This window comes from Pseudomonas sp. T1.Ur, from assembly GCF_023516725.1.
GTDB classification, from domain to species: Bacteria; Pseudomonadota; Gammaproteobacteria; order Pseudomonadales; family Pseudomonadaceae; genus Aquipseudomonas; species Aquipseudomonas alvandae.
In genome coordinates this window covers 4,909,853-4,967,523 of sequence record NZ_JAMGSN010000001.1, presented here as the reverse complement: position 1 = coordinate 4,967,523, position 57,671 = coordinate 4,909,853, and the positions used below count along the sequence as shown (strand labels likewise).

Here is a 57,671-nt window from a genome sequence, read left to right as displayed (position 1 = left end):
GCTCCGGCAACGACGGCAGGCGGGCGAGCAGCTCTTCGGTGCGCTTGAGGCCGAGGCGGTTGATCGCCACTTCGAGATTTTCCGCCGGTTCCGCCAGGGTGCCATGGGTGTGATGGTTGGCTTCGCGGATCACGCTCAGGGCCAGGGCAGGGCTGTCCTGCATAAGCTCGGCGATCTCACGCAACGAGCGTCGACTGTCGGCAATGGCCTTGCAGACCAGGTCGTGACTGGCCTGGGGCACCGGCAAATGAACGCCCTGGAGCAGCTTCAGCCAGCCTTCGAGCGTGGTCGGTCTTGGGGTCGGAACGTTCGTTTCGTTAGCCATGGTTGGACGTGATCATCGCATGGGGTATCTGCGCCCGGAGCGGGGCAAAATTGGCTTTTCGCCGGAACTGGCTATAGTCTGGCGCAGTTTTGCCGATAAGTAGAAGAAGAGATTTTTCAGCTTCCGAATATGACCTTGAACCCGACTTAAATAAGTACTTTCTATCTATGGCTAAAATTATCGGCATCATTGTCGTGTTCGCGAGCGTGCTCGGCGGATACGTGCTTTCCCATGGCAAGATCGCAGCCCTGATCCAGCCTTTCGAGGTGATGATCATCGGCGGTGCGGCCCTCGGCGCATTCTTGCAGGCCAACCCCGGCTACATGACGATGCATGTGCTCAAGAAATCCCTGGGCATGTTCAGTTCGCGCTTCAGCCACACCTTCTACCTGGAAGTGTTGGGGCTGATCTACGAGATCCTCAACAAGAGCCGCCGCGAAGGCATGATGGCGATCGAGGGCGACATCGAAGACGCCGCCGCCAGCCCGATTTTCGCCAAGTACCCCGCCGTACTGAAGGACGCCCGCATGACGGCGTTCATCTGCGATTACCTGCGCATCATGTCGTCCGGCAACATGGCGCCCCATGAACTCGAAGGCCTGTTCGACATGGAGCTGTACAGCCTCAAGGAAGACCTGGAGCACCCCTCCCACGCGGTGACCGGCATCGCCGACGCCATGCCCGGCTTCGGTATTGTCGCGGCGGTACTCGGGATCGTGGTGACCATGGCGTCCCTGGGCGATGGCGACCAGAAATCCATCGGCCTGCACGTCGGTGCGGCATTGGTGGGTACCTTCTTCGGTATCTTGGCGGCGTACGGTTTCTTCGGTCCGCTGGCCCATTCCCTGGCCCATGACGCCAAGGAAGAGCTCAATGTGTACGAGGCCATCAAGGCCTCGCTCGTGGCCTCGGCCTCGGGCATGCCGCCATCCCTGGCGGTGGAGTTCGGTCGCAAGGTCCTGTACCCGGCGCACCGTCCGAGCTTCGCCGAGTTGGAACAAGCGGTTCGCGGTCGCTAAGCCATGGAAAACAATCAGCCGATCATTGTAAAGCGCGTCAAGCGCATCGCCGCGGGGCATCACGGGGGCGCCTGGAAAATCGCCTTCGCCGACTTCGCGACGGCGATGATGGCGTTCTTCCTGGTGTTGTGGCTGCTGTCCACCGCGACGCCGGAACAGAAGATCGCCATCGCCGGTTACTTCAAGGACCCCGTCGGTTTTTCCGAAAGCGGCACGCCCTACATCATCGACTTGGGCGGCTCGCCGACCCTGGCGCCGGACACGACCCTGAACCCGGAGGTGAAGTCGCAACCCCAGCCTGACAAGGTGACGGTGGACTCCGAGCAGGTCGAGGGCATGGCCGAGCAGGTCGAGCGCGAGCGCCTGGAACTGCTCCTGCAGGAATTGCAGAACAAGGTCGAAGAGAACCCGCAACTGCAGAAATTCAAGGACCAGATCCTGTTCGAAATCACGCCTAACGGCTTGCGCATCCAGATCATGGATGCCGAGAACCGGCCGATGTTCGACTCTGGCAGCGCGCGCCTGAAGCCGTATTTCGAAGACATCCTGCTGGCCATGGCCGACACCATCAAGGCGGTGCCGAACAAGATCAGCATCAGTGGTCACACCGATGCCAAGCCTTACATCGGCAAGGGCGACTTCGGTAACTGGGAGTTGTCGGCCAACCGTGCCAACGCGGCGCGTCGGGCCCTGGTGGCGGGCAGTTATCCGGATGAGCAAGTGGCTCGGGTGGTGGGTTATGCATCTTCGGCGCTGTTCGACCGCAAGGACCCGTTCAACCCGGTCAACCGGCGTATCGACATCGTGGTATTGACCAAGAAGGCCCAGCAAGCCATCGAAGGTTCGCAAACCAACGACCTGCCGCCCGACCCTGCCCAAGGCCAAGGCGCCCCCGGCGAAGCACCGGCGACAACACCTGGGGCCGCGGCGGATCCGAACGCGCTGCCGGCGGACCAACAGCCCGTGCCGGCCCACGAATTGCGCGAACGCCTGAACCTGTTCGATGACGCCGCGCCAAAACCGGCGGAGCCGCCAGCGCAGTGACCCACAAAAAAGCCGACCTCTAGGTCGGCTTTTTATTGGGTCATGTTCGCTTGAGACTTGCTTGCCTTTGTGGCGAGGGAGCAAGCTCCCTCGCCACAAAGGCGTCCGGCCAACTCAGTAACTGCTCTCCGGCAAGCTGGCGATGATCGAGCGGTAGCTGTTCATCCGTTGCTGGTGCACGCGGCCTTCTTCCAAGGCCTTGAGCAAGGCGCAACCGGGTTCGCGATCGTGCTTGCAGTCGCGGAAGCGGCAGGTGCCGATCAGGTCGTTGAACTCGATGAACCCGGCTTCGACATCGGCGCGGCTGACATGACCCAGGCCGAATTCGCGGATGCCGGGTGAGTCGATCAATTCACCGCCGCCAGGGAAGTGGAACAAACGCGCGGTGGTGGTGGTGTGGGTGCCCTGGCCGGACAGTTCGGACAACGGCCCGACGCGGGTCTCGACCTCTGGCAGCAGGCTGTTGACCAGGGAAGATTTGCCGACCCCGGACTGGCCGACGAACACGCTGATGCGCCCGTCCAGCTGCCGTTGCAATTGCTCCATGCCGTTGCCGTGATGGGCCGAGACTTCCAGCACCGGATAACCGAGATCCCGATAGACCGACAGCAAGGCGTTCAACGCCGGGGCGTTGTGCTCGTCGATCAGGTCGAATTTGTTGAGCAGCAGCAGCGGACGGATGCCGGCGTGTTCGGCCGCCACCAGGTAGCGGTCGATCAGGTTGGCGTGGGGCTCGGGCAGCGGGGCGAACACGATGACGATCATGTCGACGTTGGCCGCCACGGGCTTGAGCTGTCCCCGGCTGTCCGGGCGGCACAACTCGGTGTGGCGCGGCAGTTGCGCGACGATCACGCCGATGCCCTGGTTGCCGGCACGCCAGACCACCTGGTCGCCGGTCACCAGTGCGGGCAGGTTGGCGCGCAAGTGGCAGCGGAACACCTGGCCGGCCAGCTCGCCTTCCTGGGCCTCGACCTCGACCTGCACACCGAAGTGAGCGATCACCAGGCCGGTCTGTTCAGGCCCCAGGTCGCCCCCCTCCAGGGCTTCGACCGCACTGGATTCGCGTTTGGCGGCACGGGCGGCGCGCTCGCCCTGGATCTTTTCGATGCGCCAGTTCTGACGACGATTGAGTTGGCGTTTGGCCATGGGTGTTCCGTATGAAGAAATGCAGCGAATAGGGTAAAACGGCCGCGAGTTTAGCACGCCCGAGACGCTGCCTAGGCTAAACTGCGCAGCTAAGCCGAGGAGCTCCCCCATGCAAAACCCGCAGAACCTGATCTGGATCGACCTGGAAATGACCGGTCTGAACCCTGACACCGATGTCATCATCGAGATGGCCACCATCGTCACTGACAGCGACCTCAACACCCTGGCCGAAGGGCCGGTGATCGCGATTCATCACAGCGACGAAATCCTGGCCGGCATGGACGAGTGGAACACGCGCCAGCACGGCGGCTCGGGCCTGACCCAGCGCGTTCGCGAGAGCAAGATCAGCATGGCCGAGGCCGAAGCCCAGACCATCGCCTTCCTGGAGCAGTGGGTGCCAAGAGGCAAGTCGCCAATCTGCGGCAACAGCATCTGCCAGGACCGTCGCTTCCTGTATACCCACATGAAATCCCTGGAAAGCTATTTCCATTACCGCAACCTCGACGTCTCGACCCTGAAGGAGTTGGCCGCCCGCTGGGCCCCTGAGGTTCGCGACAGTTTCCAGAAAGGCAGCACGCACCTGGCCCTGGACGACATCCGCGAATCCATTGCCGAGCTGCAGCATTACCGCAAGCACTTCATCAAGTTCTAAATCCTCCTGTAAGCACGGTATAGGAGCCATGTTGGAGCTGTGTAGGAGCGGTGTAGGAGCTGCCGAGTGCAACGAGGCTGCGATCTTTCCCCTGACAATTGAGTCATAAGTGAAGATCAAAAGATCGCAGCCTCGTTGCACTCGGCAGCTCCTACACAGCTCCTACCTAGACGTGCTCGTTCTTCAAGGATCGTTGTCAATGTTGCTGATGCTGTATCTCATCGCCATTACCGCCGAAGCCATGACCGGCGCGCTATCCGCCGGGCGGCGGGGCATGGATTGGTTCGGCGTGGTGCTGATCGCCTGTGTCACGGCGCTGGGTGGTGGCTCGGTGCGTGACGTGCTGCTCGGGCATTACCCGCTGACTTGGGTCAAGCATCCGGAATACCTGGTGCTGACCACCGCAGCGGCGATGCTGACGGTGTTCCTGGCGCGCTGGATGCGCCATCTGCGCTCGTTGTTCCTGGTGCTCGACGCCGTGGGCCTGGTGGCGTTCACCCTGATCGGCTGCATGACGGCCCTGGAAATGGGCCATGGCATGTTGGTGGCCTCGGTCAGCGGCGTGATTACCGGTGTGTTTGGCGGCATCCTGCGGGATATCTTCTGTAACGATATTCCCTTGATCTTCCGGCGCGAACTCTACGCCAGCGTCTCGTTTGCCGCGGCGTGGTGCTATCTGTTGTGTGTCTTCCTGCAACTGCCGAACGAGCAGGCGATCCTCATCACCTTGTTCGGCGGTTTCCTGCTGCGGCTCCTGGCAATCCGCTTCCACTGGGAGATGCCGAAGTTCGTCTACAACGACGAAGTCTGACGCTCGGCGTGCTGGCGCAACGCCCATTCCACATGTTCGCGCACCAGTTCCGATGGATAGTCGCGCCGCGCCTCCAGTGCTTGCAGCACAGGAATCGTTGATGGCGCATTGCCCAGGCCCACCGCCAGGTTACGCAGCCAGCGTTCATAGCCGGCGCGACGCAAGGGCGAGCCTTCGGTGCTGCTGAGGAATTTTTCCTCGTCCCACAGGAACAGCTCGGCGAGTCCGGCGTTGTCCAGGTTATGGCGCGGCTTGAAATCGCTCTCGCCGGATGGCCGGGCGAAGCGGTTCCAGGGGCAGGCGATCTGGCAGTCATCGCAACCGAACACCCGGTTGCCGATCAACGGCCGCAGCTCTTGCGGAATGGCATTTTTCAGTTCGATGGTGAGGTAGGAAATGCACCGCCGGGCATCCAATACGTAGGGGCCGACGAAGGCATTGGTCGGACAGATGTCCAGGCAGGCGGTGCATTTTCCGCAATGCTCGGTGCCGTGGGGCGGATCCACCGGCAGCGGCAGGTCGACAAACAGCTCGCTCAAGAAAAAATAACTGCCTGCCTTGCGGTTCAACACCAGGGTGTTTTTGCCGATCCAGCCCAGTCCGGCCTGCTCGGCAATGGCTTTTTCCAGCACCGGCGCGCTGTCGACGAAGGCGCGATAGCCGAAAGGGCCGATGACCGCCTGGATTTTTTCTGCCAGTTGCTGCACGCGTTTACGGATCAATTTGTGGTAATCGCGGCCCAACGCATAGCGCGAGACGTAGGCTTTTTCCGGTTCGGCGAGCAGTTGGGCCATTTGTGTGTCGCCCGGCAGGTAATCCATGCGCAGGGACACCACGCGCAATGTGCCGGGCACCAGTTCCTCTGGGTGCGACCGCTTGCTGCCGTGGGCGCCCATGTAATCCATTTCGCCGTGGTAGCCGGCCTCGAGCCAGCGTTGCAGGTGTTGCTCATGCTCGGCAAGGTCCAGGCCGCTGATGCCGACCTGCTGGAAACCCAGTTCGCGGCCCCAGTCCTTGATGGATTGGGCGAGGGTGGCAAGGTCTGTGGGAATGGCAGGCATGAGGCGAGAGAAACCGGAGCTGAGATGCGTATAATTCTGCCAGACATCGGAGCCCGAAGACGCATGCCGCACACTAAAGATGATTTTCCCGACGCGCTGTACAGCGCCGCGCAGGTCCGGGCCCTCGATGCACAACTGATCGCGGCCGGTACCAGCGGCTTTGAATTGATGCAGCGTGCCGCCCGCGCCACCTGGCGAGCGATCGTCCGGCGCTGGCCCGAAGCGACCGAACTGACCGTGTTGGCCGGCCACGGCAACAATGCCGGTGATGGTTACCTGGTGGCCGCCTTGGCCCGTCGCGCCGGTTGGTCGGTGCGGGTGCTGGCGGTTGGCGAGCCCCGGCGCTTGCTGGGTGACGCCGCCAATGCCCATGCCGAGGCCGTGGCGGTCGGTGTGCCGGTGGAGCCCTGGTCGGACGATTCCGAATTGCGCGGTGTGTTGCTCGACGCATTGCTCGGCACCGGGACGACTGGCGAAGTGCGCGAACCGTATGTCCGCGCGATCGATACGATCAATGTCAGCGGTTTGCCGGTGGCGGCGGTGGATATCCCCTCTGGCTTGTGCGCAGATACCGGCCGCGTCCTGGGAACCGCGGTGGCGGCTGACCTGACCGTGACGTTCATTGGCCTCAAGCTTGGCCTGTTCACCGGGGATGCAGCGGATCGAGTGGGTGAGTGGGTGTTCAACGACCTGCACGCGGACCCTGATCTCGTTGAATCGGCGCCTGCCAGTGCTCGATTGCTCTTGCCGCATAATCTGCCGCGCCTGACGCCTCGAGCCCCTACATCCCACAAAGGCAAGTTCGGTCACGTGCTGTTGATCGGTGGCGACCGGGGTTTCGGCGGCGCGATCCAGATGAGCGCTGAGAGCGCCCTGCGCTGTGGCGCGGGCATGGTTTCGATGGCGACCCGCAGCGAGCACGTCGGCTCGGCGCTGGTGCGTTTGCCAGAAGTGATGGTGCAAGGCACCCATTTGGCGAACCAATTGATGGGCTTGCTCAAGCAGGCCAGCGTGTTGGTGGTCGGCCCGGGCCTGGGTCAGGCCGCTTGGGGGCGTAGCCTGCTGTCGGCGGCGGCCAATGCGTCGCTGCCCCAGGTGTGGGATGCCGACGCGCTGAACTTGCTGGGCGGCGGCTCGGTCAGCCTGCCCGAGCAATGCGTCATTACCCCGCATCCGGGCGAAGCCGCGCGGTTGCTGGGCATATCCACCGCCCAAGTGCAGGCCGATCGCCCGGCGGCGGCCCATGCATTGAGCAAAAAATACGCAGCCACCGTGATCCTCAAGGGCGCCGGCAGCCTCATCGCCAGCCCGGACGGCCGCCTGGCGGTCTGCGGCGAGGGCCATCCGGCCATGGCCACTGCCGGCTTGGGGGATGTGCTCGCCGGGGTGGTCGGCGCCTTGCTGGCCCAGGGGATGGAAGGATTCGAGGCCGCCTGCCTGGCGGTCTGGCTGCATGCCAATGCCGGCGTCCAGGTCGGTCGTTCGGGCCGGGGATTGGCGGCGACCGACCTGATCCCGGCCATTCGTCAGTTGTTGGAGGAGCAATCACCGTGTCTGAAGTAATCCTGTACGTGGCGGACGAACAAGCCATGACACAATTTGGCGCCCGCATCGCGCAGATCACCGCAGGCCATGGCCTGATCTTCCTCGAGGGCGACCTGGGCGCGGGGAAGACCACCCTGTCCCGTGGCATCATTCGCGGCCTCGGACACGTCGGTTCGGTCAAGAGTCCTACGTTCACCTTGGTCGAGCCCTACGAGATCGGCGATGTCCGGGCCTTCCATTTCGACCTGTACCGACTGGTGGATCCCGAAGAGCTGGAGTTCCTCGGCATCCGCGACTATTTCGAAGACGACGCCTTGTGCCTGATCGAATGGCCCCAGAAGGGTGCAGGCTTTTTGCCAAAGCCCGACCTGACCATTACCATTGGCGCGCAGAACGGCGGGCGTTCGTTGAAACTGACACCGCAAGGCTCGCGTGGCGAGTCGTGGTGTGCCGCCTTGGCTTTGGAAAACTAATTAGATGATGGGGTTTGGTATGCGCTTTCGCGCGGTGGTTGCTGTCGTAGGACTGTTGCTTACGGCACTGGCCGTCGATGCTGTGGCTGAGACAAAGGTCAACAGCGTTCGCCTGTGGCGGGCGCCGGACAATACCCGGCTGGTGTTCGACCTGACAGGCCCGGTTCAGCACAGCGTATTCACCCTGAGCGCCCCGGATCGCCTGGTGATCGACATCAACGGTGCATCCCTGGGCGCACCGCTGAACGTGCCCACCGCCAACACGCCGATTACCGCGATGCGTTCGGCCCAGCGTACGCCGACCGACCTGCGGGTGGTCATCGACCTGAAAAAAGCCGTGACGCCCAAAAGCTTCACCCTGGCCCCGAACGCCCAGTACGGCAACCGGCTGGTGGTCGATCTGTTCGACAACCCGGCCGACGCCGCGCCGCCGCCACCGCCGCCGACCAATGTCGCCACGGTGCCGGCGGTCCCGGTGACGCCGACCGAACCTGCGATCAAGCTGCCACCGGCTCCGGCCGGCAAGCGCGACATCATTGTCGTGATCGACGCCGGCCACGGCGGCGAAGACCCGGGTGCCTCGGGCTCGCGTGGGCAGCGTGAAAAAGACGTGGTGCTGTCCATCGCCCGCGAATTGCAGCGCCAGGTCAACGGCATGAAAGGCTTCCGTGCCGAATTGACCCGCACGGGGGACTATTTCATCCCGTTGCGCGGCCGTACCGAAATCGCCCGCAAGAAAGGCGCCGACCTGTTTGTTTCCATTCACGCCGACGCCGCGCCTTCCGCCGCCGCGTTTGGCGCCTCGGTGTTTGCCTTGTCCGACCGTGGCGCCACCTCCGAGACCGCCCGTTGGCTGGCCGACAGCGAAAACCGTTCCGACCTGATCGGCGGTGCCGGCAACGTCAGCCTCGACGACAAGGACCGGATGCTCGCCGGTGTACTGCTCGACCTGTCGATGACGGCCTCGTTGACGTCCAGCCTGAACGTCGGCCAGAAGGTCCTGAGCAACATCGGCCGCGTCACGCCGCTGCACAAGCAGCGCGTCGAGCAGGCTGGGTTCATGGTGCTGAAGTCGCCGGACATCCCATCGATCCTGGTGGAAACCGGGTTCATCTCCAACGCCAACGAAGCCTCGAAGCTGTCGTCTTCGAGCCACCAACAGGCCTTGGCCCGCTCCATCAGCAGCGGCGTGCGGCAGTTCTTCCAGCAGAATCCACCGCCGGGTACCTACATTGCCTGGCTGCGGGACTCCGGCAAGATCGCCCAGGGGCCACGGGACCACCGGGTCAGTCCGGGCGAAACCCTGGCGATGATCGCCGTGCGCTACCAGGTGTCGCCCGCCACCTTGCGCAGCGCCAACAATCTCAAGAGCGATGAGCTCAAGATTGGCCAGACCCTGACCATTCCGGGCAATGAAGTGGCGGTCAAGCAATGAGCGACGAAGCGAACGGCAGCAACGCCCGTATCGAGCTGCTCAGCCCCCGGCTGGCGAACCAGATCGCCGCCGGCGAGGTGGTCGAGCGTCCGGCGTCGGTGATCAAGGAGTTGCTGGAAAACAGCCTCGACTCCGGGGCCAAGCGCATCGACGTGGATGTCGAGCAGGGCGGAGTCAAGCTGTTGCGGGTGCGCGACGACGGTCGCGGGATTCCGGCTGACGACCTGCCCTTGGCCCTGGCGCGCCACGCCACCAGCAAGATCCGTGACCTGGAAGACCTTGAACGGGTCATGAGCCTGGGGTTTCGTGGCGAGGCGCTGGCATCGATCAGCTCGGTGTCGCGCCTGACACTCACGTCCCGCACCCGCGACGCCGACCAGGCCTGGCAGGTCGAGACCGAAGGCCGCGACATGGCCTCGCACGTACAGCCCGCTGCCCATCCGGTGGGCACCTCGGTGGAAGTGCGCGACCTGTTCTTCAACACCCCGGCCCGGCGCAAGTTCCTCAAGGCCGAGAAAACCGAATTCGATCACCTGCAAGAAGTCATCAAGCGCCTGGCCCTGGCGCGTTTTGATGTGGCCTTTCATCTGCGCCACAACGGCAAGACCATCCTCAGCCTGCACGAAGCCCGCGACGATGCGGCCCGCGCCCGGCGCGTGGGGGCGGTGTGCGGTGCGGGGTTCCTGGAGCAGGCGTTGCCCATCGAGGTGGAGCGCAATGGCCTGCACCTGTGGGGTTGGGTCGGCTTGCCGACGTTCTCCCGCAGCCAGGCGGACTTGCAATATTTCTACGTGAATGGCCGGGCGGTGCGCGACAAACTGGTGGCCCACGCGGTGCGCCAGGCTTATCGCGATGTGCTGTTCAACGGTCGGCACCCGACCTTCGTGCTGTTTTTCGAGGTCGACCCTTCCGTGGTGGACGTCAACGTGCACCCGACCAAGCACGAAGTGCGTTTCCGTGATGGACGCATGGTCCATGATTTCCTCTATGGCACCTTGCACCGCGCCCTGGGTGACGTGCGCCCCGAAGATCAGTTGGCGGCACCGGCGGCAGTGGCGGGGATGGTCCGGCCAACCGGGCTGGAGGCTGGCGAGTTCGGTCCCCAGGGGGAAATGCGCCTGGCCGCCCATGCATTGCTGGAGCAACCTCAGCCCCAGCCGAGCTTCAACACCGCCGGAAGCGGCGCTGGCAGCGGTTATCAGTATCAATACACCCCGCGTCCCCAGTCGAATGTCCCGGCGGCCGAGGCCCAGGCGGCCTACCGCGAGTTCTTCAAGCCTTTGCCTGAAACCTCGGCAACGGCGTTGCCCGACGGCCAGGGCGATATCCCGCCGCTGGGTTATGCCCTGGCGCAGCTCAAAGGCATCTACATCCTTTCCGAGAACGCCCAAGGCCTGGTCCTGGTGGACATGCACGCCGCCCACGAGCGGATCATGTACGAGCGATTGAAGATCGCCATGGCCAGCGAAGGCTTGAGTGGCCAGCCGCTGCTGGTCCCCGAGTCCCTGGCCGTCAGCCAGCGCGAAGCCGATTGCGCCGAAGAGCACATGAGCTGGTTCCAGCGCCTGGGCTTTGAATTGCAGCGCCTGGGCCCGGAAACCCTGGCGATCCGCCAGATCCCGGCCTTGTTGAAGCAGGCCGAGGCCAATCGCCTGGTCAGCGACGTGCTGGCCGACTTGATGGAATACGGCACCAGCGACCGGATCCAGGCGCACCTGAACGAACTGCTCGGCACCATGGCCTGCCACGGCGCGATCCGCGCCAACCGGCGCCTGGCCCTGCCGGAAATGAACGGCCTGCTGCGGGACATGGAAAACACCGAGCGCAGCGGTCAATGCAACCATGGCCGGCCGACCTGGACCCAACTGGGCCTGGACGACCTGGACAAACTGTTCCTGCGCGGTCGCTGATGAACCCGTTGCCACCCGCGATTTTCCTGATGGGGCCGACCGCCGCCGGCAAGACCGACCTGGCCATCGAGCTGACCAAGGTCTTGCCCTGCGAGTTGATCAGCGTCGATTCGGCGCTGGTCTACCGAGGCATGGACATCGGCACCGCCAAGCCATCGAAAGAACTGCTGGCCGAGTTTCCCCATCGCCTGATCGACATCCTCGACCCGGCCGAAGCCTATTCGGCGGCCGATTTCCGCCGTGATGCGCTCCAGGCCATGGCCGAGATCACCGCGCGGGGCAAGATTCCGCTGCTGGTGGGCGGCACGATGCTGTATTACAAGGCCTTGGTCGATGGGCTGGCGGACATGCCGGCGGCCGATCCCGAGGTGCGCGCGCAGATCGAAGAAGAGGCTGCGCGCCTTGGCTGGCAAGCGCTTCACGAGCAATTGGCGGCCATCGACCCCGAGTCCGCAGCGCGCATTCACCCCAACGACCCGCAACGACTCAGCCGGGCCCTGGAGGTTTATCGGGTCAGCGGCCAGAGCATGACGGCGTTGCGGCAACGACAATCTGCGCAAAGTACTGAAGCAGCCGCTTCGGGACTGCAACAATTGCCCTATACTGTCGCGAATCTGGCCATCGCTCCGGCGGACCGGCAAGTGCTGCATCGGCGAATTGAACAAAGATTCACATTAATGTTGGAACAGGGATTCATAGACGAGGTCGTAGCCCTGCGTGAGCGAAGTGACCTGCATGCCGGGTTGCCGTCTATACGTGCGGTGGGTTATCGACAAGTCTGGGACTACCTGGACGGCAAGCTGACGTCAGCCGAGATGCGCGAGCGGGGGATTATCGCCACGCGTCAATTGGCGAAGCGCCAGTTCACCTGGCTGCGCAGCTGGACTGACCTGCATTGGCTCGACAGTCTTGATTGCGACAATCTGCCACGCGCCTTGAAATACCTCGGGACCATCTCCATATTGAGCTGAGTCCTTGCAATTGCCGTCTATCCTTGGGGGTGTGACGGCCCAAGCCATCTGATTCCGAATTTTATAATTGATCCTTAAAGGAGTGCGGCACATGTCAAAAGGGCATTCGCTACAAGACCCTTACTTGAACACTTTACGTAAAGAGAAAGTTGGGGTGTCCATCTATCTGGTCAACGGGATCAAACTGCAAGGCACGATCGAGTCTTTCGACCAATTCGTCATCCTGCTGAAAAACACCGTCAGCCAAATGGTCTACAAGCACGCTATCTCGACAGTGGTGCCGGTTCGTCCGATTCGTCTGCCTAGCGCAACCGAATCCGAAGGCGGTGACGCTGAACCGGGTAACGCCTGATAGGAGCCTCCTTTGTTCTTTGAGCGCCACAGTGGTGGTGAGCGGACTATTCTCGTTCACTTGGAAGGACAGGACCCTGAGGCGCGCGAAGATCCGCAGGAGTTTCAGGAATTGGCAATTTCGGCCGGCGCCGAGACCGTCGCGTTTTTCAACGTGCCGCGTCATCGGCCAACCGCCAAGTTCCTGATCGGCAGCGGCAAGGTCGAGGAGTTGCGCGACCTGGTCAAGGCCGAGCATATCGATCTGGTGATCTTCAACCACATCCTTACGCCCAGCCAGGAACGTAACCTCGAGCGCGTCTTCGAGTGTCGCGTGATCGACCGCACCGGGCTGATTCTCGATATCTTCGCCCAACGTGCCCGTACCCATGAAGGCAAGCTGCAGGTCGAACTGGCCCAGCTTGAGCACATGAGCACGCGGCTGGTTCGCGGCTGGACTCACCTTGAGCGGCAGAAGGGCGGTATCGGCCTGCGCGGGCCGGGTGAAACCCAGCTGGAAACCGACCGGCGCCTGCTGCGGGTTCGCCTGCGCCAGATCAAGGGGCGGCTGGAGAAGGTTCGCAGCCAGCGCGAGCAGTCGCGACGCGGCCGCAAGCGCGCCGACATCCCGACGGTTTCACTGGTGGGTTATACCAACGCCGGCAAATCGACCCTGTTCAACAACGTTACCCAATCCGACGTCTACGCCGCCGACCAGTTGTTCGCCACCCTCGACCCGACCCTGCGCCGGCTCGACCTGAACGACCTCGGGCCGATCGTGCTGGCCGACACCGTGGGCTTCATCCGTCACCTGCCGCACAAACTGGTCGAGGCTTTCCGGGCTACGCTCGAAGAGTCGAGCAACTCCGACCTGCTGCTGCACGTCATCGATGCCGCCGAGCCGGACCGGATGCTGCAGATCGAGCAGGTCATGGTGGTGCTGGGGGAGATCGGGGCCCAGGACTTGCCGATCCTCGAGGTATACAACAAACTCGATTTGCTCGAAGGGGTCGAGCCGCAGATCCAGCGCGATGCCGATGGCAAGCCGCAACGGGTCTGGCTCTCGGCCCGCGATGGCAGCGGCCTGGACCTGCTCAAGCAGGCCGTGGCGGAGCTGCTGGGCGATGATCTGTTTGTCGGCACCCTGAAGCTGCCGCAGCGTTTTGCCCGGCTGCGTGCCCAGTTTTTCGAGCTGGGTGCGGTACAGAAAGAAGAACACGACGAAGAAGGCGCTTGCCTGCTGGCCGTTCGCCTGCCACGGTCGGAACTGAACCGACTGGTCAGTCGTGAAGGGCTGCAACCGATGGAATTCATCGAGCAACACACTTTGCAATAAAAGCCTGAGAAAGCTGTGTCAGGCATTCTGTAGCATTGGCCGGCGCGCCGTGGGTGCGTCTTTGCTTTATCAGATGGAGAGCGCTATGGCTTGGAATGAGCCGGGTGGCAACTCGAATAACCAGGATCCCTGGGGCGGCAAGCGTCGTAACAACGGCGACCGCAAGGGACCACCGGATCTCGACGAGGCCTTCCGCAAGCTGCAGGAAAGCCTGAACGGTTTGTTCGGTGGTGGTAAGAAACGCGGTGACGATGGCGGCAACCGTCCGGGCAAGGGCGGCGGTTTCGGCCTGCTCGGCATCGGCCTTGTCGTGCTCGCGGCGATCTGGCTGTACAGCGCGGTTTATGTCGTGGATGAGCAGGAGCAGGCCGTGGTGCTGCGCTTCGGCAAGTACTACGAAACCGTCGGCCCGGGCCTGAACATCTATTTCCCGCCGATCGACCAGAAGTACATGGAAAACGTCACGCGTGAGCGTGCCTACACCAAGCAGGGCCAGATGCTGACCGAAGACGAGAACATCGTCGAAGTGCCGCTGACCGTGCAGTACAAGATCACCAACCTGCAGGACTTCGTGCTGAACGTCGACCAGCCGGAAATCAGCCTGCAACACGCGACTGAAAGTGCCTTGCGCCATGTGGTGGGCTCCACTGCCATGGACCAGGTGCTGACCGAAGGTCGTGAGCTGATGGCCAGCGAAATCAAGGAGCGCCTGCAGCGCTTCCTCGATACCTACCGCACCGGTATCACGGTCACCCAGGTCAACGTCCAGAGCGCAGCGGCACCGCGCGAAGTCCAGGAAGCCTTCGACGACGTGATCCGCGCCCGTGAAGACGAGCAGCGTTCGCGCAACCAGGCCGAGACCTATGCCAACGGCGTCGTGCCGGAAGCCCGTGGCCAGGCCCAGCGCATCATCGAAGATGCCAACGGTTATCGTGACGAAGTGGTCTCGCGCGCCAAGGGTGAGGCGGATCGCTTCACCAAGCTGGTCGCCGAGTATCGCAAGGCCCCTGAAGTGACCCGCCAGCGTCTGTACCTGGACACCATGCAGGAGGTCTTCAGCAATACCAGCAAGGTCCTCGTGACCGGCAACAAGAACGGCCAGAGCAATCTGCTGTACCTGCCGCTGGACAAGATGGTCGAGGGCAGCCGCAATACCGGCACGCCACCCACCAGCGCGGCGGCCGCGAGCAATGAAGCCAATGCCCGTGCGGCGGCGGATCTGCAGCAACAGCAAGCACGTACCAGGGAGAGTCGCTGATGAGCAATAAATCGCTGATCGCCCTTATTGTCGGTGTCGTCGTGGCGATCGCTGCCTGGAACTGCTTCTACATCGTGGCTCAGACCGAGCGTGCGGTGTTGCTGCAATTCGGTCGCGTGGTCCAGGCTGATGTCCAGCCAGGGCTGCATGTGAAGGTGCCGTACGTCAACAAGGTGCGCAAGTTCGACGGCCGCCTGATGACCCTCGATGCACCGACGCAACGCTTCCTGACGCTGGAAAAGAAAGCCGTGATGGTCGATGCCTACGCCAAGTGGCGCGTGAAGGATGCCGAGCGCTTCTACACCGCGACTTCCGGTCTCAAGCAGATTGCCGACGAACGCCTGTCCCGTCGCCTGGAGTCGGGCCTGCGTGACCAGTTCGGTAAACGTACCCTGCATGAAGTGGTGTCCGGTGAGCGTGATGCGCTCATGGCCGACATCACCCGCTCGCTGAACGCGATGGCGGAAAAAGAGCTGGGTATCGAAGTGGTCGATGTCCGGGTCAAGGCCATCGACCTGCCGAAGGAAGTGAACCGCAGCGTGTTCGAACGCATGAGCACCGAGCGTGAGCGTGAAGCCCGCGAGCACCGCGCCAAGGGTAACGAGCTGGCCGAAGGCATTCGTGCCGACGCCGATCGTCAACGCCGCGTGCTGCTGGCCGAAGCCTACCGTGAATCGGAAGAGGTCCGCGGTGATGGTGATGCCCAGGCCGCTGCGATCTACGCCAAGGCGTACGGCCAGGATCAGGAGTTCTATGGGTTCTACCGTAGCCTGCGCGCCTACCGTGAAAGCTTTGCGAACAAATCCGACGTCATGGTCCTGGACCCAAGCAGCGACTTTTTCCACTACCTGGAAAAGGCCAAGCCTTGATACGACGTTGACCTGAAGCACTCCGCCCGGCGGCTAAAACGTCGGGCGGGGTGATCCTTTGGGAAAACGTGTGTATGATGCGGCAGCCGGGAAATTCCCGGCTTTTTTGCGTCTGCGCGTTCGATTGTGGTTTATGCGGTGCAGGCGTCGGGTTGAACGACCCGGCAGGTTTTTCGAGGAAAGTGCTTGGCGAGGCCGATCCAGGGCCATTCGTCACGTCGCCCTTGCGCGTTGTTTGCGGTTTTTCGCATGACGCGGGCATTTTCTGCTTCACTCAAGGCCAGCCCGAAAGCTGGCCGCCCGGACCATAGGGGAATGGCGTAATGGCAACGGTAGACCGCTGGCTGCTGCCAGATGGCATCGAAGAAGTACTGCCACCGGAAGCCGCGCGTATCGAAGTAGCGCGTCGGCAGGTGTTGGATCTGTTCCAGAGCTGGGGTTACGAGTTCGTCGTGACCCCGCATATCGAGTACCTGGAATCCCTGCTGACCGGCGCGGGCCAGGACCTGGATCTGCGCACCTTCAAGGTTATCGACCCGCAATCGGGGCGGCAGATGGGCTTTCGGGCCGACATCACGCCACAAGTGGCGCGCATCGATGCCCATACCCTGCGTCGCGAAGGCCCGAGCCGCCTGTGCTACGCCGGCAGCGTCCTGCATGCCCAGCCGCGCGCCTTGTCATCCTCTCGCAGCCCGATTCAGCTGGGTGCCGAACTGTACGGCGATGCCAGCCCAAGCAGCGACGTGGAAGTCATCAGCCTGATGTTGGCCATGCTGCAACTGGCAGATGTGCCGGATGTCCACATGGACCTCGGCCATGTCGGCATCTACCGTGGCCTGGCCCGTGCGGCCGGTTTGTCCGGTGAAGTGGAGCAGCGGCTGTTCGACGCCTTGCAGCGCAAGGCCATCGATGAGGTCATCAGCTTGACCGAAGGCCTGCCGAGCGACCTGTCCGGCATGTTGCGGGCGTTGGTGGATCTCTGCGGCGGCCGTGAAGTGCTGGACGCTGCTCGCGAGCGCCTGGCCGGCGCGCCGGCAGCGGTGTTGGCGGCGCTGGACGATCTGTTGGCGATTGCCGAGCGTCTTTCGGCGCGTTTCCCGGAACTGCCGCTGTATTTCGACCTGGGCGAACTGCGCGGCTATCACTACCACACCGGCGTGGTGTTCGCGGTGTTCGTCCCGGGTGTTGGCCAGTCCATCGCCCAGGGCGGTCGCTACGACGACATCGGCGCCGACTTCGGTCGCGCACGTCCGGCGACCGGTTTCTCTACCGATTTGAAAACCCTGGTGACCCTGGGGCGTGCTGAAGTCGAGCTACCGTCTGGCGGTATCTGGATGCCTGACAGTACGGATGCGGCACTCTGGCAAGCAGTCTGCCAGTTGCGCAGTGAGGGTCAGCGTGTTGTCCAGGCCTTGCCTGGACAACCTTTGGCCGCCGCCCGTGAAGCGGACTGCGACCGGCAATTGATTCAGCAGGACGGGCTTTGGCAAGTATTGCCGCTGGCTTCTTGAGTTTTCCTGCCGGCCTGGAGCCGGCACCAAGTTTGCGCGAATGAGGACAAGTGTTATGGGTAAGAATGTCGTAGTCCTGGGCACCCAATGGGGTGATGAGGGCAAAGGCAAGATCGTTGATCTGCTGACCGAACATGCTGCCGCCGTAGTGCGCTACCAAGGTGGCCACAACGCCGGTCACACCCTGGTGATCGACGGTGAAAAAACCGTCCTGCACCTGATTCCATCGGGCGTGCTGCGCGAAGGCGTGCAATGCCTAATCGGCAACGGTGTGGTGGTTGCGCCCGACGCCCTGCTGCGGGAAATCATCAAGCTGGAAGAGAAAGGCGTACCGGTGCGCGAGCGCCTGCGTATCAGCCCGTCCTGCCCGCTGATCCTGTCCTACCACGTGGCGCTGGACCAGGCCCGTGAAAAGGCCCGTGGCGAGCTGAAGATCGGCACCACCGGTCGCGGCATCGGCCCGGCCTACGAAGACAAGGTGGCCCGTCGCGGCCTGCGTATCGGTGACCTGTTCCACCGTGAGCGTTTCGCCGCCAAGCTGGGCGAGTTGCTGGATTACCACAACTTCGTCCTGGTCAATTATTACAAAGAGCCGGCCATCGACTTCCAGAAGACCCTGGACGAGTGCATGGAGTACGCCGAACTGCTCAAGCCGATGATGCTCGACGTCACCGCCGAGCTGCACGAGCTGCGTCGCGCCGGCAAGGACATCATGTTCGAAGGTGCCCAGGGTTCGCTGCTGGACATCGACCACGGCACCTACCCGTACGTCACCAGTTCCAACACCACCGCGGGCGGCATCGCCACCGGTTCGGGTTTCGGCCCGATGTACGTGGACTACATCCTGGGCATCACCAAGGCCTACACCACCCGAGTCGGCTCGGGTCCGTTCCCGACTGAGCTGTTCGACGACGTCGGTGCCTTCCTCGCCAAGCGCGGTCACGAGTTCGGTGCTACCACCGGTCGTGCCCGTCGTTGCGGCTGGTTCGATGCCGTGATCCTGCGTCGCGCCATCGACGTCAACAGCATCTCGGGCCTGTGCCTGACCAAGCTGGACGTGCTGGACGGCCTGGAAACCATCAACATCTGCGTGGGCTACAAGAACCAGGACGGCGCCGTCATCGACGCACCGACCGACGCCGACAGCTACATCGGCCTGGAGCCGGTGTACGAGCAGATGCCGGGCTGGACCGAGTCGACCGTGGGTGCCAAGACCCTGGAAGAGCTGCCATTGGCCGCGCGCAACTACATCAAGCGCGTCGAAGAGCTGGTCGGTGCGCCGATCGACATTATTTCGACGGGGCCGGACCGCAACGAAACCATCGTCCTGCGTCATCCGTTTGGCTGATAAGTCGTTGATGTAAAAAACAAAGGGCTCCTTATGGAGCCCTTTGTCGTTTCTGTCTGGCGGACGGCACGACACTTGCTATGCCTCACCATCAAGGCACCGTTTTTACAAGTGCCATCAAATTAATGGCGTTTGGTAGAGGGATTTCAAGTGTCGGCCGTTCTCTCACTGTTACAAAGCCGTTTGTTGCGGCCTGTGTTCGTTACGCTCGGTATCGCCCTTTTGGTGCAGGTACTGGTCGCCGTTGCGCTGACCCGAAGCACGGTCACGGCGCTGGAGTCCGACCTGGGCGCGCGCTTGGGGGCCGACAGCCAGAAGCTGGCCGGTGAATTGGAGCAGGCTGGGCGCGAAGTCACGTCGAGCCTGGACAGTTTGTCCGCCAGTACGCGCCAGCGATTGACCGCCGGTTTGTCCTCGCGCCTGAAGGAAGAGCAGGCCCAGCTGCGAGCGACCCTGGAAAAAGACTTGCGTGATTCCGCCAATGATATGGCGCAGCTTCTGGCCTCGGTCGCGCCTCGCGCCATGTGGGACAGTGACGTGCCGACCCTGTCCGAATTCGCCCGTCGGGCCCAGCGTAATCCCAACGTGCTGTTCGTCATTTATGACGATGCCGCTGGGGAACACCTGACCCGTTATCTGAACCGGGAAAATCCGATCAACAAGGCCCTGTTGGAAAAGGGCAAGGGCGAACGGGCCCTGGACAAAGTGCTGGACGCGGCGAAGAACGATCCATCGGTTTTTTACCTCGAAGCCTCGATCAACCCCAACGGCGTGGAAATCGGAAAAGTGCTGATGGGCGTTTCCACCGCTTCGGTGGAAACCGACCTGAAGGCGCTGGACCAGCGTTTCTCCGCGTTGATTGCCAGCAGCGATCAACTGGTGGGCGACAGCCTCAAGGGCGCGGCTGCCGATAGCGCCGCCGCGATGCGCGGCCGGCTGGGCTCGGCGCAGGCCACTGCCACCGAAATGCAGACCAATACCGCCGCCACCGTGCAGGAGGCAGCGGGGACGTTGCGTTGGCGCATCGGTCTGGGCTTGGCGCTGGTGGGGTTGGGGGTGTTGGTGTTGCTGGCCGTGGTGCTGGGGCGTCGGGTGGTCAATCGCTTGAAGCTGTTGATCGCTGCGATGAACGACCTGGCAGCGGGCGAGGGTGACCTGACCAAGCGCGTGCAGATCAGCAGCAAGGATGAAATTGGCGACATGGCCTCGGCGGTCAATCGTTTTGTGGATAAGTTGCAACCCATCGTGCGCGAAGCGGGCGATGTGGCCCAGCGTACCGGTCAGGAAATTGGCGCGATGACCCTGCGCAACTCCGGTGCCGACGCAGCGGCCGGCATGCAGCGCGATGAGGTGGCCGAGAGCCTGCGGGCCCTGTCGCAAATGGCCGATGAGGCGGCGTCGGAAAGCCAGGCGATGCAGGCGGCCTTGCAGCAAGTGGTCGAGATCCGTCAGGCCACTGATGAAACCACTCGAACGTCGGCCAAGGTCGGCAGTTTGATCGAGGCGCTGGCTGGGCAGGTCGACACGGGGGCGAAGGTCATCGAACGGCTGGCCCAGCAGAGCGAGCAGATCGAAGTGGTGTTGACGGTGATCCACGGCATCGCCGAGCAAACCAACCTGCTGGCCTTGAACGCGGCCATCGAGGCCGCGCGTGCCGGGGAGACCGGGCGTGGGTTTGCGGTGGTGGCGGATGAGGTGAGGGCGTTGGCGAGCAAGACCCAGAGTTCAACCGGCGACATCCAGGCCCATATCGTGGCCTTGCAGCAGGGAGCTCGGGAGGCAGTGGCTGCGATCGGCCAGGCCGGGCGGCAGGCCAGTGAGGGTCTGTCGGTATTGCGTGACAGTGCGCGGCTGCAGCAGTCGGTGCAGGCGTCGGTCGAGCAGGTGCATGCGGCCATCGGTCTGGCGACCCAGGCAGCGGCGCATCAGGCCCAGGGTGCGCAAGCGGTGCGTGGTCGGGTCGAGACCATTCATGCCCAAGCCGAGAAAGCTGCCCAGGCGGTGGTTGAGACGACGGCCAGTGGCAAGGTGTTGGATAATCTGGCGGCGCAGTTGAAGGCCAGCCTGGGGCAGTTCAGGGCCTGATCCGAGATTCATGGCTGCCTCTTCGCGAACAGGCTCGCTCCCCCAGGCTCTTTGCCGTCTACAAAATGGGTGTCCACCACCCCTGTGGGAGCGAGCCTGCTCGCGATAGCCCTCTTAGCGGCTCAGATACATCCGCGTCGTCAGTAAATACACCGGCAACCCCGACACCACGATCAACAGCGCCGCATACGGCGCTGCCGCCGCGAATTCCACATTCGACGTATGTGCCCAAACCGCCGTCGCCAACGTATTGAGCCCGGTCGGGCTCAGCAACAGCGTGGCGGTCAATTCCTTCATCGCATCCAGGAACACCAGCGCGAACGCCGCGCCCAGCGCCGGGAAGATGATCGGCAGGGTCACGCGGCAAAACGCGCTGAACGACGACGCTCCCAGCGTGCGCGCCGCTTCCTCCAGCTGCGGCGCGGCCTTGTTCAGCGCGGTACGCACCGGGGCCTGGGCCAGTGGCAGGAACAGCAGCGCATAGGCAATCAACAGCAGGCCTGAAGTCTGGTACAGCGCCGGCACGTAGTGCAGGGCGAAATACACCAGGCTCAGGGCGATCACCAATCCGGGCAGCGCATGCAGCAGGTAAGGCAGGCGTTCGGCCCATATCGCCAGCCGTCCCTTGTGGCGCACCACGAGCAGGCCGACCGGCACGGCCAGCACAAGGCAGAGCGCGGCGCCGCCCAGCGAAAGTGCCAGGGACGACAATAACGCCTCGCCAATTTCGCTCGCAGGAAACGCGGCGGACGTGCCCACTGCCAGCCAATACGCCAACATCCCAAGCGGAATGCCGCTGCCGATGACCGCAAGGGCCAGGCAATACAGTTGCCCAAGAAGCGTCCATGGGCCGAGCCGTACCTGTCCGGCCTGGCGCGCCGCGCCTTGGCCGGTGCGCACGTGGCGGCCCTTGCCGCGTACTCGCAGTTCCAGCCACAACAGCGCCAGGCACAGCACCAGCAACACCGCTGACAACATGGCGGCATTGGCATTGCTGAATTCCAGTTCGAACTGTTGATAAATCGCTGTAGTGAAGGTTTGCAAGCCGATGATCGACAGCGCGCCAAACTCCACCAGCATGTGCAGGGCAATCAGCAGGGAGCCGGCCAGCAGCGAAGGCCAGAGCAAGGGCAGGGTGACGCGAAAAAACACGCCCCAGCGGTTGTGGCCCAGGGTGCGGGCGGACTCTTCAAGGGACGGGTCGAGGTTACGCAGCGTTGCCGCCACGGGAAGAAAGATCAGCGGATATTTGGAGAGGGTCATCACCAGAATCGCCCCGCCCAGCCCTTCGAACTGCGCGCTCAGGGAAACCCAGGTGAAGCTGCTGACAAACGCCGGCACCGCGAACGGCAGGCACAAGATGACGCCCCAGACCCTGCGTCCCGGCAAATTGCTGCGCTCCAGCAGCCAGGCCAGTGACAGGCCGATGATGCCGCAGGCCAACGTGACGCCGGTCATCAGCATCAGCGTGTTGCGCAGCAAGCCGAATACATACGGCCGCCACAACAAATGCAATGCTTCTGCCCAGCCGGCCTGCCATGCCTTTGTGATGACGTAGAGCAATGGCAGCAGGCTCAGCAGTACGAGCAGCATCACGGGCAGCAGCAACCCGATCGAGGGGCGCTTGCGCCGGGGAACGTAGGCCCCGACGGCGGGAATGGTGCTCAGCGACGCTGTCATCAGTTCAGGCCGACTTCACGTTCCAGTTCCAATGCTTCTTCGGCATTGCCGAGGTCGGCCGGGGTGACTTTCGGTGGCGCCAGCTCATTGAACGGCTTGAGGCCGCGATCCGATGTCATGCCCTTGTGCAGCGGGTATTCGGCGGACGTCTGGGTAATCACCCGCTGGCCTTCTTCGCTGGCCATGTAGGCCAGCAACTGTTGGGCTTCCTTGGGGTGTTTGCTGGATTTCAGTGCGGCAGCGCTGGAGACGGTGACCAGGCCACCGACATCGCCGCCGGTGAAATAATGCAGTTTGGAATCCAGCTGGCCCTTTTCCCGCTGCAGGGCGAACCAGTAGTAATTGTTCACCAGGACCGTCGCCACCTCGCCGTTCTCCACGGCTTTGAGGGCGACCATGTTGTTGCTGTAGACCTTGCCGAAGGCGCGCAGCCCCGTGAGCCATTCTTCGGCGGCTTCCTTGCCGTGCAATTTGATGATCGCTACCGCTTGTTCCTGGAACGCGCCGCTGGTCGGTACGAAGCCGACCTTGCCTTGCCATTGTGGCTGGGCGAAATCGAGGACGGTTTTCGGCAGGTCCTTTTCATTGATCAGCTTGGGGTTGTAGGCAACCACGCGAACGCGAGCGGTCACGCCCATCCAGGTGCCGTTGCTGGCGACATAATCCTTGGGGAGCACATTGAGGGTTGTGTCGTCGATCTTCGCCAGCAGGCCTTGTTCGCCGAGCTTGTTCAACGGCGGCGACTCTTCGGTGTAGATCACATCGGCGGGGGAGCGGTCGCCTTCTTCAGCGACCTGGCTGGCGAGCTGGTTGCTGCTGCCCTTGCGCACGTTGACATGAATGCCGGTCTTGGCCTCGAAGGCCTTGGCGAGTTCGTCGCCGACTTCCTTGTGTTGGCCGTTATAGAGCGTCAGTTCCACCTTGTCGGCGGCTTGGGTGAGGGGCGTGGCGAGGGTCAGGCCGAGCAGGGTGAAGGTCAGGGCGCGGCGCAGGGTGGATCGAAACATCATTCGCGGGGTTCCTCACTGTCGTGTAGCAAAAACTTGTAACAATGATAAACGATATTGTTTCTCATGTGCGGGCCGTGCCGGAACGGGATCTGTGTAGGCGCTGGCGAAGCCTGCGATCTTTTGACCTTATGCTCATGATTCAATAAAGGGGAAGATCGCAGCCTCGTTGCACTCCGCAGCTCCTACAGTTCGTGTTTGGCGGGAGAGGGAACGAGGAGCCAGAAACGCAAAAACCCGCTTTCGCGGGTTTTTGTGAGGTTCAAGGCGTATAACCTTGAAGCTTGAATTGGTGCCCAGAAGAAGACTCGAACTTCCACGACCTTGCGGTCACCAGCACCTGAAGCTGGCGTGTCTACCAATTTCACCATCTGGGCAGCATCTTCAGCGTTGCCGCTGTTGATGGGGCGCACTATACGGAGCGCATTTTGATCTGTAAACCCCTGTTTTTGTTTTAGTAATTGCTGAAACGCATTTGCAGGGGCCGAAAATGCAAAAACCCGCTTTCGCGGGTTTTTGTGAGGTTCAAGGCGTAAAACCTTGAACCTGAATTGGTGCCCAGAAGAAGACTCGAACTTCCACGACCTTGCGGTCACCAGCACCTGAAGCTGGCGTGTCTACCAATTTCACCATCTGGGCAATATCGACAACGTGTCTACGTCGTTGATGGCGCGCACTATACGGAGCGTGTTTTTAACTGTAAACCCCCGGAGGCAAAAAAAACGCTAAATTTCACGAGCGGTGCAATCAGGGGCTTCAAAGGCGTGTCGAAAGACTTTAGAAAAGGCATCTGATGCTTGAAATTTCCCGTTTCATTACGCCTATGCCAAACTAACCCGCATATAGACAAGGTGAAAACTCTCTAATGGCCGATTGGCAGTCCCTCGATCCCGAGGCCGCTCGTGAAGCGGAAAAATATGAAAACCCTATTCCTAGCCGCGAACTGATCCTGGCGCATCTCGCCGATCGAGGTTCGCCTGCTAGCCGTGAGCAGCTGGTCGAAGAGTTCGGCCTGACCACCGAGGACCAGCTCGAAGCCCTGCGCCGCCGCCTGCGTGCCATGGAGCGCGATGCTCAACTGATCTACACCCGGCGCGGCACCTATGCCCCGGTCGACAAGCTCGACCTGATCCTGGGTCGCATCGCCGGCCACCGCGACGGCTTTGGTTTCCTGATCCCCGACGATGGCAGCGACGATCTGTTCATGAGCCCGGCGCAGATGCGCCTGGTGTTCGACGGCGACCGGGCGCTGGCCCGGGTTTCCGGCCTGGACCGACGCGGGCGTCGTGAAGGCGTGATCGTCGAAGTGGTTTCCCGTGCCCATGAAACCATCGTGGGGCGCTATTTCGAGGAAGGTGGCATCGGTTTCGTCGTTGCCGACAACCCGAAGATCCAGCAGGAAGTGCTGGTCACCCCAGGCCGTAATGCCAACGCGCAGATTGGTCAGTTCGTCGAGGTGAAGATCACCCACTGGCCAACCCCGCGCTTCCAGCCGCAAGGCGATGTGGTGGAAGTGGTCGGCAACTACATGGCGCCGGGCATGGAAATCGACGTTGCCCTGCGCACCTACGACATTCCTCACGTCTGGCCTGAAGCGGTCTTGAAAGAAGCCGCCAAGCTCAAGCCGGAAGTCGAAGAGAAAGACAAAGAGAAGCGCATCGACCTGCGCCACCTGCCGTTTGTCACCATCGACGGTGAAGACGCCCGGGACTTCGACGATGCGGTCTATTGCGAAGCCCGGCCCGGCAAGTTGCGCCTGTTTTCGGGCGGTTGGAAGTTGTACGTGGCGATTGCTGACGTTTCCAGTTATGTGAAGCTCGGTTCAGCGCTGGATGCCGAAGCCCAGGTTCGCGGCAACTCGGTGTACTTCCCCGAGCGCGTCGTGCCGATGCTGCCTGAGCAACTGTCCAACGGCCTGTGCTCGCTCAATCCCCATGTCGACCGCCTGGCCATGGTCTGCGAGATGACCATCTCCAAGGCCGGCGAGATGACGGACTACTGCTTCTACGAAGCCGTGATCCATTCCCACGCCCGCCTGACCTACAACAAGGTCAGCGCGATGCTGGAAACGCCGAAGCTGGCCGAGTCGCGCAAGCTGCGTGGCGAGTACACCGACGTCGTGCCGCACCTCAAGCAGCTCTATTCGCTGTACAAGGTGCTGCTGGCGGCGCGTCACGTGCGCGGCGCGATCGATTTCGAAACCCAGGAAACCCGGATCATCTTCGGCACTGAGCGCAAGATCGCCGAAATCCGACCGACCGTGCGCAACGACGCGCACAAGCTGATCGAGGAATGCATGCTGGCGGCCAACGTTGCCACGGCCGAGTTCCTCAAGAAGCATGAAATTCCTGCCTTGTACCGGGTTCACGACGGTCCGCCGCCGGAGCGCCTGGAAAAACTGCGGGCGTTTCTCGGTGAGCTTGGCCTGTCGCTGCACAAGGGCAAGGAAGGTCCTTCGCCGAAGGATTACCAGGCCCTGTTGGCGAGCATCAAGGACCGTCCGGATTTCCACCTGATCCAGACCGTCATGCTGCGCTCGTTGAGCCAGGCGGTGTACAGCGCCGATAACCAGGGCCACTTCGGCCTGAACTACGAGGCTTACACCCACTTTACGTCGCCGATCCGTCGCTACCCCGACCTGCTCACGCACCGGGCCATCCGCAGCGTGATCCACTCGAAGATGAACACCCCGCACGTCAAGCGTGCCGGTGCGATGACCATTCCGAAGGCGCGTATCTATCCGTACGACGAGGCCGCCCTGGAGCAGCTCGGCGAGCAATGCTCGATGAGCGAGCGACGTGCCGACGAAGCGACTCGCGACGTGGTGAACTGGCTCAAGTGCGAGTACATGAAGGATCGCGTCGGTGAGTCGTTCCCTGGCGTGATCACCGCCGTGACCGGTTTCGGCCTGTTCGTCGAGCTGACCGACATCTACGTCGAAGGCCTGGTGCATGTCACCGCGCTGCCGGGCGATTACTACCACTTCGACCCTGTGCATCACCGCCTGGCGGGCGAGCGCACCGGTCGCAGTTTCCGTCTTGGCGATACCGTCGAAGTGCGGGTGATGCGCGTCGATCTCGACGAGCGCAAGATCGACTTCGAAATGGCGGAAAAAACCATCAGCGCGCCAATCGGTCGCAAGAAGCGTGGCGCCGAAACCGCAGCGCCTGCCAGCAAGTCCGAGGAGCCTGCTTCGTCGTCCCGTCCGGGGCGTCGTGGTCCGGCCAAGGAAAAGGCTGTCGAAGCCTATCGGCCAAGCGATGCGGCGGCGAAGAACGCCGAGTTGCGCAAAAGCCGTGAAATGAAACAGGCGCTGCTGGCCGAAGCCAAGAATGGTGGTAAAGCCGCATCCGGGAGCAAGGCCGGACGGTCGGCCCCGGACAAGGCGGCCAGCAAGCCGAGCAAACACCGTAAGGGCCCGCCGAAAGCGGGTTCGGCCCCAGCCAAGAGCGGCGGGGCGCGTAAACCCAAGGCCAAGTCATGAGTCAGTTGGAAAAAATCTACGGCGTGCATGCCGTGGAAGCGTTGCTGCGTCACCACCCCAAGCGGGTCAAGCAGATCTGGCTGGCGGAAGGGCGTAGCGATCCGCGCGTCCAGACCCTGGTTGAACTGGCTGGCGAAAACCGCGTTGCGGTCGGCCAGGCCGAGCGGCGCGAGATGGACGCCTGGGTCGAAGGCGTGCACCAGGGTGTCGTGGCCGAGGTCAGTCCGAGCCAGGTCTGGGGCGAGGCGATGCTCGACGAGCTCCTGGATCGCACTGAAGGCGCTCCCCTGCTGCTGGTACTGGACGGCGTAACCGACCCGCACAACCTGGGCGCTTGCCTGCGCTCGGCGGATGCCGCGGGTGCATTGGCGGTGATCGTACCCAAGGACAAGTCGGCGACATTGACGCCGGTCGTGCGCAAAGTTGCCTGCGGCGCGGCGGAAGTCATTCCATTGGTGGCAGTGACGAACCTGGCGCGCACCCTGGAAAAGCTCCAGCAGCGCGGCTTGTGGGTTGTCGGCACGGCGGGCGAGGCCGAGGTCAGCATTTATGACCAGGACCTGACCGGCCCGACCATCCTGATCATGGGCGCCGAAGGCAAGGGCATGCGCCGCCTGACCCGCGAGCATTGCGATTACCTGGTGAAGCTGCCGATGGCCGGCAGCGTCAGCAGTCTCAATGTCTCCGTGGCCACCGGCGTGTGCCTGTTCGAGGCGCTGCGCCAGCGGGGCGCCAAGGCTGCCGCCAAAAAGCCCTGACATACCCATGTAGGAGCTGACGAGTGCAACGAGGCTGCGATCTTGTCCCTGACAGTTGAGTCCCAAGATCAAGATCAAAAGATCGCAGCCTTCGGCAGCTCCTACATTGTTCAGCCTCGCAATCGTCGGTGGTTGTTCAAATAATCGCCAATTGCCTTGCGCCGCCTTCGACCCTTCTCTACAATTGCGCCCCTTGCTGTGATGGCAGGCACTTATGTGTCTAGCGTCCTCAAGTCCATAAGTGTCATTCACTCCTTGTCTGACCGTTTTTGAGCGGCAGGCTACAACCCGTAAGGAGCATTCATGCGTCATTACGAAATCATCTTTTTGGTCCACCCGGATCAAAGCGAGCAAGTCGGCGGCATGGTTGAGCGTTACACCAAGCTGATCGAAGAAGACGGCGGCAAAATCCACCGTCTGGAAGATTGGGGCCGTCGTCAACTGGCCTACGCAATCAACAATGTTCACAAGGCTCACTACGTGATGCTGAACGTTGAGTGCACTGGCAAGGCCCTGGCCGAGCTGGAAGACAACTTCCGCTACAACGATGCAGTGATCCGTAACCTGGTCATCCGTCGCGAAGAAGCCGTTACCGGCCAATCCGAGATGCTCAAGGCTGAAGAAAACCGCAGTGAGCGCCGTGAGCGTCGCGACCGTCCTGAGCACTCTGACAGCGCCGATGGCGATGACAGCGATAGCGACAGCGACAACAGCGATAACGCTGACGAGTAATCCACGGACCTTTTAAGGAGCCAATCACATGGCACGTTTCTTCCGTCGTCGTAAATTCTGCCGCTTCACCGCTGAAGACGTGAAAGAGATCGATTACAAAGATCTCAACACCCTGAAAGCCTACGTATCCGAGACCGGCAAAATCGTTCCAAGCCGTATCACCGGTACCAAAGCTCGTTATCAGCGTCAGCTGGCCACCGCTATCAAGCGCGCCCGCTTCCTGGCCCTGCTGGCCTACACCGACAGCCACGGCCGCTGAGACCGGGCAGTCGACAAGTAGTAAGGGATTGAATGCATGCGCGCCTTAGCTGACTTCATCATGCGGGGACGTGTGCAGGCCACTCTGGTAGTGGCTGGATGTGCGGCATTGCCGTTGTTGTATTGGTTGGGTGCTGCCGCGGTGGGTCTTGTACTCCTGCGGCGCGGATTGAGGGACGCCCTGGGCGTTCTTGCTCTGGGACTGCTGCCGGCCTTGCTCTGGTGGTTGTATGCCGCTGACCCGCGTGCCGTCATGGTGCTGCTGGGGACTTCGGCGCTGGCGTTGGTGTTGCGCGCCAGCGAATCCTGGAACCGCGTGCTGCTGGTCAGCATAGCGACAGGCGTGGTGTTTTCAGTGGTGCTCGGGGTGGCTTTCGAACCCCAGATCGAGATGCTGTCGCAGGCTTTGATAAAAATCCTGCCCGAGGCGCTCGGTGATCTCTACCAGCAGATGTCGGTAGAAGAGCAGGCGCGTTTTGCGTCCCTGATCGCCCCCGTCCTGACCGGACTGATTGCGGCCTTGTTGCAGATCGTCAGTGTGCTGAGCCTGGTTATCGGGCGCTACTGGCAGGCGTTGTTGTACAACCCGGGTGGTTTTGGTCGCGAATTTCGCGCCATCCGCTTCCCGCTTGGGCTGGCGATGTTGCTGTTGGCGGGCATGCTTCTGGGGCCGAACTTCGGTCCGCAGATGGCGATGCTCACGCCGTTGTGCAGCGTACCGCTGGTCTTTGCCGCGCTGGCCCTGATTCACGGGCTGGTGGCGCAAAAGCGGCTGGCCAGGTTCTGGCTGGTGGGGTTGTACGTCACGTTGTTGCTGTTCATGCAGCTGATCTATCCGTTGCTGGTGGTCCTGGCCATCGTCGACAGCCTGATTGATTTTCGCGGTCGTATGGCGCCGAAAGACGCCGACAGCGCGAACGGTGAAGGTTAAAAGTTAGAGGATTTTCACATGCAACTGATCCTTCTGGAAAAAATCGCCAACCTGGGCAACCTGGGCGACAAAGTAAACGTTAAGGCCGGCTACGGTCGTAACTACCTGCTGCCTTTCGGCAAAGCCACCGCTGCGACCGCTGCCAACCTGGCTGCGTTCGAAGAGCGTCGCGCTGAGCTGGAAAAAGCCGCCGCAGACCGTAAGGCATCGGCTGAAAGCCGTGCTGCCCAACTGGCCGAGCTGGAAGTGACCATCACTGCCACCGCTGGCGACGAAGGCAAGCTGTTCGGTTCGATCGGTACGCACGACATCGCTGACGCACTGACCGCCTCCGGCGTTGAAGTGGCGAAAAGCGAAGTTCGTCTGCCGAACGGCACCATCCGCAACGTAGGCGAATTCGACGTAGCCGTGCACCTGCACGCCGAAGTTGAAGCCACCGTACGCGTTGTCGTGGTAGCAGCCTAAGCAACACCTGTCGGTTGGCACCCCCGGGTGCTTGCCGGTAACATCGGGCACGATCCTGTCTACAGGTCGTGCCCTTTGTCTTTCTGCAATTCCTGATTTTCATAACCAGACGTGGCCATGAACGAAATCACCGCCCCCGAGCAATACGATCTGCAAACCGCTGCCCTGAAGGTGCCTCCGCATTCCATCGAGGCCGAACAGGCCGTACTCGGTGGCCTGATGCTGGACAACAACGCCTGGGAACGCGTGCTCGATCAGGTCTCCGATGGCGATTTCTACCGGCATGACCACCGTTTGATTTTCCGTGCGATCGCCCGCCTGGCCGATCAGAACATGCCGATCGACGTCGTGACCCTGGCCGAGCAATTGGACAAGGAAGGGCAGACGTCCCAGGTCGGCGGCCTCGGTTATCTGGGCGAACTGGCGAAAAACACACCGTCGGTCGCCAACATCAAGGCCTATGCGCAGATCGTGCGCGAGCGGGCGACCTTGCGCCAGTTGATCGGCATCAGCACCGAGATCGCCGACAGCGCCTTCAACCCGGAAGGCCGGACCGCCGCCGAGATCCTCGATGAAGCCGAGCGGCAGATCTTCCAGATTGCCGAGGCCCGGCCGAAAACCGGCGGCCCGGTGAGCGTCAACGACCTGCTGACCAAGGCCATCGACCGCATCGACACCTTGTTCAACACCGACAACGCCATCACCGGCCTGTCCACCGGCTACACCGACCTCGACGAGAAGACCAGCGGCCTGCAACCGTCCGACCTGATCATCGTCGCTGGCCGTCCCTCCATGGGTAAGACCACCTTTGCGATGAACCTGGTGGAAAACGCCGTGCTGCGCAGCGACAAGGCGGTGCTGGTGTACTCCCTCGAGATGCCAGGCGAATCGCTGATCATGCGTATGCTCTCGTCCCTGGGGCGTATCGACCAGACCAAGGTCCGTTCCGGCCAACTGGAAGACGACGACTGGCCACGCTTGACGTCCGCGGTCAACCTGCTCAACGACCGCAAGCTGTTCATCGACGATACGGCGGGTATCAGCCCGTCGGAAATGCGCGCCCGGACCCGTCGCCTGGTGCGCGAGCACGGTGACATCGCGCTGATCATGATCGACTACCTGCAGTTGATGCAGATCCCCGGTTCCAGCGGTGACAACCGGACCAACGAGATTTCCGAGATCTCCCGTTCCCTCAAGGCCCTGGCCAAGGAATTCAACTGCCCGGTCGTGGCCTTGTCCCAGTTGAACCGCTCCCTGGAACAGCGCCCCAACAAGCGCCCGGTGAACTCCGACTTGCGGGAATCCGGAGCGATCGAGCAGGACGCCGACGTGATCATGTTCGTCTACCGGGACGAGGTGTATCACCCCGAGACGGAGCACAAGGGCATCGCCGAAATCATCATCGGCAAGCAGCGGAACGGCCCTATCGGCTTCATCCGCCTGGCGTTCATCGGCAAATACACCCGCTTCGAGAACCTGGCGCCGGGTAGCTACAATTTTGATGACGATGAGTAATTTCTTCGTCGCCTGATCCGGCTCATCGCGAGCAGGCTCGCTCCCACCCTGGAATGCATTCCACTGTGGGAGCGAGCCTGCTCGCGAAAGGTGCGCCACTAATTTCCGACCATAGCCGTCGGAATTGATCATTTTTTGTGCTATATTCCGCGCCCGCGATTTTTCATCCTTTATACCGGTCATCGACATGCAAGCAGCCAAGCCGTTATTTGACTATCCCAAGTACTGGGCCGAATGTTTCGGCCCAGCGCCGTTCCTGCCCATGAGCAGGGAGGAGATGGATCAGCTCGGCTGGGATTCGTGCGACATCATCATCGTGACCGGTGATGCCTACGTCGATCACCCGTCGTTCGGCATGGCGATCATTGGCCGGCTGCTGGAGGCCCAGGGCTTTCGCGTCGGGATCATTGCGCAGCCGAACTGGCAATCCAAAGACGACTTCATGAAGCTCGGCGAGCCCAACCTGTTTTTCGGCGTCGCGGCCGGCAACATGGACTCGATGATCAACCGCTACACCGCCGACAAGAAAATCCGCTCCGATGACGCCTACACCCCAGGTGGTTTGGCGGGCAAGCGGCCGGACCGTGCGAGCCTGGTCTACAGCCAGCGCTGCAAGGAAGCCTATAAGCATGTGCCGATCGTTCTGGGTGGTATCGAAGCGTCGCTGCGCCGTATCGCTCACTACGATTACTGGCAGGACCGTGTCCGCAACTCGATCCTGATCGACGCCTGCGCCGACATCCTGCTCTACGGCAATGCCGAGCGGGCGATTGTCGAAGTCGCCCAGCGCCTGTCCTACGGCCACAAGATCGAAGACATCACCGATGTGCGCGGCACCGCGTTCATCCGTCGTGACACGCCGCAGGGCTGGTACGAAGTCGATTCCACGCGCATCGACCGCCCGGGCAAGATCGACAAGATCATCAACCCGTACGTCAACACCCAGGACACCGCTGCCTGTGCCATCGAGCAGGAAAAGGGTCCGGTTGAAGACCCGAGCGAAGCCAAGGTCGTGCAGATCCTGGCGAGCCCGAAAATGACCCGCGACAAGACCGTGATTCGCCTGCCGTCGGTGGAAAAGGTCCGTGGCGATGCGGTGCTCTACGCCCACGCCAACCGCGTGCTTCACCTGGAAACCAACCCGGGCAATGCCCGTGCGCTGGTGCAGAAGCACGGCGAAGTCGACGTCTGGTTCAACCCGCCGCCCATTCCGATGACCACTGAAGAAATGGACTACGTGTTTGGCATGCCTTACGCACGTGTTCCTCATCCGGCCTACGGCAAGGAGAAGATCCCGGCCTACGAGATGATTCGTTTCTCGGTGAACATCATGCGCGGCTGTTTTGGTGGCTGCACCTTCTGCTCGATCACCGAGCACGAAGGCCGGATCATCCAGAACCGTTCCGAAGAGTCGATCATTCGCGAGATCGAAGAGATCCGCGACAAGGTCCCGGGTTTCACCGGCGTCATTTCCGACCTCGGCGGGCCGACCGCGAACATGTACCGCATCGCCTGCAAGAGCCCGGAGATCGAATCCGCGTGCCGCAAGCCGTCGTGCGTGTTCCCGGGCATCTGCCCGAACCTGAACACCGACCATTCCTCGCTGATCCAGCTGTACCGCAGCGCCCGGGCCTTGCCTGGGGTGAAGAAGATCCTGATCGCCTCCGGCCTGCGTTACGACCTGGCGGTCGAGTCGCCGGAATACGTCAAGGAGCTGGTGACCCACCACGTCGGCGGTTACCTGAAGATTGCCCCGGAACACACCGAGGAAGGTCCGCTCAACCAGATGATGAAGCCGGGCATCGGCAGCTATGACAAGTTCAAGCGGATGTTCGAGAAGTACACCAAGGAAGCGGGGAAAGAGCAGTACCTGATTCCGTACTTCATCGCGGCACACCCGGGCACCACCGACGAAGACATGATGAACCTGGCGCTGTGGCTCAAGGGCAACGGCTTCCGGGCCGACCAGGTGCAGGCGTTCTATCCGTCGCCGATGGCCACGGCCACCGCCATGTACCACTCGGGCAAGAACCCGCTGCGCAAGGTCACCTACAAGAGCGACGCGGTGACCATCGTCAAGAGCGAAGAACAGCGCCGCCTGCACAAGGCGTTCCTGCGTTATCACGACCCGAAAGGCTGGCCGATGCTGCGCGAAGCGCTGACCCGCATGGGCCGTGCCGACCTGATCGGCCCGGGCAAGAACCAGTTGATTCCGTTGCATCAGCCGGCCACCGACAGCTACCAGAGCGCCCGTCGCAAGAACTCGACGCCGGCGGGCAGTCACAAGGTGGGCAAGGAAACCACCAAGATCCTGACCCAGCACACCGGCCTGCCCCCGCGCGCCAGTGACGGCGGCAATGCCTGGGACAAGCGCGAACAAGCCAAGGCTGCCGCGTTCGCCCGCAACCAGAAGGCCGCCAAGGAGCGCAAGGACGCGGCCAAGGGCAAGGGACCGAAGCCGGCGCGCAAGCCTGTCGTGCCGCGCTGATCACCCCGCCACCTCGCAAAACGCCAGCCTTGAGTGCTGGCGTTTTGCTTTCTAGCGGGCGTGCTGGCTGTTTGTTATCGTGGCGACCGCCAACGGCGTGACGGCGCATGCATAGCTTTTGTGGCGAGGGAGCTTGCTCCCGCTGGGCTGCGAAGCGGCCCCCAACAATCCCATGCAATGTTCCCAGGCAGACCGTGCCGGCCGGTTTACGACGGCTTCGCCGCCGAGCGGGAGCAAGCTCCCTCGCCACGGGTGTTCAGTGTGGATAAAGCCCCACTTTCCGATTCTCAAGGACGATTCATATGAGCAGCGCTTCAACGGGCATCGGCATGGACCTGAGCTTTTCCCAGTTCATGGCCCGCAAACGCATCGAAAGCCAAGTCAACCTGCCGCGTCTGTTCGCTGCCATCGATGCCGACCCCAACATCGCCGGTGCGGGCGTGGTGTACATCGATTCCGAGTACAACGTGGTGACGCTGCGCGAATTCAAGCCGATTTGCAGCATTGCGCCTAAGCGAATCATTTTGCGCGAGGCCAAGAAATACATCGCCCCGCAGCAATTCATCGATCAGGTAAAAAGCAGTCCGCGTGAGTCAAAACTCGGGACTGAGTCGATGAATGCGGGTTTGTCCTGTGTCGCCGCGGTCATCGGTTGGGTGGTGGTATTCAGCGGAAGCGTAGCTGTTCCGTTTACCGCCGGGGCTAGTGCCTTTGTTGTTGCCCTGGGCGCCGCTGCCGCGACGGCCAGTACCGCGCAATGCGTCATAGGTGGGATGCGGGTGGCGAATGAGTTGACCAACCCTACTGGCAACGATGAGATGAACGACGCCGATTGGTACAACATCGTAAGCCCCATTCTTGACGGCGTTTCCCTTGTGGGCGTCGGTGGCTCGGCGCTTACGACTGTTCGGCTGCTGAAGGCCAGCAAAGCAGCCGGTACCGGGAAGAGCTGGTATCAGTTGCTCAAGGGGCTGAGTCGGCAGGAGCGCAGCAAACTGACCAAGGAATTGTTGACCCTGAAAGATCCGAGTCTTACCGCCAAGCTGCTCAAACTGCAGCAACGAGCGGGCGCCTTGCCCAAGCGTTATTCTTCCGCTGAAATCAGGCACGCCACGCTGACTCAGATAAAGGATTCTCTCGGAGGCGCTTTGGGGATCATTGGCAGTTATACCGGCGATGGCGCCGTGAAGACTGTTGCCGTCGGGCTGTATGAGGAGTTCACGGAATGATCGGCGGTGGGTCACTGAAGCACTTCCTCGCCCGTTATTTTCCGGTGTTCATGGGGACGATCTTCCTGGGCTGCTTTTCCGGGTCTGCGCTGCTCGTTTTGTCCGGAGGCACTTATTGGCGTGCCTTGGAACCTTCCGTCAGGACCCATTATGTTGGGCTCGGCACGTTGGCCCTGGTGAGTGTCCTGGTGCTGGGCAATCTCATGATCGCACGCGGGCGCGCCTGGGCGATCTGGTGGGTGGGAGGCTACTTCCTCGTTTGTCTGGCGGCGGTGCTGCCGACGTTCGCTTATCGCCCGCATCAAGGGGTGTACACCTTCGCGGTGCTGTTACCGCTACTGGGACTCCTGCTGCTCAACAGCAAACGCCACCGGGAAATGCGCAGCAAGCTCATCGAAATCCGCCACCAACGCGAACGCATCCTCCAGTCCGCCAAGGCCTCGCGCCCGCGCCGCTGAGTCAATTCGCCACGCTTCGCGCCGCATTTATGTGCGGGCCTTTGCAGATCAGTACAGGCATCGCGCGGTTTTAGTGCTCTACTGCCCTGAGTAGACGTTGAAAGTGTCCGGCCTGCCTGCATGGCATAAGTCTTGCGCCGCTTTCGATAACGCCCAGGCTCCGCAGGAGGCACGCCGTGTCGATTCATGTCGCTTTGCACCATGTCACACACTATCGCTACGAGCGCGCTGTCGAACTCGGTCCGCAGATCGTTCGCCTGCGCCCGGCGGCCCACAGCCGCACGCGTATTCTTTCCTATGCCCTGAAAGTCTCGCCCGATCAGCATTTCATCAATTGGCAACAAGACCCCCAGGGCAATTACCTGGCGCGGCTGGTGTTCCCGGAAAAAACCAATGAGCTGCGGGTCGAGGTCGATCTGGTCGCCGAAATGGCGGTGTTCAATCCCTTCGATTTTTTCCTCGAGCCCTACGCCGAGAAAATCCCGTTCACCTACGCGGCTGACGAAAAACATGAGCTGATGCCCTACTTGGAAAAGCTCCCGCTGACGCCGAAGTTCAAGGCTTACCTGGACGGCATCGACCGCACGCCGTTGCCGGCGGTGGATTTTCTGGTGGCGCTCAACCAGCGCCTGAGCGAAGACATCAACTACCTGATCCGCATGGAACCCGGCGTGCAGACGCCAGAGCATACGTTGGAGCACGCGTCCGGTTCATGCCGTGACTCGGCCTGGTTGCTGGTGCAACTGTTGCGACACTTGGGCCTGGCGGCGCGGTTTGTCTCGGGTTACTTGATCCAGTTGACCGCTGATATGAAAAGCCTCGACGGCCCGTCTGGTACGGAAGTGGACTTTACTGACCTGCATGCCTGGTGCGAGGTCTACCTGCCCGGCGCCGGTTGGATCGGCCTCGATGCCACGTCCGGGTTGTTCGCGGGCGAAGGGCATATTCCCTTGGCGTGTAGTCCTGATCCGTCCTCGGCGGCGCCGATCAGTGGCTTGGTGGAGCCGTGCGAGTGTGAGTTCAGCCACGAGATGTCCGTCGAGCGGATCTGGGAAGCGCCACGGGTCACCAAGCCCTACACCGAAGAGCAATGGATGGCGATCCAGGCATTGGGCCGGCAGATCGATGCCGACCTGTTGGAAGGTGACGTGCGCCTGACCATGGGCGGTGAACCGACTTTCGTTTCCATCGACGACCCGGACGGCGCCGAGTGGAACACCGCAGCCCTCGGGCCGGACAAGCGCCGCCTCTCCGCCGAGCTGTTCCAGCGCATGCGCGAGCATTACGCGCCGCGGGGGCTGGTGCATTTCGGCCAGGGCAAGTGGTACCCCGGCGAGCAACTGCCGCGCTGGTCGCTCAACTGCTATTGGCGGCGCGACGGAGTGCCGATCTGGCATGACAGCGCGTTGATTGCCGACGAGCAGAAAGACTACGGCGCCGCTGGCGAGTTGGCGGGCCGTTTTCTGGCGAGTGTCGCTGAACGCTTGAAGATTCCTACGCGGTTTGTGTTTCCCGCCTACGAAGACAATTTCCATTATCTCTGGCGCGAAGGCACGCTGCCTTCGAACGTGACGGCCGAGGATTCCCGGTTGGAAGACCCGTTGGAGCGTGCGCGGTTGCGCAAGGTCTTCAGCCAGGGCCTGGGTAAAGTGATCGGCCAGGTCCTGCCGCTGGCCCGGACCGCCAAGGGCGACCAATGGCAAAGCGGGCGCTGGTACTTGCGCGACGATCATTGCCGGCTGGTACCGGGGGATTCGCCCTTGGGCTACCGCTTGCCACTGGCGTCCCAGCCGTGGGTGACGGCGGCCGAATATCCGTTCATCCATCCCACCGACCCGAATCAGGACTTGCCCGAATTACCCGACACCGAGCAGTTGAGCCATCACGGCGAGCCGGCGCTGGAACACGAGCGTGTGCCGAAGATCGACGAATCGGCCGATTGGCTGACCCGCACCGCCTTCTGCGCAGAGGCCAGGGAAGGGCGGCTGTACCTGTTCATGCCGCCGCTGGAGCGGGTCGAGGATTACCTGGAACTGGTCAGTGCCATCGAAGCGACCGCGCAAGAGCTGGATTGCCCTGTCCTGTTGGAGGGCTATGAGCCACCGAGCGACCCGCGCCTGAGCAATTTCCGCATCACGCCGGACCCGGGTGTCATCGAGGTCAACGTGCAGCCTTCGGCGAGCTGGGATGAGTTGGTCGAGCGCACCGAATTTCTTTACGAGCAAGCACGACTGAACCGACTGACCACCGAGAAATTTCTGATCGATGGCCGGCACACCGGTACCGGTGGCGGTAACCATTTCGTACTGGGCGGCGCGACACCGGCTGACTCACCGTTCCTGCGACGTCCGGACTTGCTGCGCAGCCTGATCAGCTACTGGCATAACCACCCGTCGTTGTCCTACCTGTTTTCCGGGTTGTTCATCGGCCCGACGTCCCAGGCTCCGCGGGTGGACGAGGCGCGCAATGACGCGTTGTACGAGCTGGAAATCGCCTTCGCGCAAATGCCCCAGCCCGGCGAGGAGTGCCCGCCGTGGTTGGTCGATCGGCTGCTACGCAACCTGTTGATCGATGTAACCGGCAACACCCACCGCGCCGAGTTCTGCATCGACAAGCTCTATTCACCGGACGGCGCCACCGGGCGTCTCGGCTTGCTGGAGTTGCGCGCTTTCGAAATGCCGCCTCACGCCCGCATGAGCCTGACCCAGCAATTGCTGTTGCGGGCGCTGGTGGCGCGGTTCTGGCGTGAGCCCTATGCGCCGGCCAAGCTGGCGCGCTGGGGCACCGAGCTGCATGATCGTTTCCTGCTGCCGCACTTCATCGAACAGGATTTCGCCGAGGTCATCGAGGAACTCAATGCCGCGGGTTATCCGCTGCGCGCCGACTGGTTTGCCGCGCACCTGGAGTTCCGCTTCCCCAAGGTCGGCGATTATGCGGTCAACGGTATCGAGCTGCAGCTGCGCCAGGCGCTGGAGCCTTGGCATGTGCTGGGCGAAGAGGGCTCGGCGGGTGGCACGGTGCGTTATGTGGACTCGTCCCTGGAACGCTTGCAGATCAAGCTCACGGGGTTGGCACCGCAACGTTATCTGCTGACCTGCAATGGCGTGCCGGTGCCGTTGCAGCCAACCGGTCGCGTAGGTGAGTTCGTCGCCGGGGTGCGTTTCCGCGCCTGGCAACCGTTCAATTGCTTGCAGCCGACCATCCCGGTCCACGCGCCGCTGGTCTTTGACGTGCTCGACACTTGGATGCAACGCTCGCTGGGCGGTTGCCAATACCACGTGGCGCATCCCGGCGGGCGCAACTATGACAGCCTGCCGGTGAACGCCAACGAAGCTGAGAGTCGGCGGATGGCGCGATTCTTCCGTATCGGACACACGCCGGGGAAACTTCCGATCCCCGATCTGGCAACGAATGACGAGTTCCCCTTCACGCTCGATCTGCGGCGCTTTCACGGCGCATCAATGTAGGCGTGTAGGCGCTTTGTAGGAGCTGTGTAGGAGCTGTCGAGTGCAACGAGGCTGCGATCTTTCCCCTGACAATTGAGTCGTGAGCGAAAGATCAAGATCAAGATCAAGATCAAAAGATCGCAGCCTTCGGCAGCTCCTACAGGGCCCCCCCAGCGGCTCGTCACAATCTTCCACCTATCCGGGCATCATACGCTTGCGCTAGTCTCACCTATCATTGCCGTCCTGCCGAGCTTTCCATGCCTGACCTGCTTGACCGTTACCCGCTGACGACGGGCACCTATCACGAATTGCTGGACGACAGCGGTGCGGTGCGCGCGCACTGGCGGCGGCTGTTCGACCAATTGCAGCGCAGTACACCCGCGCAACTGCTCCAGCGCCAGGCGTTGCTGGCCCGGCAGATCCAGGAAAACGGCGTCACCTACAACGTCTATGCGGACCCGAAGGGCGCCGATCGGCCTTGGGAGCTGGATCTGCTGCCCCACGTCATCGACGCCCAGGAATGGAAGCTGCTGTCGGCCGGCATCGCCCAGCGCGCACGTCTGCTCAATGCGGTACTGGCCGACCTGTACGGACCGCAGCGGCTGATCAGCGAAGGGTTGTTGCCGGCGGAGCTGGTGTTCGGCCACAACAATTTCCTCTGGCCTTGCCAAGGCATCACGCCGCCGGATGGCGACTTTCTGCACCTGTATGCCGTGGACCTGGCGCGCACGCCCGATGGTCGCTGGTGGGTGACTGCGGATCGGACCCAGGCGCCTTCCGGGGCCGGTTATGCCTTGGAAAACCGCACGATCGTGTCCCGGGCGTTTCCCGATCTTTATCGCGACCTGAAGGTGCAGCACCTGTCCGGTTTCTTCCGGACCTTGCAAGAGACGCTGGCACGGCAGGCGCCCAGTGACGGCGAGCCGCCGCTGGTGGTGCTGCTGACGCCCGGGCGTTTCAACGAGAGCTATTTCGAGCATCTCTACCTGGCGCGCCAGCTCGGTTACCCATTGGTGGAGGGCGGTGACCTGACCGTCCGGGACGCCACGGTCTACCTCAAGACCCTCAGCGGACTGCGTCGGGTCCACGCGATCATGCGCCGGCTCGACGATGACTTCTGCGACCCGCTGGAGTTGCGCACCGATTCGGCCCTGGGCGTGCCCGGGTTGTTGGAAGCGGTGCGCCAGGGCCGGGTACTGGTGGCCAATGCCCTGGGCAGCGGTGTGCTGGAATCGCCAGGGCTCTTGGGGTTCTTGCCGAAGATCAACCAGTATCTGTTCGGCGAAGAACTGATGCTGCCTTCCATCGCCACCTGGTGGTGCGGTGAACCGCCAGTGCTGGCCCAGGCCTTGGAGAAATTACCCCAGCTGTTGATCAAGCCGGCATTTCCCTCCCAGAGTTTCACCCCCGTGTTCGGTCGAGACCTGGACGAGAAACAGCGTGCCCAACTGGCGGCACGCATGCAGGCGCGGCCTTATGCCTACGTCGCCCAAGAGTTGGCGCAACTGTCCCAGGCGCCGGTCTGGCAGGCCGAAGATGGCCTGATCCAGCCCCGGGCCATCGGCATGCGCGTGTACGCCGTGTCCGGGAAAAACGATTATCGCGTGCTGCGCGGTGGCCTGACCCGCGTGGCTGCCGAGGCCGATGCCGAAGTGGTGTCGATGCAGCGCGGCGGTGCCAGCAAGGACACGTGGGTATTTGGCGAGCAAGCGCCCGGCGGCGAGCAATGGAAGGCCCAGCGCACCGTCGGCGTTCACGACCTGGTGCGCCGCGATCCTTACCTGCCATCGCGGGTCGTCGAAAACCTGTTCTGGTTCGGTCGTTATTGCGAGCGGTGCGACGACAGCGCTCGCCTCCTGCGGATCATGCTGGCGCGGTATGTCGATGGCGATGACCCGCAAGCGCTGCAATCGGCGGTCTCCCTGGGCGAAAGCCTGATGCTGTTGCCCGAAGAGGGCGAGCTGCCCGAACGTCTCATGGCGGCCATGCTCGGGGATGACTGGTCTTTCAGCCTGCGTTCCAACCTGCAGCGCTTGCAATGGGCGGCTTCGCAGGTTCGCGGCAAGCTGTCGCGGGAAAACTGGCAGGCGCTCGTGGAGCTGCAGCGCGAAGCCGTGGAGCTGGAAACCAGTGAGCCGGACTTCGGTGAGCTGCTGGATTTCCTGAACCGCTTGGTAATGTCCCTGGCGGCGTTATCCGGGTTCGCCTTGGACGACATGACCCGCGACGAGGGCTGGCGCTTCCTGATGATCGGTCGGCGCCTGGAGCGCCTGCAGTTTCTCAGCAGCAGCCTGGCGGCGTTCCTGCGGGGTGAGGCAGTCTTCGATCAGGCCGGGCTGGAGTGGTTGCTGGAGTTGGGCAACAGCAGCATCACCTACCGCTCGCGCTACCTGGCGGTGGCGCAGTTGATTCCCGTGCTCGACCTGTTGTTGCTGGACGAACAGAACCCCCATGCGGTGCTCTTCCAATTGAAACTGGTGGCGCGCACCCTCAAGCGCCTGAACGATGATTTTGGCGCGCCCAGGGATACCGCGTTGCCGGAGTTGGTGACGCGCCTGTCGCGCTTCGACCTGCGCTGCCTGGAAAACCCGCTGTTCGGCGAAGCCAGCCTGCGCGCGGCACTCGACGGGCTGGCCGAGCTGTTGCAGGAAGTGGCCGATGTCAGCGGCCAGGTGTCCGATCGCCTGGCCTTGCGCCATTTTGCCCACGTCGATGACGTCAGCCAACGCACGGTGTCCGTCTGATGAATGCTCGTTACCAGATCCTCCACGACACCCATTACCACTACGACAGCCCGGTGTCCCTCGCGCAGCAACTGGCCCATCTGTGGCCGCGGGCCTGTGACTGGCAGCGTTGCACCGAACAGCAGTTGCTGATCAGTCCGGAACCGACGACCCGTCGAGATGAGCAGGACGTATTCGGCAACCCGTTGACCCGCCTGGCCTTCGAGCGGCCTCACGATGAGCTGCTGGTCAATGCCCGCCTGAGCGTCGAGGTGCTGGCGCGCCCTGAACTGGATTTCAACCTGTCGCCGGCCTGGGATTCGACCCGTGACGCGTTGACCTATAGCGGCCGACCGTTGACAGCGCGGTTACTGGACGCCTGTCGCTACCGTTTCGAATCGCCCTATGTGCACCTCAAGCGCAGCTTCGTGGAGTTTTCGGAAAGCTGTTTTCCGGCGGGACGACCGCTGATGGTCGGGGTCCAGGCATTGATGGAGAAGATTTTCGAAGAGTTCACCTTCGACGCCGAGGCCACCCAGGTCGCGACGCCGTTGGTGGAAGTGCTGGAGCGACGCCGCGGCGTCTGCCAGGACTTCGCCCACCTGATGCTGGCCTGCGTGCGTTCCCGCGGATTGGCCGCGCGTTACGTCAGCGGCTATCTGCTGACCCAGCCACCGCCCGGCCAGGCCCGGCTGATAGGCGCCGATGCTTCGCACGCCTGGGTGTCGGTGTTCTGCCCGGTGTTGGGTTGGGTGGACTTCGACCCGACCAACAATGTGCAGCCGGCGTTGGAGCACATCACCCTGGCCTGGGGCCGGGATTTCTCCGATGTGTCACCGTTGCGCGGGGTGATCCTGGGCGGCGGTACCCATGATCCCGAAGTGCGGGTGACGGTGATGCCGTTGGAACAGTAATCTGATGTTCCGATGAACACCTGTGGCGAGGGAGCTTGCTCCCGCTCGGTTGCGCAGCGACCGTAAAATCTTTGGACCGCTTCGCGGCCCAGCGGGAGCAAGCTCCCTCGCCACAGGGGAACTGATTAACAATGAGACTTCTATATGTTCCCGGTTTCCATCAAAGGTGTGCTGCAATCCCCCGAAGGCCTGGTTGTGCTGATGCTCAACGAGCGGGACGAATGGGAGCTGCCCGGTGGGCGGATCGAACTGGGTGAAACGGCACCGCAATGCCTGGCGCGGGAGATTGCCGAGGAACTGGCGGTCGAGGTCGGCGTGGGAGAGCCACTGGATTCGTATCTGTTCGAGGTGATCCCGGGCAAGCACGTTTTTATCTCCACCTACCGCTGCCAATTGCTGGGCGGTTTCGTGCCGACGATCAGTCATGAGCACAAGGAAATCGGGCTGTTCGAACCGAGGCGATTGCCGGCCAATCTGCCTGAAGGCTATCGCTTGTCGATCGTGAAGGCGTTGGGGATATAGCGGGTTTGCAAGGACCGGCAGCGAGGCTGCCAGCCCTGGACACAAACCGTTGGACCGGATCGATCATCGGGTCCAAGTGGGGATATCAGGCGTCGGGTGCCTGATCTTTCGGTGCATCGACATCAGCTTCTGCCGCCACGTCGCCTTCGGCATCCGGGTTCAGTGCTGCTTCTTCTGCGCTGGCTTTCTTGCGCTGGAGCTTTTCCTCTTTCTTCTGCTCCTTGGCCAAGTCTCTCTGACGTTTGGCGAAGGAATAATTGGGTTTGGCCATGGGCGATCCTCTGGGGTCGAAGGTGAGGTTTGAGCGGCGCGTATTCTGCCCTGTATCGGGGTCGAGACGTTAGTTGGGTTTTTGTTCGGCCCACTTCGGCTGGATCGATGGCTGCCATTCGTCCAGTGCGTCGAGCAGGTTTTGCGGTGAGTCGCTCACTTGCAGCATGTCACGATGCGGCGCACGGACGAAACCCTCGCCGACGATATGATCCAGAAAGCCGGTGAGCTTGCTGTAGAAGCCGTTCACTTCCAACAGACCCAGCGGTTTGCCGTGGTAGCCGAGTTGGCCCCAGGTCCAGACTTCGAACAACTCTTCCAAGGTGCCGAGGCCGCCAGGCAGGGCGATGAAGGCATCGCTGAGTTCGGCCATGCGGGCCTTGCGCGCGTGCATGCCGTCCACCACTTCCAGGCGCGTCAGGCCACTGTGGCCGATTTCCTTGTCCTTCAGGCTCTGCGGGATGATGCCAATCACTTCGCCGCCCGCCGCGAGGGCCGCATCGGCGACGATGCCCATCAGGCCCACCGCGCCACCGCCATAGACCAGGGTCAGCTTTCGTTCCGCCAACGCCCGCCCCAGGGCCTGGGCGGCTTCGCGATAGGCTGGGTGGCTGCCGGTGCTGGCGCCGCAAAATACACAAACAGAGGCGATGGACATGCTTTACTCCATGGTCGGTAACCGGTCCAGAGTAAAGCCTGCCCGCTAATGCGCAAGGAAATCAAACCTCGCGGCGAGGTTTTTCATAGGTGCCGCTGGCGCCGCAGGCGTAGGCGGCGAGCAAGCTGCACAACAGGCTGTTTAAGTTCATGACGATCGCTCCAGTAGGTGATGGGGCTGATCATAGGGGCGCGTCATACTTATGGCTGGTTGATTCTGTCCATCAGGCTGATAGGCTTAAGTTGTATACAATCTTTGACACAGGTCATAGGAACTTGCCGGAAAATCAGGCAGTCTTCCCCTTTGACGGATTTTTGTTAACCATGCCTTGGAGATTCATGATGTTCGCCAAACTTGTAGCAGTTTCCCTGTTGACACTGGCTAGCAGCCAACTGATGGCAGCGGAGTGCACGACCACCATCGATTCGACCGACCAGATGTCCTTCAGCACCAAGGCCATCGAGATCGACAAGAGCTGCAAGACCTTCACCGTTGAGCTGACTCACTCCGGCAGCTTGCCGAAGAACGTCATGGGCCATAACTGGGTGCTGAGCAAAGAGGCTGACATGCAGCCGATCGCCACCGACGGCCTGGGCGCCGGTATCGACAAGAACTACCTGAAGGAAGGCGATGCCCGCATCATTGCCCACACCAAGATTATCGGTGCCGGCGAGAAAGATTCGGTGACCTTCGACGTGTCGAAACTCAGCGCTTCCGAGAAGTACGGTTTCTTCTGCTCGTTCCCAGGCCACATCTCGATGATGAAAGGCACGGTAACCCTGAAGTAATCAATTTTCAGGCACAAAAAAAGCGCCCCCGTGCAGGGCGCTTTTTTTATACCTGGTAAATACCCGACCCCTGTGGGAGCAAGCTCGCTCCCACGGGGGACTGCCCGCCAAATGGTGGTCAAGGCCCCCCACAGGGGACTGTCCACCGAATGGCAGTCATGGCGCGTACGGCATCACGCGCTTGTGCTCGGTCTTGCGATAGGTGTCGCAAATAATCTTCGCGGCTTCTTCGCGGATCGGTTGGCCGTGCAGGAACGCGTCGATCTCGCCGTAGGTCACGCCATGGGCAGCTTCGTCCGGCTTGCCCGGCGACAAGTCTTCGAGGTCGGCGGTGGGGACTTTTTCCACCAATGATTCCGGTGCACCAAAGTCGCGGGCAATCGCCCTGACCTGGTTTTTCACCAGCCCGCTCAGCGGGGCCAGGTCGCAGGCGCCGTCACCGAACTTGGTGAAAAAACCCATGACCGCTTCAGCCGCATGATCGGTGCCGATCACCAGGCCTTGCTCAGCGCCGGCGATGGTGTATTGCGCCACCATGCGCATCCGCGCCTTGGTATTGCCCAGCACGAAATCCCGCGAGCCCGGCCCCTTGCCTTCGAATGCGAGCACTTCCTTGGCCAGCGCCTTGACCGCCGGGCCGATGTTGACCGTGTGGCGCTCATCCGGCTCGATGAAATCGACACAAGCCTGGGCTTCGTGCTCGTCGAACTGCGTTTCATACGGCAGGCGCACGGCGATGAACTTGTACGCCGCGTTGCCGGTTTTTTCCCGCAGCTCACGCACGGCACGTTGGGCCAACAGGCCTGCGGTCAACGAATCAACGCCGCCGCTGATACCCAGCACCAGGCTCTTGAGCCCTGAATTGACGAGGCAATCCTGGATGAAGCTCACCCGGCGAGCGATTTCGGCCTTGAGGGCGGCGTCATCGGCGAACGGTGGCTGGACCTTGAGCTGTTCAGCTATCTCACGCTGTACGGCTTGCATGAATTCACTCCTTGCTTGATGTGCCAGAAAGGGCGGCAGGTACTTGGAAAACATGTCGCATGTAGGCGACGAAATTTGGATCCTTACAGTGGGTCTTGCCGGGCTCGTCTGAAATCTTGGCCACGGGTTGCCCGTCACAGCTGATCATTTTAAGCACGATACTCATGGGTTCCACGCCTGGAATGTCGCAGGTCAGGTTGGTCCCGATACCAAAGCTCACATTAATGCGACCACGTAACGCCCGAAAAATCTCCAGGCATTTGGGCAATGTCAGGCTGTCGGAAAACACCAGGGTCTTGCTCATTGGGTCGATGCCCAGCTGGTGATAGTGGGCGATGGCTTTTTCGGCCCAGACCACCGGGTCGCCCGAATCATGGCGCAAGCCGTCGAACAGCTTGGCGAAGAACAGATCGAAGTCTTTCAGAAAGGCGTCCATGGTGATGCAATCGGTCAGTGCTATGCCCAGCAGGCCTCGGTATTCGCGGACCCAGCAGTCGAGCGCGGCGATCTGGCTGTCGATCAGCCGAGGCCCCAGTTGCTGATGGGCCATGATCCACTCGTGGGCCATGGTGCCCAGGGGTTTCATGTCCAGCTCCCGGGACAGATGCACGTTGCTGGTGCCGACGAAGCGTCCGGGGAAGTCGTGCTTGAGCACGTTCACTACTTCTTCCTGGGTTCGGTAGGAGAACCGACGGCGGGTGCCGAAGTCGGCCACTTGCAGCTCGGATAGTTCATCGGCGCTGGCGTTGGCGCTCAGCCAGTCGAACTTGCGATAAAGCTGTTCCCGCGCCTGTTCCAAGACAATTTCACGGTAGCGATAGCGGTTGCGCACCTCGCTGACAATGGCCAGCAATGGCACCTCGAACAGGATCACATGCAGCCACGGCCCGCGCAGGCGGATAAACAACTCGCCGTTCTCGATGCCGGTGTGCACGTAGCGCAGGTTGAAGCGAAACAGGCCCAGGAAACGCAGGAAATCCGGTTTCATGAAGCTGATGCGCTCCAGGAAGCTCAACTGGTCTGCGCTCAGGCTCAGCTCGGCCAGGCGCTCGATCTGGAAGCGGATCTCCGCCAGGTACGGGCGGAGGTCCTCGCTGTTACGGCAACGAAACTCCCATTCCACTTCGACGTTGGGGTAGTTATGCAGCACCGCCTGCATCATCGTCAGTTTGTAGAAGTCGGTGTCGAGCAGGTTCTGCACGATGCGATCGGCAAACACGCTCTCGCTCATAACGGCAATCTCCAGACAAGTAGCTGCGGCGGCAGCGGCGCATGGCAGTTCAGGGTGAAAGGGCTAGTGGCGCATAACACTCATGGGTATTGCCAGTGTTTTTTGCTCGCGGTGCGCTCTGTTCTGAGGAGAGTCATTTGTGGCGAGGGGATTTATCCCCGCTGGACGCGTAGCGTCCCATCTTTTTTTGGGACTGCTGCGCAGTCCAGCGGGGATAAATCCCCTCGCCACAGGGCTTTGCGTTGGCTGGCTATTGCGGTGCTTCCGGGCCGTCAATCTGCTCCAACATCCACTCCACGAACAGCCGCACCTTGGGCACCTCCGCCGAATGCTCCGGATACGCCAGGTAATAGGCGTTGGTGCTGGGCATCGCATGTTGCCAGGGGATGACCAGTTTTCCGTCGGCCAGCTCTTCCTCCACCAGGAACCTCGGCAGCAGCGCAACGCCGCAGCCGACCTGGGCGGCGCGGATGCACATGTAAAAGGTTTCGAAGCGCGGCCCGTGGTAGCTGTGTTCGGTGTGGTAGCCCTGGTCATCGAACCAGTCGTGCCAGGCCTGCGGTCGCGAGGCGTTTTGCAACAGGACCAGATCGGTCAGTTGCGTAGGATCGGTGAAAGGCTGCTCCGGCAGGCTGCCCGGTGCGCAGACGGGTACGAGTTCTTCGCCGAACAGCTTCAAGGACTCAGTCCCGGGCCGTGAGGCCTGGCCGAAATAGAACGCCAGGTCGCTGCGCCCCTGCTGCAAGTCGTCCGCCTCCTGCTCGCTGCAGAGATCCAGGTGAATGCTCGGATGGCGCAGGCGCCAGCCCTTGAGGCGTGGGACCAGCCAGCGGGCACCGAATGTCGGCGGCGTGGAGACTCGTAGTACTTCGGTGTCGCCTCCGTAGGATCGCAAGTAATGAGTCGACATCTCGACTTGGGTGAGGATTTTTCGTACTTCTCCCAAGTACAGATCGCCAGCGGGGGTCAGTTGCAAGCGTCGACGCACGCGCCGGAACAGCAGGTGCTGCAGCAGCTCTTCCAGCTGCGCGACCTGTTTGCTGACGGCGCTCTGGGTCAAGTTCAGCTCTTCGGCGGCGCGGGTGAAGCTCAGGTGACGGGTCACCGCTTCGAAGCACTGCAACGCCGTGATCGACGGCAAATAACGTTTATTGAGCATGACGGGGCCTTGGTTCTGGTCGCTCTGCTTGTCCCGTAATCAGGTCAGCATGAATAAACGGAATGATATCTCGCTTAAAGGTCGTTTGTTGGCAAGTCTCGGGCCAGCTACAACTACAGGTCTGATCAGCCGTGTGCGCCCGGCTGCCAACCCATTGTCTTTCGCTTGAGGAATTTACCCATGGTTGCTGCATTGCTTGATCGTCTCGGCGTCGCCCCGGCCCTGTACCGGAACGGCACACAGCCTGTGCATTCGCCCATCGATGGCAGTCGCATCGGTGCGGTGAGCTGGGAAGGCGCTGCTGAAGTCGAGCAGCAGGTCAGTCGGGCGGAGCATGCGTTCGACCTGTGGCGCAAGGTGCCGGCGCCCCGCCGTGGCGAGCTGGTGCGTCAGTTCGGCGACCTGTTGCGTGAATACAAGGCCGACCTCGGCGAGCTGGTGTCGTGGGAAGCGGGCAAGATCACCCAGGAAGGCCTGGGCGAAGTGCAGGAGATGATCGACATCTGCGATTTCGCCGTCGGCCTGTCCCGCCAGTTGTACGGCCTGACCATCGCGTCCGAACGTCCTGGCCATCACATGCGTGAAACCTGGCACCCCCTGGGCGTGGTCGGTGTGATCAGCGCCTTTAACTTCCCTGTGGCGGTCTGGGCCTGGAACACCACGCTGGCCCTGGTCTGCGGCAACTCGGTGATCTGGAAACCTTCGGAGAAGACGCCGCTGACCGCCCTGGCGTGCCAGGCGCTGTTCGAGCGCGTGCTGAACAATTTCAGTGATGCGCCGCCGTACTTGAGCCAAGTGATCATCGGCGGCCGCGATGCCGGCGAAGCCTTGGTCGACGACCCGCGCGTGGCGTTGATCAGCGCCACCGGCAGTACTCGCATGGGGCGCGAAGTGGCGCCGAAAGTCGCGGCGCGTTTCGCCCGCAGCATCCTCGAGCTGGGCGGTAACAACGCCATGATCCTGGCCCCGAGCGCTGACCTGGACATGGCCGTGCGCGCCATCCTGTTCAGCGCCGTCGGCACCGCCGGCCAGCGTTGCACGACTTTGCGCCGGCTGATCGCCCATGAATCGGTGAAGGAAGAAATCGTCACCCGCCTCAAGGCTGCCTATTCCAAGGTGCGCATCGGTCACCCACTGGAAGGCAATCTGGTGGGGCCGCTGATCGACAAGCAAAGCTTCGAGAACATGCAGGACGCGCTGGAGCAGGCCCTGAGTGAAGGCGGGCGGGTATTTGGTGGCAAGCGCCAGCTCGAAGACCTGTTCCCGAATGCCTATTACGTCTCGCCCGCCATCGTCGAGATGCCGGAGCAGAGCGACGTGGTGCGTCACGAAACCTTCGCGCCGATCCTTTATGTGGTCGGCTACAAGGATTTCGCCGAAGCGCTGCACCTGAACAACTCCGTGCCCCAAGGCCTGTCGTCGTGCATCTTCACCACCGACGTGCGTGAAGCCGAGCAGTTCATGTCGGCGGTGGGCAGTGACTGCGGCATCGCCAACGTCAACATCGGCCCGAGCGGCGCGGAAATCGGTGGCGCCTTCGGTGGCGAAAAGGAAACCGGCGGCGGTCGCGAATCCGGCTCCGACGCGTGGCGCGGCTACATGCGCCGCCAGACCAACACCGTGAACTACTCGCTGGAGTTGCCGTTGGCGCAGGGGATTACTTTCGATTAAGCAGCTTCAAGCCACAAGCTGCAAGCCTCAAGCAAAATCAGCTTGCAGCTTGTGGCTTGCCCCTTGCAGCTGCTCCTGACCAGGAGCTGGCAATGCCGTTACGCAAAGAATGTCTGTGGGAAAAGCTGACGCCACAAAGGCCTGAAAACACTGCGCTCACCGGCGAGGTCACGGTGGACGTCTGCATTATCGGGGCGGGCTTCACCGGGTTGTCGGCGGCGGTGCATTTGCTGGAGCAGGGCAAGCGCGTCGCGGTGGTGGAGGCGCATCGGGCCGGGCACGGTGGGTCGGGGCGCAATGTCGGGCTGGTGAACGCCGGCCTGTGGATCCCGCCGGACGAGATCGAGGCCGGCTTCGGCGAAGCGGTGGGCAGTCAGCTCAACCGTATGCTGGGCGCTGCGCCGGCGTTGGTTTTCAGCCTTGTCGACAAGTACGACATCGATTGCCAGTTGCGCCGCGAAGGCACCTTGCACATGGCCCATAACGCCCGGGGCGAGGCGGACCTGCGCAGCCGCGAGGAACAGTGGAAACGCCGTGGCGCCCCGGTTGAATTACTCACGGGCCAAGCCTGTGCCGATGCCACTGGCACCGACAAGATCGCCGCCGCGCTGCTCGACCGACGGGCCGGCACGCTCAATCCGATGGCCTATGCCAGTGGATTGGCCAAGGCTGCCAGGGATCTTGGTGCCCAGTTGTTCGATCACTCGCCTGTCACGCGCCTGGAACGCCAGGGCCAGCGCTGGTCGGTGCAGACCGCCGAGGGTTCGGTGTTGGCCGAGCAAGTCGTGATCGCCTCCAACGCCTACACCGAGGGCGACTGGACCGAACTGCGGCGTAACTTCTTCCCCGGCTATTACTATCAGGTTGCCTCGGTCCCGCTGGACGACGAGGCCGCCCGCCGCATCCTGCCGGGCGGGCAGGGTTCCTGGGACACTCGCCAGGTGCTGAGCAGCATTCGCCGGGACAAGGACGGGCGCTTGCTGCTGGGCAGCCTGGGCAACGGCAATCGCAAGCCCACCTGGTTCCTCAAGGCCTGGGCCGATCGGGTGCAGCAGCATTATTTCCCTTATCTCAAGTCGGTGGAGTGGGAATGCACCTGGACCGGTTGCATTGCCTTTACCCCCGATCACCTTATGCGCCTGTTCGAGCCGGCACCCGGCCTGGTGGCCGTTACTGGCTACAACGGCCGGGGGGTGACCACCGGCACCGTGGTCGGCAAGGCCTTTGCCGATTACCTGTGCCATGGCGATGCCAAGGCCTTGCCGATTCCCTTCGCGCCCATGCAGCCTTTGGCCGGGGTTGGCTTGCGTAGTTGCCTGTATGAAGCGGGCTTTTCGCTGTATCACGCAGGCCAGTGCTTGCGAATCGTCATCTGATTGTTGAAAAGTGTTACGGTCTGCGGCGTTTTCCCGCCCAGCGTCTAGCCTGTTATGGTGCGGGTTGTAGCAGCCCTGCACCGACAGTGTGCAGTTCGGTGACGCAGGTTGTTACACAGTGGTTGCACGCCGTTTCGCGTAGTGGTTGCAATGATGGCTCATGGAGGGTTTCACCTACTTGTAAATAAGGTTGCACCTCGTGCGGTTTAGACGGTTGCACGCCCTGTGAAAAAGGGCCCGAAACAGTCGAAATAACAATAAAGCAGCGACTTTTTTCAGAATAAAAAACCGATGGCACGGCCCTTGCTCTGAGCTTTTCAGTGAAGTGAAGTCGCAGTGCCAACTAAAAAAAACCTTGGAGCACCACCTCATGTCCCAGACGTTTTACAAGAAAGGTTTCCTAGCCCTCGCAGTGGCAACTGCGCTGGGTGTTTCTGCGTTTGCTCAAGCCGATGTGAAATTGGGTGTGGCGGGGCCGATGACCGGCGCCAACGCTGCGTTTGGCGAGCAGTACATGAAAGGTGCGCAGGCAGCGGCCGATGTCATCAACAAGGCGGGCGGCATCAACGGTGAGAAGATCGTACTGGTTGCCGGCGACGACGCCTGCGAACCCAAGCAGGCCGTGGCCGTGGCCAACCGCCTGGTTGACCAGGACAAGGTAATCGGTGTGGTTGGGCACTTCTGCTCGTCCAACACCATCCCGGCCTCCGAAGTCTATGACGAAGCCGGCATCATCGCCATGACCCCCGGTTCGACCAACCCGGCCGTGACCGAGCGTGGCCTGAGCGCGATGTTCCGCATGTGTGGTCGTGACGACCAGCAGGGCATCGTGGCTGGCGACTACATCGTCGACGTGCTCAAGGGCAAGAAAGTCGTCGTGCTGCACGACAAGGACACCTACGGCCAAGGCCTGGCGGATGCCACCAAGGCACAGCTGGCCAAGCGTGGCGTGAACCCCGTGTTGTACGAAGGCCTGACCCGTGGCGAAAAAGACTTCAGCGCCGTGGTCACCAAGATCCGTTCGGCCGGTGCCGACGTGGTCTACTTCGGCGGCCTGCACCCGGAAGCCGGCCCGCTGGTTCGCCAGCTGCGCGAACAAGGCCTCAAGGACGTGAAATTCATGTCCGATGACGGCATCGTGACCGACGAACTGGTCACCACCGCTGGCGGCGCGCAATACGTCGATGGCGTGTACATGACCTTCGGCGCCGACCCACGCCTGCTGCCAGACAGCAAGGCTGTGGTGGACGCGTTCCGTGCCCAGGGCGTCGAGCCTGAAGGCTACACCCTGTACGCCTACGCGTCGGTTCAGGCCCTGGCCGCCGGCTTCAACGGCGCCAAGTCCAACAAGGGCGAAGACGCTGCCAAGTGGCTGAAAGCCAACCCGGTGAAAACCGTCATGGGCGAAAAGACCTGGGATGCCAAGGGCGACCTGAAAGTCTCCGACTACGTGGTCTACCAGTGGGACAAGGATGGCAAATACCACCAGTTGGAAAAACAGAAGTAAGGGCTGAAGCGACCGTCCAAGCCCCTCTGGAGGCCGGGCATTTCCCGGTTTTCCAGGGGCGCTTGCCGGTCGCGCCTGACATTGCTCCGACGTAAATCTGTATTTTCCTTAGAAGAACCGCGCGCCCTTGGGTGTGCAGGTTCTCACTGCGTGAGATTGCGTTATGGATGGTATTTTCCTGCAGCAACTGATCAATGGCCTGACCCTCGGGTCGGTCTATGGTCTGATCGCCATCGGCTACACAATGGTCTACGGCATCATCGGCATGATCAACTTCGCCCACGGCGAGGTTTACATGATTTCCGCTTACCTCGCGGCAATCAGTCTGGCTCTGCTGGCTTACTTCGGTATTGAATCCTTTCCGCTAATGATCCTCGGCACCCTAGTGTTCACGGTCGTGGTCACCGGGGTATATGGCTGGGTCATCGAACGCGTCGCCTACAAACCCCTGCGCAACTCCACCCGCCTGGCACCGCTGATCAGCGCCATCGGCATCTCGCTGATCCTGCAGAACTACGCACAGATCAGCCAGGGCGCCCGCCAACAGGGTGTACCAACGCTGCTTGAAGGCGCCATGCGCGTCGACATCGGCAGCGGTTTCGTACAGCTCACCTACACCAAGATTTTCATCCTGATCGCCGCATTCGCCGGCATGGCGCTGCTGACCTACATCATCAAGTACACCAAGCTCGGCCGCATGTGCCGCGCCACCCAGCAAGACCGCAAGATGGCCTCGATCCTCGGGATCAACACCGACCGGGTGATTTCCTACGTGTTCATCATCGGTGCGGCCATGGCGGCCCTGGCCGGTGTGCTGATCACCATGAACTACGGCACGTTCGACTTCTATGCCGGTTTCATCATCGGCATCAAGGCGTTCACCGCGGCGGTGCTCGGCGGCATCGGCTCCCTGCCTGGGGCGATGCTCGGCGGGATCATCCTCGGGATCTCCGAGTCGCTGTTCTCCGGTCTGATCAACTCCGACTACAAAGACGTATTCAGTTTCTCGCTGCTGGTGCTGATTCTGATTTTCCGTCCCCAAGGCCTGTTGGGTCGCCCACTCGTGGCGAAGGTGTAAGTATGTCTGCTGCCAATAAACCGCTTGATATCAAGAAGAGCGTCATCGACGCGATCCTGGCCGGTCTGATCTCGCTGATCGTGTTCGGGCCGATCGTCGGCGTGGTGCTCGACGGCTACAGTTTCAACCTGCAGCCTGCCCGCGTGGGCTGGCTGGTGGCGATCGTGATGGTCGGGCGCTTTGCCCTGAGCCTGTTCCTGCAAACCCCCAAGGGGCTGAAGATTCTCCAGGGTTTCGAGAGTACCGGCTCCGGCGTGCATGTGCTGCCGCCGGACTACAAGTCGCGGCTGCGCTGGATCATCCCGGCGCTGATCGTGATCGCCATCGTGTTTCCGTTCTTCGCCAACAAATACGTGCTGACGGTGGTGATCCTCGGGCTGATCTACGTACTGTTGGGCCTGGGCCTGAACATCGTGGTTGGCCTGGCCGGGCTGCTCGACCTGGGTTATGTGGCGTTCTATGCCATCGGTGCCTATGGTCTTGCGCTGGGCTACCAATACCTGGGGCTGGGTTTCTGGACCGTATTGCCACTGGCGGCCATCGCAGCGGCGATGGCAGGGTGCATATTGGGCTTCCCGGTGTTGCGAATGCACGGGGACTACCTGGCCATCGTGACCCTGGGCTTCGGCGAGATCATCCGGCTGGTGCTGAACAACTGGCTGTCGTTCACCGGCGGGCCGAATGGCATGCCGGTGCCTTCACCGACCTTCCTGGGCCTGGAGTTCGGCAGGCGCGCGAAGGATGGCGGGGTGCCGTTCCATGAGTTCTTCGGCATCGACTACAACCCCAATATCAAATTCCTGTTCATCTACATCGTGCTGTTCATCACCGTGCTGCTGGTGCTCTATATCAAGCATCGCCTGACGCGCATGCCGGTCGGCCGCGCCTGGGAAGCCCTGCGCGAAGATGAAATCGCCTGCCGCTCCATGGGCCTGAACCACGTGCTGGTCAAGCTCTCGGCGTTTACCCTCGGTGCTTCCACCGCCGGGCTGGCGGGTGTGTTCTTCGCCAGCTACCAGGGCTTCGTCAATCCGTCGTCGTTCACCTTCTTCGAGTCGGCGTTGATCCTGGCGATCGTGGTGCTGGGTGGCATGGGCTCGACGGTCGGCGTGGTGATTGCCGCCTTCGTGTTGACCGTGGCGCCGGAGCTGCTGCGTAGCTTCTCCGAATACCGGGTGCTGCTGTTCGGCGTGTTGATGGTGTTGATGATGATCTGGCGCCCGCGCGGCCTGATCCGTATCAGTCGTACCGGTGTGACGCCGCGCAAGGGGGTAGCGCCATGAGCGAAGTCGTACTCAAAGTCGAAAACCTGATGATGCAGTTCGGTGGCATCAAGGCCCTCAGTGATGTCAGCCTGCAGGTCAAGCGCAACTCGATCTTCGCCCTGATCGGCCCTAACGGCGCAGGCAAGACCACGGTGTTCAACTGCCTGACCGGTTTCTACAAGGCTTCGGGCGGCAAGATCGAACTCAATGTGCGGGGTGAACAGACCAATGTGATCAAGCTGTTGGGCGAAGCATTCCGTCCGACTGACTTCGTCTCGCCGAGATCCTTCGGCAGCCGGCTGTACTACAAGATGTTCGGCGGCACCCATCTGGTAAACCGCGCCGGTTTGGCGCGCACCTTCCAGAACATTCGCCTGTTCAAGGAAATGTCGGTGCTGGAAAACCTGCTGGTGGCCCAGCACATGTGGGTCAATCGCAGCCTGGTGGCGGGCATCCTCAACACCAAGGGCTACCGCAAGGCTGAAAGCGATGCGTTGGACCATGCGTTCTATTGGTTGGAAGTGGTGGACCTGGTGGATTGCGCCAACCGCCTGGCCGGTGAGCTTTCCTACGGCCAGCAGCGCCGCCTGGAAATCGCCCGGGCCATGTGCACGCGTCCGCAGATCATCTGCCTCGACGAACCGGCCGCCGGCCTCAACCCTCAGGAAACCGAAGCGCTGAGCGCGATGATCCGGCTGCTGCGCGACGAGCACGATCTGACCGTGGTGCTGATCGAACACGACATGGGCATGGTAATGAGCATTTCCGATCACATCGTGGTGCTGGACCACGGCAACGTGATCGCCGAGGGCGGTCCCGAGGCGATTCGCAACGATCCGAAGGTGATCGCGGCTTACCTGGGTGCCGATGAAGAGGAGCTGGTATGAGTGGACCAATCCTCGAACTCAAGGCGCTGGACGTGTTCTACGGGCCGATCCAGGCCCTGAAGAAAGTCTCGATGCACATCGACGAAGGCGAAACCGTGAGCCTGATCGGCTCCAACGGGGCCGGCAAGTCCACGCTGTTGATGTCGATCTTCGGCCAGCCGCGGGCGGCGAGTGGGCAGATCATCTACCAGGGCGTGGATATCACCCACAAGTCGTCGCACTACATCGCCTCCAACGGCATCGCGCAGTCACCGGAAGGGCGGCGGGTATTCCCGGACATGACTGTCGAGGAAAACCTGCTGATGGGCACCATCCCCATCGGGGACAAATACGCCAACGAAGACATGCAGCGCATGTTCGAATTGTTCCCACGCCTCAAGGAGCGACGCAACCAGCGGGCCATGACCATGTCCGGCGGCGAGCAGCAAATGCTCGCCATTGCCCGGGCATTGATGAGCCGGCCGAAGTTGTTGCTGCTCGATGAGCCAAGCCTGGGGCTGGCGCCGATCGTGGTGAAACAGATCTTCGCCACCTTGCGGGAATTGGCGTCCACCGGGATGACCATCTTCCTGGTGGAGCAGAACGCCAACCATGCCCTCAAGCTGTCGGATCGGGCCTATGTGATGGTCAACGGGGAAATCCGCCTGACCGGCACGGGCAAGGAACTGCTGGCCAACGAAGAGGTGCGCAACGCGTATCTGGGCGGGCATTGAGGCGGTCGTTGCAATGAAGGAAACCGGCGAGAAATCGCCGGTTTTTTCATTCCTCCAGAACACACAAACCCCCTGTGGGAGCGAGCCTGCTCGCGAAGGCGATCTGTCAGATACATGAATATCGACTGACCCACCGCTTTCGCGAGCAGGCTCGCTCCCACAAGGGGATTTGTAGGGTTTTAGGATTTGTGGACAACAATCCCAGCCCCCTGCTAAACCGCGACATAAAGTCGCCGCAAACAGTTGTTTTGTCACAGTTTTGACTTGTCCCCGTTTGCTGTGGAACTGGCTGTGAATAACGTGGGAGTAGCTGGCTGGAGGCCTTTTAAAACGTGGCTTGCAAGG

The 57,671-nt window shown here is 61.8% G+C and carries 48 protein-coding genes and 2 tRNA genes (1 of these 50 cut by a window edge); 38 read left to right on the top strand and 12 right to left on the bottom strand.

Features of this window, described 5'->3' with window-relative positions:
- Positions 1-325, bottom strand: the 5' end (the start) of a protein-coding gene (locus M8Q45_RS21975; RefSeq protein WP_249876371.1) for an HDOD domain-containing protein. Its footprint begins 1,214 nt before the window's first position; the window shows 325 of its 1,539 coding nt (coding positions 1-325); its start codon is at positions 323-325; the stop codon falls past the left edge of the window.
- A 167-nt stretch (positions 326-492) separates the two neighbouring features.
- Here M8Q45_RS21975 and motA point away from each other — a divergent pair, with 167 nt between their 5' ends.
- Entirely contained in the window at positions 493-1,344 is an 852-nt protein-coding gene (motA, locus tag M8Q45_RS21970; RefSeq protein ID WP_003197198.1) for a flagellar motor stator protein MotA, read from the top strand.
- A 3-nt stretch (positions 1,345-1,347) separates the two neighbouring features.
- Positions 1,348-2,388: a flagellar motor protein MotB gene (gene motB, locus M8Q45_RS21965; protein WP_249876370.1), complete on the top strand. Its 1,041-nt coding sequence runs from the start codon at positions 1,348-1,350 to the stop codon at positions 2,386-2,388.
- Between the two features lie 114 nt (positions 2,389-2,502).
- On the opposite strand, the gene rsgA is transcribed toward motB, so the two are convergent.
- Positions 2,503-3,534: a small ribosomal subunit biogenesis GTPase RsgA gene (rsgA, locus tag M8Q45_RS21960; RefSeq protein ID WP_030140171.1), complete on the bottom strand. Its 1,032-nt coding sequence runs from the start codon at positions 3,532-3,534 to the stop codon at positions 2,503-2,505.
- A 109-nt stretch (positions 3,535-3,643) separates the two neighbouring features.
- On the opposite strand from rsgA, the gene orn reads away from it, so the two are divergent.
- Both orn and M8Q45_RS21950 read left to right on the top strand, forming a co-directional pair.
- The gene (gene orn / locus M8Q45_RS21955) at positions 3,644-4,186 is read left to right on the top strand and encodes an oligoribonuclease (RefSeq protein ID WP_030140170.1); all 543 of its coding nucleotides are present in this window, start codon (positions 3,644-3,646) and stop codon (positions 4,184-4,186) included.
- Between the two features lie 199 nt (positions 4,187-4,385).
- Positions 4,386-4,997, top strand: a complete 612-nt coding sequence (locus tag M8Q45_RS21950; protein ID WP_030140169.1) for a trimeric intracellular cation channel family protein — start codon at positions 4,386-4,388, stop codon at positions 4,995-4,997.
- On the opposite strand, the gene queG is transcribed toward M8Q45_RS21950, so the two are convergent.
- On the bottom strand, positions 4,979-6,058 hold the full coding sequence (gene queG / locus M8Q45_RS21945; protein ID WP_249876369.1) for a tRNA epoxyqueuosine(34) reductase QueG: 1,080 nt from the start codon (positions 6,056-6,058) through the stop codon (positions 4,979-4,981). The two genes, M8Q45_RS21950 and queG, sit on opposite strands and share 19 nt — an antisense overlap.
- Positions 6,059-6,121: 63 nt before the next feature.
- Here queG and M8Q45_RS21940 point away from each other — a divergent pair, with 63 nt between their 5' ends.
- The 12 genes from M8Q45_RS21940 to M8Q45_RS21885 all read left to right on the top strand — a co-directional run bounded on the left by M8Q45_RS21940 (position 6,122) and on the right by M8Q45_RS21885 (position 21,129).
- On the top strand, positions 6,122-7,621 hold the full coding sequence (locus M8Q45_RS21940) for an NAD(P)H-hydrate dehydratase (RefSeq protein WP_249876368.1): 1,500 nt from the start codon (positions 6,122-6,124) through the stop codon (positions 7,619-7,621).
- Entirely contained in the window at positions 7,609-8,076 is a 468-nt protein-coding gene (tsaE, locus tag M8Q45_RS21935) for a tRNA (adenosine(37)-N6)-threonylcarbamoyltransferase complex ATPase subunit type 1 TsaE (protein ID WP_217861122.1), read from the top strand. The genes M8Q45_RS21940 and tsaE overlap by 13 nt, the downstream gene beginning before the upstream one ends.
- Before the next feature lie 4 nt (positions 8,077-8,080).
- The gene (locus M8Q45_RS21930) at positions 8,081-9,511 is read left to right on the top strand and encodes an N-acetylmuramoyl-L-alanine amidase (RefSeq protein ID WP_030140165.1); all 1,431 of its coding nucleotides are present in this window, start codon (positions 8,081-8,083) and stop codon (positions 9,509-9,511) included.
- Positions 9,508-11,421 (top strand): DNA mismatch repair endonuclease MutL, encoded by a 1,914-nt coding sequence (gene mutL, locus M8Q45_RS21925; RefSeq protein WP_249876367.1) that lies wholly within the window; start codon positions 9,508-9,510, stop codon positions 11,419-11,421. Before M8Q45_RS21930 ends, mutL begins: the two co-directional genes overlap by 4 nt.
- The gene (gene miaA, locus M8Q45_RS21920) at positions 11,421-12,392 is read left to right on the top strand and encodes a tRNA (adenosine(37)-N6)-dimethylallyltransferase MiaA (protein WP_030140163.1); all 972 of its coding nucleotides are present in this window, start codon (positions 11,421-11,423) and stop codon (positions 12,390-12,392) included. The genes mutL and miaA overlap by 1 nt, the downstream gene beginning before the upstream one ends.
- A gap of 91 nt (positions 12,393-12,483) precedes the next feature.
- On the top strand, positions 12,484-12,744 hold the full coding sequence (hfq, locus tag M8Q45_RS21915) for an RNA chaperone Hfq (RefSeq protein WP_003186419.1): 261 nt from the start codon (positions 12,484-12,486) through the stop codon (positions 12,742-12,744).
- A gap of 12 nt (positions 12,745-12,756) precedes the next feature.
- On the top strand, positions 12,757-14,058 hold the full coding sequence (gene hflX, locus M8Q45_RS21910) for a ribosome rescue GTPase HflX (protein ID WP_249876366.1): 1,302 nt from the start codon (positions 12,757-12,759) through the stop codon (positions 14,056-14,058).
- An 85-nt stretch (positions 14,059-14,143) separates the two neighbouring features.
- Positions 14,144-15,316, top strand: coding sequence for an FtsH protease activity modulator HflK (gene hflK / locus M8Q45_RS21905; protein WP_249876365.1), 1,173 nt, complete (start codon positions 14,144-14,146; stop codon positions 15,314-15,316).
- Positions 15,316-16,185, top strand: coding sequence for a protease modulator HflC (gene hflC, locus M8Q45_RS21900; protein ID WP_030140160.1), 870 nt, complete (start codon positions 15,316-15,318; stop codon positions 16,183-16,185). The genes hflK and hflC overlap by 1 nt, the downstream gene beginning before the upstream one ends.
- A 323-nt stretch (positions 16,186-16,508) precedes the next feature.
- Entirely contained in the window at positions 16,509-17,696 is a 1,188-nt protein-coding gene (locus M8Q45_RS21895; protein WP_249876364.1) for an ATP phosphoribosyltransferase regulatory subunit, read from the top strand.
- 55 nt (positions 17,697-17,751) lie between these two features.
- Complete coding sequence (locus tag M8Q45_RS21890; RefSeq protein ID WP_249876363.1) at positions 17,752-19,044, top strand: adenylosuccinate synthase; 1,293 nt, start codon at positions 17,752-17,754, stop codon at positions 19,042-19,044.
- 150 nt (positions 19,045-19,194) lie between these two features.
- Positions 19,195-21,129, top strand: a complete 1,935-nt coding sequence (locus tag M8Q45_RS21885) for a methyl-accepting chemotaxis protein (protein ID WP_249876362.1) — start codon at positions 19,195-19,197, stop codon at positions 21,127-21,129.
- A 114-nt stretch (positions 21,130-21,243) separates the two neighbouring features.
- On the opposite strand, the gene M8Q45_RS21880 is transcribed toward M8Q45_RS21885, so the two are convergent.
- From M8Q45_RS21880 to M8Q45_RS21865, 4 genes are all read right to left on the bottom strand, one after another.
- Positions 21,244-22,809, bottom strand: a complete 1,566-nt coding sequence (locus tag M8Q45_RS21880; RefSeq protein WP_249876361.1) for an ABC transporter permease — start codon at positions 22,807-22,809, stop codon at positions 21,244-21,246.
- On the bottom strand, positions 22,809-23,819 hold the full coding sequence (locus M8Q45_RS21875; RefSeq protein ID WP_249876360.1) for an extracellular solute-binding protein: 1,011 nt from the start codon (positions 23,817-23,819) through the stop codon (positions 22,809-22,811). The genes M8Q45_RS21880 and M8Q45_RS21875 overlap by 1 nt, the downstream gene beginning before the upstream one ends.
- A 287-nt stretch (positions 23,820-24,106) precedes the next feature.
- Positions 24,107-24,193, bottom strand: a tRNA-Leu gene (locus M8Q45_RS21870).
- Between the two features lie 175 nt (positions 24,194-24,368).
- Positions 24,369-24,455, bottom strand: a tRNA-Leu gene (locus tag M8Q45_RS21865).
- A gap of 226 nt (positions 24,456-24,681) precedes the next feature.
- Here M8Q45_RS21865 and rnr point away from each other — a divergent pair.
- The 14 genes from rnr (at position 24,682) to M8Q45_RS21795 (ending at position 43,739) form a co-directional block, all read left to right on the top strand.
- On the top strand, positions 24,682-27,300 hold the full coding sequence (rnr, locus tag M8Q45_RS21860; RefSeq protein ID WP_249876359.1) for a ribonuclease R: 2,619 nt from the start codon (positions 24,682-24,684) through the stop codon (positions 27,298-27,300).
- Entirely contained in the window at positions 27,297-28,058 is a 762-nt protein-coding gene (gene rlmB, locus M8Q45_RS21855; protein WP_030140153.1) for a 23S rRNA (guanosine(2251)-2'-O)-methyltransferase RlmB, read from the top strand. The genes rnr and rlmB overlap by 4 nt, the downstream gene beginning before the upstream one ends.
- Before the next feature lie 303 nt (positions 28,059-28,361).
- Positions 28,362-28,790 (top strand): 30S ribosomal protein S6, encoded by a 429-nt coding sequence (gene rpsF, locus M8Q45_RS21850; RefSeq protein ID WP_003186395.1) that lies wholly within the window; start codon positions 28,362-28,364, stop codon positions 28,788-28,790.
- 28 nt (positions 28,791-28,818) lie between these two features.
- Positions 28,819-29,049, top strand: coding sequence for a 30S ribosomal protein S18 (rpsR, locus tag M8Q45_RS21845; RefSeq protein ID WP_002551829.1), 231 nt, complete (start codon positions 28,819-28,821; stop codon positions 29,047-29,049).
- Positions 29,050-29,085: 36 nt separating this feature from the next.
- On the top strand, positions 29,086-29,979 hold the full coding sequence (locus tag M8Q45_RS21840) for a YybS family protein (protein WP_030140152.1): 894 nt from the start codon (positions 29,086-29,088) through the stop codon (positions 29,977-29,979).
- Positions 29,980-29,997: 18 nt separating this feature from the next.
- Entirely contained in the window at positions 29,998-30,444 is a 447-nt protein-coding gene (gene rplI, locus M8Q45_RS21835) for a 50S ribosomal protein L9 (protein WP_003186385.1), read from the top strand.
- A 117-nt stretch (positions 30,445-30,561) separates the two neighbouring features.
- Positions 30,562-31,959 (top strand): replicative DNA helicase, encoded by a 1,398-nt coding sequence (dnaB, locus tag M8Q45_RS21830; protein WP_027911801.1) that lies wholly within the window; start codon positions 30,562-30,564, stop codon positions 31,957-31,959.
- 187 nt (positions 31,960-32,146) lie between these two features.
- Positions 32,147-34,447 (top strand): YgiQ family radical SAM protein, encoded by a 2,301-nt coding sequence (locus M8Q45_RS21825; RefSeq protein ID WP_249876358.1) that lies wholly within the window; start codon positions 32,147-32,149, stop codon positions 34,445-34,447.
- A gap of 302 nt (positions 34,448-34,749) precedes the next feature.
- Complete coding sequence (gene ssp4 / locus M8Q45_RS21820) at positions 34,750-35,676, top strand: Ssp4 family T6SS effector (protein ID WP_030140150.1); 927 nt, start codon at positions 34,750-34,752, stop codon at positions 35,674-35,676.
- Positions 35,673-36,134 (top strand): hypothetical protein, encoded by a 462-nt coding sequence (locus M8Q45_RS21815; RefSeq protein WP_249876357.1) that lies wholly within the window; start codon positions 35,673-35,675, stop codon positions 36,132-36,134. The genes ssp4 and M8Q45_RS21815 overlap by 4 nt, the downstream gene beginning before the upstream one ends.
- Positions 36,135-36,310: 176 nt before the next feature.
- A complete protein-coding gene (locus tag M8Q45_RS21810) occupies positions 36,311-39,601 on the top strand; it encodes a transglutaminase family protein (protein WP_249876356.1) in 3,291 nt (1,096 codons plus the stop codon).
- A gap of 236 nt (positions 39,602-39,837) precedes the next feature.
- Positions 39,838-42,324 carry a circularly permuted type 2 ATP-grasp protein gene (locus M8Q45_RS21805; RefSeq protein WP_249876355.1) on the top strand — a complete coding sequence of 829 codons (2,487 nt, stop codon included), beginning with the start codon at positions 39,838-39,840 and terminating at the stop codon, positions 42,322-42,324.
- Positions 42,324-43,217, top strand: a complete 894-nt coding sequence (locus tag M8Q45_RS21800) for a transglutaminase family protein (protein ID WP_249876354.1) — start codon at positions 42,324-42,326, stop codon at positions 43,215-43,217. The genes M8Q45_RS21805 and M8Q45_RS21800 overlap by 1 nt, the downstream gene beginning before the upstream one ends.
- A gap of 144 nt (positions 43,218-43,361) precedes the next feature.
- A complete protein-coding gene (locus M8Q45_RS21795) occupies positions 43,362-43,739 on the top strand; it encodes an NUDIX hydrolase (RefSeq protein WP_249876353.1) in 378 nt (125 codons plus the stop codon).
- An 85-nt stretch (positions 43,740-43,824) separates the two neighbouring features.
- Here the strand turns inward: M8Q45_RS21795 and M8Q45_RS21790 are convergent, their stop codons facing one another.
- Positions 43,825-44,010: a hypothetical protein gene (locus M8Q45_RS21790; RefSeq protein ID WP_198797208.1), complete on the bottom strand. Its 186-nt coding sequence runs from the start codon at positions 44,008-44,010 to the stop codon at positions 43,825-43,827.
- Between the two features lie 69 nt (positions 44,011-44,079).
- Positions 44,080-44,667, bottom strand: coding sequence for a cytokinin riboside 5'-monophosphate phosphoribohydrolase (locus tag M8Q45_RS21785; RefSeq protein WP_249876352.1), 588 nt, complete (start codon positions 44,665-44,667; stop codon positions 44,080-44,082).
- A gap of 341 nt (positions 44,668-45,008) precedes the next feature.
- Here M8Q45_RS21785 and azu point away from each other — a divergent pair, with 341 nt between their 5' ends.
- On the top strand, positions 45,009-45,455 hold the full coding sequence (gene azu / locus M8Q45_RS21780) for an azurin (RefSeq protein WP_030140142.1): 447 nt from the start codon (positions 45,009-45,011) through the stop codon (positions 45,453-45,455).
- 156 nt (positions 45,456-45,611) lie between these two features.
- On the opposite strand, the gene nadE is transcribed toward azu, so the two are convergent.
- From nadE to M8Q45_RS21765, 3 genes are all read right to left on the bottom strand, one after another.
- Positions 45,612-46,439 carry an NAD(+) synthase gene (nadE, locus tag M8Q45_RS21775; protein WP_249876351.1) on the bottom strand — a complete coding sequence of 276 codons (828 nt, stop codon included), beginning with the start codon at positions 46,437-46,439 and terminating at the stop codon, positions 45,612-45,614.
- Positions 46,440-46,443: 4 nt separating this feature from the next.
- Positions 46,444-47,670, bottom strand: a complete 1,227-nt coding sequence (gene pncB, locus M8Q45_RS21770; protein ID WP_249876350.1) for a nicotinate phosphoribosyltransferase — start codon at positions 47,668-47,670, stop codon at positions 46,444-46,446.
- Positions 47,671-47,920: 250 nt separating this feature from the next.
- Entirely contained in the window at positions 47,921-48,829 is a 909-nt protein-coding gene (locus tag M8Q45_RS21765; RefSeq protein ID WP_249876349.1) for a LysR family transcriptional regulator, read from the bottom strand.
- Between the two features lie 180 nt (positions 48,830-49,009).
- On the opposite strand from M8Q45_RS21765, the gene amaB reads away from it, so the two are divergent.
- From amaB to M8Q45_RS21730, 7 genes are all read left to right on the top strand, one after another.
- Positions 49,010-50,500 carry an L-piperidine-6-carboxylate dehydrogenase gene (gene amaB, locus M8Q45_RS21760; RefSeq protein WP_249876348.1) on the top strand — a complete coding sequence of 497 codons (1,491 nt, stop codon included), beginning with the start codon at positions 49,010-49,012 and terminating at the stop codon, positions 50,498-50,500.
- A gap of 92 nt (positions 50,501-50,592) precedes the next feature.
- On the top strand, positions 50,593-51,876 hold the full coding sequence (amaA, locus tag M8Q45_RS21755) for an L-pipecolate oxidase (RefSeq protein WP_249876347.1): 1,284 nt from the start codon (positions 50,593-50,595) through the stop codon (positions 51,874-51,876).
- Positions 51,877-52,246: 370 nt separating this feature from the next.
- The gene (locus tag M8Q45_RS21750; RefSeq protein WP_249876346.1) at positions 52,247-53,383 is read left to right on the top strand and encodes an ABC transporter substrate-binding protein; all 1,137 of its coding nucleotides are present in this window, start codon (positions 52,247-52,249) and stop codon (positions 53,381-53,383) included.
- Positions 53,384-53,546: 163 nt separating this feature from the next.
- Complete coding sequence (locus tag M8Q45_RS21745) at positions 53,547-54,461, top strand: ABC transporter permease subunit (protein WP_053181516.1); 915 nt, start codon at positions 53,547-53,549, stop codon at positions 54,459-54,461.
- Between the two features lie 2 nt (positions 54,462-54,463).
- The gene (gene livM, locus M8Q45_RS21740) at positions 54,464-55,744 is read left to right on the top strand and encodes a high-affinity branched-chain amino acid ABC transporter permease LivM (RefSeq protein WP_181287366.1); all 1,281 of its coding nucleotides are present in this window, start codon (positions 54,464-54,466) and stop codon (positions 55,742-55,744) included.
- Complete coding sequence (locus M8Q45_RS21735; RefSeq protein ID WP_249876345.1) at positions 55,741-56,613, top strand: ABC transporter ATP-binding protein; 873 nt, start codon at positions 55,741-55,743, stop codon at positions 56,611-56,613. Before livM ends, M8Q45_RS21735 begins: the two co-directional genes overlap by 4 nt.
- Complete coding sequence (locus tag M8Q45_RS21730) at positions 56,610-57,326, top strand: ABC transporter ATP-binding protein (RefSeq protein ID WP_249876344.1); 717 nt, start codon at positions 56,610-56,612, stop codon at positions 57,324-57,326. Before M8Q45_RS21735 ends, M8Q45_RS21730 begins: the two co-directional genes overlap by 4 nt.
- Positions 57,327-57,671: the final 345 nt, after the last annotated feature.

Excerpts from the sequence above, each read along its gene's own strand:
- rlmB (WP_030140153.1), top strand. The coding sequence starts at position 27,297 with ATGAGTCAGTTGGAAAAAATCTACGGCGTGCATGCCGTGGAAGCGTTG.
- rpsR (WP_002551829.1), top strand. The coding sequence starts at position 28,819 with ATGGCACGTTTCTTCCGTCGTCGTAAATTCTGCCGCTTCACCGCTGAA.
- ssp4 (WP_030140150.1), top strand. The coding sequence starts at position 34,750 with ATGAGCAGCGCTTCAACGGGCATCGGCATGGACCTGAGCTTTTCCCAG.
- M8Q45_RS21800 (WP_249876354.1), top strand. The coding sequence starts at position 42,324 with ATGAATGCTCGTTACCAGATCCTCCACGACACCCATTACCACTACGAC.
- motB (WP_249876370.1), top strand. The coding sequence starts at position 1,348 with ATGGAAAACAATCAGCCGATCATTGTAAAGCGCGTCAAGCGCATCGCC.
- hflC (WP_030140160.1), top strand. The coding sequence starts at position 15,316 with ATGAGCAATAAATCGCTGATCGCCCTTATTGTCGGTGTCGTCGTGGCG.
- pncB (WP_249876350.1), bottom strand. The coding sequence starts at position 47,670 with ATGAGCGAGAGCGTGTTTGCCGATCGCATCGTGCAGAACCTGCTCGAC.
- M8Q45_RS21805 (WP_249876355.1), top strand. The coding sequence starts at position 39,838 with ATGCCTGACCTGCTTGACCGTTACCCGCTGACGACGGGCACCTATCAC.
- M8Q45_RS21825 (WP_249876358.1), top strand. The coding sequence starts at position 32,147 with ATGCAAGCAGCCAAGCCGTTATTTGACTATCCCAAGTACTGGGCCGAA.
- rsgA (WP_030140171.1), bottom strand. The coding sequence starts at position 3,534 with ATGGCCAAACGCCAACTCAATCGTCGTCAGAACTGGCGCATCGAAAAG.
- M8Q45_RS21765 (WP_249876349.1), bottom strand. The coding sequence starts at position 48,829 with ATGCTCAATAAACGTTATTTGCCGTCGATCACGGCGTTGCAGTGCTTC.
- M8Q45_RS21875 (WP_249876360.1), bottom strand. The coding sequence starts at position 23,819 with ATGATGTTTCGATCCACCCTGCGCCGCGCCCTGACCTTCACCCTGCTC.
- M8Q45_RS21815 (WP_249876357.1), top strand. The coding sequence starts at position 35,673 with ATGATCGGCGGTGGGTCACTGAAGCACTTCCTCGCCCGTTATTTTCCG.
- M8Q45_RS21730 (WP_249876344.1), top strand. The coding sequence starts at position 56,610 with ATGAGTGGACCAATCCTCGAACTCAAGGCGCTGGACGTGTTCTACGGG.
- hfq (WP_003186419.1), top strand. The coding sequence starts at position 12,484 with ATGTCAAAAGGGCATTCGCTACAAGACCCTTACTTGAACACTTTACGT.
- M8Q45_RS21795 (WP_249876353.1), top strand. The coding sequence starts at position 43,362 with ATGTTCCCGGTTTCCATCAAAGGTGTGCTGCAATCCCCCGAAGGCCTG.
- rplI (WP_003186385.1), top strand. The coding sequence starts at position 29,998 with ATGCAACTGATCCTTCTGGAAAAAATCGCCAACCTGGGCAACCTGGGC.
- M8Q45_RS21940 (WP_249876368.1), top strand. The coding sequence starts at position 6,122 with ATGCCGCACACTAAAGATGATTTTCCCGACGCGCTGTACAGCGCCGCG.
- orn (WP_030140170.1), top strand. The coding sequence starts at position 3,644 with ATGCAAAACCCGCAGAACCTGATCTGGATCGACCTGGAAATGACCGGT.
- M8Q45_RS21750 (WP_249876346.1), top strand. The coding sequence starts at position 52,247 with ATGTCCCAGACGTTTTACAAGAAAGGTTTCCTAGCCCTCGCAGTGGCA.
- M8Q45_RS21785 (WP_249876352.1), bottom strand. The coding sequence starts at position 44,667 with ATGTCCATCGCCTCTGTTTGTGTATTTTGCGGCGCCAGCACCGGCAGC.
- M8Q45_RS21840 (WP_030140152.1), top strand. The coding sequence starts at position 29,086 with ATGCGCGCCTTAGCTGACTTCATCATGCGGGGACGTGTGCAGGCCACT.
- M8Q45_RS21790 (WP_198797208.1), bottom strand. The coding sequence starts at position 44,010 with ATGGCCAAACCCAATTATTCCTTCGCCAAACGTCAGAGAGACTTGGCC.
- rpsF (WP_003186395.1), top strand. The coding sequence starts at position 28,362 with ATGCGTCATTACGAAATCATCTTTTTGGTCCACCCGGATCAAAGCGAG.
- miaA (WP_030140163.1), top strand. The coding sequence starts at position 11,421 with ATGAACCCGTTGCCACCCGCGATTTTCCTGATGGGGCCGACCGCCGCC.
- rnr (WP_249876359.1), top strand. The coding sequence starts at position 24,682 with ATGGCCGATTGGCAGTCCCTCGATCCCGAGGCCGCTCGTGAAGCGGAA.
- azu (WP_030140142.1), top strand. The coding sequence starts at position 45,009 with ATGTTCGCCAAACTTGTAGCAGTTTCCCTGTTGACACTGGCTAGCAGC.
- mutL (WP_249876367.1), top strand. The coding sequence starts at position 9,508 with ATGAGCGACGAAGCGAACGGCAGCAACGCCCGTATCGAGCTGCTCAGC.
- M8Q45_RS21745 (WP_053181516.1), top strand. The coding sequence starts at position 53,547 with ATGGATGGTATTTTCCTGCAGCAACTGATCAATGGCCTGACCCTCGGG.
- livM (WP_181287366.1), top strand. The coding sequence starts at position 54,464 with ATGTCTGCTGCCAATAAACCGCTTGATATCAAGAAGAGCGTCATCGAC.
- hflK (WP_249876365.1), top strand. The coding sequence starts at position 14,144 with ATGGCTTGGAATGAGCCGGGTGGCAACTCGAATAACCAGGATCCCTGG.
- dnaB (WP_027911801.1), top strand. The coding sequence starts at position 30,562 with ATGAACGAAATCACCGCCCCCGAGCAATACGATCTGCAAACCGCTGCC.
- nadE (WP_249876351.1), bottom strand. The coding sequence starts at position 46,439 with ATGCAAGCCGTACAGCGTGAGATAGCTGAACAGCTCAAGGTCCAGCCA.
- amaB (WP_249876348.1), top strand. The coding sequence starts at position 49,010 with ATGGTTGCTGCATTGCTTGATCGTCTCGGCGTCGCCCCGGCCCTGTAC.
- M8Q45_RS21890 (WP_249876363.1), top strand. The coding sequence starts at position 17,752 with ATGGGTAAGAATGTCGTAGTCCTGGGCACCCAATGGGGTGATGAGGGC.
- motA (WP_003197198.1), top strand. The coding sequence starts at position 493 with ATGGCTAAAATTATCGGCATCATTGTCGTGTTCGCGAGCGTGCTCGGC.
- queG (WP_249876369.1), bottom strand. The coding sequence starts at position 6,058 with ATGCCTGCCATTCCCACAGACCTTGCCACCCTCGCCCAATCCATCAAG.
- M8Q45_RS21735 (WP_249876345.1), top strand. The coding sequence starts at position 55,741 with ATGAGCGAAGTCGTACTCAAAGTCGAAAACCTGATGATGCAGTTCGGT.
- amaA (WP_249876347.1), top strand. The coding sequence starts at position 50,593 with ATGCCGTTACGCAAAGAATGTCTGTGGGAAAAGCTGACGCCACAAAGG.
- M8Q45_RS21880 (WP_249876361.1), bottom strand. The coding sequence starts at position 22,809 with ATGACAGCGTCGCTGAGCACCATTCCCGCCGTCGGGGCCTACGTTCCC.
- M8Q45_RS21895 (WP_249876364.1), top strand. The coding sequence starts at position 16,509 with ATGGCAACGGTAGACCGCTGGCTGCTGCCAGATGGCATCGAAGAAGTA.
- M8Q45_RS21950 (WP_030140169.1), top strand. The coding sequence starts at position 4,386 with ATGTTGCTGATGCTGTATCTCATCGCCATTACCGCCGAAGCCATGACC.
- M8Q45_RS21930 (WP_030140165.1), top strand. The coding sequence starts at position 8,081 with ATGATGGGGTTTGGTATGCGCTTTCGCGCGGTGGTTGCTGTCGTAGGA.